The organism is Acidovorax sp. GW821-FHT10E03, from assembly GCF_059415205.1.
On record NZ_JBWKMU010000007.1, the window covers coordinates 1 to 57,671 of the forward strand.

Consider the following 57,671-nt stretch of genomic DNA (forward strand, 5'->3'; position numbering starts at 1 on the left):
GAGATACTTCACCGGTAGAGTTCGAAAGACGCCATTTCCAACGGCTCAAAAGTGTCTAGGGAATCCGGGGCGATTCAGTTAGTGCCCTCAGGCCGACTCACTGCGGCCTCCATCGTGCCTCGCCCGGCGTCACACCGTAGTGCTGCTTGAACGCCCGGCCCAGAGCCGACGCCTCTGAAAACCCACAGGCACATGCAACGACCTCGATGCTCATTCCCGCGTTACGTGGCTCCTTCAGCATGGCATGGGCAGCTTGGAGGCGGGTGTGGCGCAGGGTTTCTTCGTAGCTGGTACCTGCCGATGCCAGCACGCGCTGCAACTGACGTGCCGATATGCCCTGGCGTGCAGCGAGCGATTGCAGACTCAGGCGGCTGGTGGCCAGGTGAGCGGCCATGTCGGCACGTACAGCCCGCAGCCTCACCGCAGCCAGACTATTCTCCTCAGCCCAGGCAGCATAGTCGGGCGACTGGCCCATGGCCACGGCCAGCATGTCCTGCAGCTGGCGCACTACCAACTGCTGGCTGCCGGCCCCTTCCAGGGGCTCTGATTCGATCAGTTTACCGTAGCGCTGCAGCAGGCCCAGCATGGGCGTGGGGCGCAGAGCCAGCATGGGGGCTTCACCTAGGCGCGGCAACATGCGCTCCATCTCGGAATGCGGCACGCGCAGGGCCCACGATGCACCTGCCTGCTCCATCACGATCTGCATAGGCCTCGCCTGCGATAGCAGGGCCGCCTCGCCCGGCCGCACGCGCAGTGCATCACGGCCTGGCTGACCGATGGTCATGCCCACTGAGGGCATCACCAGCATCAAATCGTCCTGCCCGTCCTTGCAAAAGGCCGCCGTGCGCGTGCTGCTTACGGCGCTGGCCTGTGAACTGCCCCAACTGGCACCCGGCAAGGTGCGCAGCCCAGCCTCGTAATGCAGCGGCTGGTTCTGGTGGACGGGGGCAACATCCACCCGCATCAAGCCGGCCAGGTAGTCGCGCATGGCCTTCAAATTCCGGTCGCCGGGCATGCCGGACAGGCGCAGCGTCGCCGTAGGGGCCGCCGCTTCTGCGGTCTGGGGTGAGTCTACAGAGGGGCTCATGCGCCGCTCCTTTCCTGTTGTGTTTCCGGTTCGGATACCTGCACAAATTGTCGCAAATAGGGCGTGTCGTGTGGCGTCATTTCCTTGGCGTTTGCCGTCATTGCCGCAGCCCTGGGGGCACTGAAAAATCTGTGGATTGAGCCCTGTCACATATCAACGGCTATCAAGATAGTTAGCTTGATGCGCATGAATGGCGGGCGCTAGAGCAAGAAAAAAGTACACCTTATGACATGCCGCCCCCTGTCCTCGACGCTGCTGCTCGCCAGCCTGTTCTGCGCCTCTGCGGGGGCCGCCACGGTCATCGTCACCAATGTGGGCGACGCACCGCTGGGCGGCGCGGTGAATTGCAATCCCGGCAGCGCCACTTGTACGCTACGCGCGGCCATCGAGCAGGCGAACGCCAACATCGACGCGGACACCATCGCCTTCAACTTTGGCGGAACGCCCACCACCATCAGTCCCGCCACGCCGCTGCCCGCTATCGCCTCCCAAGTCACCATCGACGGCTACACCAACGGCGGCACCCCCAACAGCGCCGCCACGGGAACGAACGCGGTCATCACCGTGCGCATCGATGGCGCGAATGCCGGCGCCGACACATTCGGCATTCATCTGCGGCCCGGCGCATCCGACTCGGTGGTGCGCGGCCTGGCCATCACACGCTTCGGCCATGCGGGCATGCTGGTCACTTCCAACCAGACCTACGACGTGTACCGGGTGCAGGTTCTTGGCAACTTCATCGGCACCGACGGCAGCGGGTCGCCGGACGACGCGGCCGGCCTGCTCGCCAACCGGCACGGAATCTACGTAGCCAACTACGCCCAGAGCACCTCGGTCGGCGATGGCTCCCCCGCCGGGCGCAACCTGGTCGTGGCCCGCACCGATGGCATAGGCATCGCCGCCTCCGACAGGGTGCTGGGCACCCGTATCCACGACAACCTCATCGGCACCGGGCGCAGCGGCAACCAATTGCGTGGCGACGCGGCCACCGGCGTCCAAGTCTATGGTAGCAACAGCGTCACCATCCGCACCAACGTGATCGGCGCGCGCCAGACGGGCATCGACATCGTCAACGAGAGCGACAGCAACGACATCCAGGCCAACCGCATCGGCGTGGGCGCCGACGGCGCCTCGCCCATCGGCGGCAGCGGCCACGGCGTGTTCATCCGCAATCAGCAAAACATCAACCAATCCTTCCCCTGGCACAACCGCGTGGGTGGCGCGGGCGCGAGCGAGGGCAACACGATCGCCCACTGGGGCGGCAGCGGCATCCGCGTGGAGCACAACCTCTTGCAGGTGAAAAACCCTCAGGGCAATAATTGGCGCGGCAACAGCATCTACAGCAACGGCGCCTTGGGCATCGAGCTGATCGACCCTGCCAACCCAGCCGCCGTGGGCTCCGACCCCGCGCAGCCCCAGCCCATCTGGGCGGTGCGCCAACCCATGATCGCCAGCACCACCGGCAGCGCCGCCGGCACGCAAATCTACGCCACGCTGATGGACAGCCAATCGCCCAGCGCCGTCTACCGCGTGGAGGCCTTCGCCAACACCGCCTGCGATGCCAGCGGCTATGGCGAGGGCCAAGTCTTCCTGGGCGCGGCCGACGTGCAGACCCACCCCAGCGGCGGCTGGGCCGGGACGCTGGCCTTTGCCGCCCTGCCCGCCGGCCACACCCATGTGGCGCTGACGGCCACCCTCATCGGCAAGAACGGCTACGCGGAGAGCTCCGAGTTCTCGCGGTGCGTGGCCGTGCAGGTGCAAGGCGGCGCGGGCGGCGGCGCCACGCCGCCCGCAGTGACGCCGGGCAGCGCCAGTGTGCCGGTGAACCAACCCTTCAGCCACACCCTGGCGCAGTACGTGACGGCCACCGACGGCGACGCTCTCCAGCCCTACGCGCTGCTCGGCACGCTACCGCCGGGCGCGGCCTTCAATGCCGCCACAGGCCAGCTCACCGGCACGCCCACCGCGCCTGGCACCTACCCGCTGATGTTGTCCGCCACCGACAAGGACGGCACCGCCAGCGCGGTGTTCACGCTGACAGTGACGGGCACTGGCAATCCAGGCGGGCCGGGTGGGCCAGGCAACCCAGGTGGCGCCGTGGCCGTGCCCACGCTGGGCCACGCCGCCTTGGCGCTGCTCTCTGGCCTGCTGGGCGCTCTGGGCCTGTGCCACCGATTCACTATCAAAAAGAGAGCTATTCGCGTCTGATGGACAAGCGCTAGTACCCAAAAACACTCAAAAAAGGCCTACTGAGGAGGAACCATCCATGCAAACCATCCGCACCCTGTCCGCCGCGCTGCTGCTCGCGTACCTGTTCTGCCCCCCTGCGGGGGCGGCTACCTTCGTTGTCAACGAAGAAGGTGACGGCATCGACACTAGTCTGGGCGACGGCCTGTGCACCACCACGGTCGGCCACTGCTCGCTGCGCGCGGCCCTGCTGGAATCCTCCATGCACGCAGGCCCCCACCGCATCGAATTCAACGTCCCCACCGCGCCCAACACGCCCGCCGTCATTGCGCCCAACTCGCCCCTGCCCGTCATTGCCAGGCTCATCGTGATCGATGGCACCACGCAGCCTGGCTCCAGCGCCAACACGCTGGCGGTGGGCAACAACGCCGTCGTCAACGTGCGGCTGCACGGGGCCAACGCGGGCGCGGCAAACGGCCTGCGGTTCGACGCGGGCGCGTCCAACTCGGTGGTGCGCGGCCTGGCGATCACGGGTTTTCAGAACAACGGCATCGTTCTGAACGGGCTGAACGTGCCGGGCGGCCTGAGCGGGGTGACCATTGCGGGCAACTTCATCGGCACCGACGGCTCGGGCTCCATCGCCGATGCCACGGGCACGCTGGCCAACACGCGGGGCATCTTCATCTACGACGGCGCTGCCAACACCATGGTGGGCGGCAGCGCCCCCGCTGACCGCAACCTGATCGTGAGCGGTTCCCTCAGCTTCGGCATTTCGGTGAGCTCCACCTCCACCGGCACCCAGGTGCGGGGCAACTACATCGGCACCAACCGCGCGGGCCTGCTGCGCGTCGGCACCTATGTGGGGGTGGCCGTTGACGCATCGGGCGGCAGCGGCCTCTATGGCAACGTGATCGGCGCCATCGACACGGGGGTGCTCCTGTATGGCGGCGTCAGTGGCGTTTCCTTGCAGGGCAACGCCATCGGCGTGGGGGCGGACGGCGCGGCCAACATCGCGGGCTCCGGCAGCGGCGTGTACATCACCAACGGCGGAACGGCCTGGAGCCCATCGCTCATCCGCGTGGGCGGCGCCGACCCCGGCGAGGGCAACACCATTGCCCACTGGGGCGGCAACGGCGTGCGCGTGGAGCGCAACGATGCGGGCGCGCCCGACCTGCATTACCACAGCATCCGGGGCAACAGCATCCACAGCAACGCGCTGGCGGGCATCGAGCTGATCGACACCGCTGGCGGCAGCGTCACGGTGAACAGCGGCCAGCCCGCCCCCGCCATCACCAGCACAACGGGCAATGCGCAGGGCACAGTGGTGAACTTCAGCCTTGCCAACGCGGCTGCCAATGCCACACATATCTACGAGGTATTCAGCAACGCCACTTGCACGCCCCAGGGGCGTACCTACCTGGGCGGGCTGCAAGCGGGTACCGACGGCAGCGGCACCTACACCGGCAGCATCAACCTGCCGGCCGTGCCAGCAGGGAGTTTCCTGACCATGACGGCCACGCACAACTTCGGCGGCAACAACCAGTTGGAGACTTCCGAGTTCTCGGGCTGCGTGCAGGTGCAGGCCGGCCCGGGCGGCCCCGGCGGCAATCCGGGCGGTCCCGGTGGCCCCGCCGCCATCCCCACACTGGGCCATGCGGGGCTGGCGCTGCTGTCTGGCCTGCTGGCAGGCGCGGGCGCGCTGCAGCGGCGCAAACGAGGTTGTGAATAGAAAGTGGTTGAAGCGCCTCCTCAGCGGGCGCCAAAAGCTATCAGATCGGTACCTGACCGATCATGTGGGCGGCTCGAAATCTCTGGCGGCCCCAAGCCCCAGCGCGGGCATCCGCAAAAGCATCTGCGTGCCCCTCCGCGACACCGTCGATTCGGTGCAGCATATGGACGCCACGGGCAGACGCGCGCCGGCGCCCGGCCCCGTCAACCCCTGGGGCTTCTTCGGCGCCATCATCTGCTACGTGCCCATCAGCAGCACGTCCACCGGCTTCGACACGTTCACCTACACCGCCATCGATGTCGATGACAACGAGAGCGCGCCCGTCTCGGTGACGATCGAAGTTTTCGAGGTCAAGGTACCACCGATATGAAGTATCCAACCGCCGCCGCCCCGGCCCTGCTGGCCTGCACTGCCCAGGCCGCCCCGCTGCAATGGGACGCCTGCCCCTGGGGCCAGACCTCATCGGGCAGCGCCTGCACCGGCACGCCCGCGCTGCTCACTTGGCAGCAGGCAGCAGGCCAACGCCGCGCTCCACCAAGGCCAAACCGACTGGCGAGTGTCCAACCGCACCGAGCTGGAATCCACCGTGGACTCGGCCGCGCCGGGCGCAGGCACCTTCTGGTCGTCCACCAACTCCCACCCCGCGCCCGCCCAAGCGTGGGGCGTGGATTGTTGCGACAGCGCCTCGCACCCCGCCGCCAAGACCGCCGCCCTGGCCTTGCGCCTTGTTCGCGACGGCACGGCCGCGCAAGCCTTCCAGTCGCCCGGCCCCGCCACCACGCCCGCGCTGCCCCTGCCCAGCCAGCCGGGCCAGACGGCGCAGGCCGTGGTGACGGGTGGCGGGGCGGGCTGCGGCTTTACCCACGCGCAGTTCGTGGCCGCGTCCACCGCGGCCCCGCCCCCTGCCAGCGTGAAGTTGGCGGCTGACCTGTTCGATCTCATCCTCGAAGGCTGCACGCCCAGCCGCACGGTGCAGATCACCATCACCTCCCCGCATGCAATGGCCGCCAACCAGTTCTGGAAGCACGGCCCCACGCCCGGCCAGGGCGCGCACTGGTACGCCTCCCCGCGAGCCACGATCAGCGGCTCTGCGGTGGTGCTGACCCTGACCGACGGCGCGCTGGGCGACGGCGACCTGGACGCGACCAATGGCCGTATCGTGGATGCAAGTGCGCCTGCGATGCCGGTCGCCCCGGCGACCATCCCCACGCTGTCGCTGTGGGGCCTGCTGCTCCTATCGACGCTGTTGGGGCTGGTAACGTGGCGATGGCGACGCGCGTAGATCGCTATATTGTTGATCTCCACGCAAGCCGAACCCAGCGGCGATGCGGAAAAAAAACATGAACTACTAGGAGGTAGTTCACATATTCGTACAGAGACAGAATTCGCGCCAGATAAGCCATACGTCAAATGTTACAACCTTGTCAGGCCAGACCGCCGTCGGCAGGGCTACCCAGAAGGAGGCGGCTGTTGACCACTATCTTTCTTACAATCTCTGCATTGTTGCCACCGTAAGGGCGCAGGGCTACACTGGTCGTAGGATGTTGACTGCATGTAGTTGCGAGACGCTTCCTGAAAGCAGGAAGACCGTGTTGACCGGTAAAGATTCTCTGAGACATAGGGACGCATCGGTACGCGGAGCGCGTCAATATGATGCTCGATGCTTTCATCGAAAAGATGGCAGGCGGCAACAGCCGGCCGTGGTGCTCACTATCGCTGGCAGGCTGGCTATCGCGGATCGCAGATGTGAAGCTCATTTGCTCGATGTCACGCAAGGGGTGCTCGCCGGACACGCAGCCTGCGGAGGCCTCTTCTTGCTGACCTCGTGCAGCCTGACGGATTCGTGGACGTTGAGGAACTCACCATGCAGCCTGCCATTGAGTTTCGGTTTTCTCGGTAACCGATCCATTCGGGCTGCTCCCAAGCGAGTCAATGCGCTATAGGCCTCATCTAGGTTCACGATGCTACGCTCCGATTCGTGCTGGCCGGGATCAATCCGTCGCTCTTTCGATATTCTCCAGGCGTTACGCCCCAATGCTTTTTAAACCCACGCTGAAGCGTGTCTACCGAATCCAGTCCACACCGATGGGCAATTTGATCAATGCTCCAATCCGTCTCGCGCAGTAGCAATGCGGCATGGCTCAAGCGGGTTGTCAGCACGTACTTCGACGGACTACTCCCGGTAGCCCGCTGAAACAACCGCGTGAGATGCCGCGGACTGAGGGATATATGCTCTGCCATGGTCTCCACGCTCAGGTCGTTGGCCAGGTTCTGGTAAATCCAGGCCAGCAAATCCCTCATTGCGTCACTGGCTTGCGCCTGGGTATTCAGGAGCGGACTCATCTGCGGAGACTGGCCAGGGCGCATTCCTGACAGCACCAAGAGACGCGCAATTTGTGATGCGCAGTCCCTACCCAGGTCCTCTTCAACCAACGCAAGCGAAAGATCAATCCCCGTCAGGATTCCGGCGGAGGTCCAGACGTTTCCATCACGCACAAATATCTGGTCGCTGACCACTGTCGTGCCAGGGCACAGACGTTGAAGCAGTCCACAGGCACTCCAATGGGTCGTGCAGCGTCGTTCTTGTAGTACGTTGGAATGCGCAAGCGCAAACGCTCCAGTACACACACTCGTCACTCGGCGAGCACTGGATGCAACTGCCTTTATCCATTCACAGAGATCACTACGTTGCAGTTCATGGAGCACCACATCCTCATGCCCTCCGGCAATGATGAGCGTATCGATCGATCGAGGATCAATCGCAGCCCAAGGTGCGTCGGGCAGGATCGCAAGTCCAGCATTGGAGTTGACGGCCTTGTCATGCGCCGCGAGCACGCGCAGCGCGTAGCTTCCCGGAAGCCAGACGTTCGCCTTGCTAAAGACGCTCAGGGGACCTGCAATGTCAAGCAATTCCACCCCGTCAAAAACCACCACGGCCACCTGTCTTGCCGACCCAACATTGGCTGATTTTGCGGCAATTTTGTCATTGATATTTCTCATGGCCGACTCTACAAACAAGCTGTTGCTGATGGATTTCTTTGCATAGGACTAGTGCGCATTTCAACACCAAATCGCGTCCTGCCGGTCCAAATCTGATAGATATGAATACGCGTTTTCTGAACGCATTTCCTCCAAGGGAAAAGCAGTGCAAGCGCGATGAGGGTGGTTCAAAATTGGCAGTGCAAACAACGGTTGCACTGCTGTTTCGGAATTCCAAGATATCTACGACAACAGGAAATCCGATGGAAAAACACAGATGTGGGCACGCTGCTGCAAAGGACGGATCGTGCGATGTAGGCAGCCGCCACGGGCAAGAGGCGCGTTGGCACAGCAACTCAATGCCGGACCAAAAAAAGCCAGGCCACTCGTACACACATCCATGCCGCTGGAAGTGCTGCTCCCCGGCGGTTGCACGTTGGGCACGTATTGGATCGCGCCCGCTCGGCCCGCTACAAGGTGCTGGAAGAAACCTAAGCGCAGATCATCATTTGACACAGAAAAGTCGGTCCGAGGCGCCACCAAAGGCCCTCCCCATCATGCAGTTCAAAGGCAACGGCATGCGAACCAGTGAATCTCCTGCCAGCTTAAGGAGATCGAAGTGCTGGTGAACAGGAACGAGAGTGGACAGGTCAAGGGTGTTCCACCACAGGAACGAATGGCAGCCAAATCCAATAAACAACAATGGAGGGAAGAATGAATCGTCTGAATATTTCCACTCGGCTTGTGGCAGCTTTCTCAGCCATGGTGCTTCTGCTTATTATTCTGGGGGGCGTTGCATTAGCACGATCAGCAAGCCAGCACACAGAGCTCAATGACATCGTCACCAGGCGGATTCCCATTACCAAATCCATGGGCGCGCTGGCGGATGGAGTAAACGTTCAAGCCATCCAGTTTCGGAATCTTGCGCTGTCGACATCCGACACCGTCGTCAAGCCATCTCTGGAACGAGTGGCGGGTGCGCGGGCATCGATTGCAAAGGAACTTCCTACACTCACCGACTTGATCCGATCTGAGAAAGGGAAAGAGATCCTGGCTCGCATGCAGCAGCACCGAACGGGCTTCCTGGGGTTGGGCGACGAGTACATCAGCTTGATTCAGAAGGGAGAGAGGGACGAGGCGTTGAAGTTGCTTCAAGATCGACTCCGGCCTGTGCAACTGGAGTACCAGAAGACGATCCAGGAACAGGTCGACTACCAAGCCCAGGTCACTGCGGCCGCTGGCGAGCGGGCGGAGGCTGCGGCCAGATCCTTGGAACGCGATGTATGGATCACCGGTGCGATAGCAGTTGGATTGGCGATCTTCTTGGCGATCACCATCATCCGCTCCATCATCCGCCCGCTGGCACAGGCAGTGGAAGCGGCGGACCGTGTCGCGAATGGTGACCTCAGCGGCCATATCAGCGTGAAGACAACGGACGAGACGGGTCAATTGTTGAGCGCGCTACATCGCATGCAGCAGAGTCTGGTGAATACCGTCAGCGCAGTACGGCAAAACGCTGAAGGCGTGGCATCAGCCAGTTCGCAAATAGCCTCGGGCAACAACGATCTTTCAGCCCGGACAGAACAGCAGGCCAGCGCATTGGAAGAAACCGCCGCATCCATGGAAGAACTGGGTTCCACCGTGCGCCAAAACGCGGACAACGCCCGCGAGGCCAACCAGTTGGCAGTGAATGCATCCACCGTGGCGGTGCAGGGTGGCGACGTAGTGGCTGAAGTAGTCGAAACCATGAAGGGCATCAACGACAGCAGCAAACAGATTGCAGACATCATCAGTGTGATTGACGGCATCGCTTTTCAGACGAACATCCTGGCCTTGAACGCTGCGGTGGAAGCAGCCCGGGCGGGCGAACAAGGCCGTGGCTTTGCCGTGGTGGCCGGTGAAGTCCGCAGCTTGGCTGGCCGCAGCGCCGACGCCGCCAAAGAAATAAAAAGCCTTATCACCGCCAGCGTGGAACGGGTCGAGCAAGGCACCCTTCTGGTAGACAAGGCAGGGACAACGATGACCGAAGTGGTCACATCCATCAGGCGGGTCACAGACATCATGGGTGAGATCAGTGCGGCCAGCAGTGAACAAAGCGCAGGCGTCGGCCAGGTGGGAGAAGCCGTCACGCAGATGGACCAGGTAACTCAGCAAAACGCGGCGCTGGTGGAGGAGATGGCCGCAGCAGCCAGCGCACTGAACGCCCAGGCGGGGGAACTGGTCCGTGCTGTAGCGGTGTTTAAGCTGCCAAACAACGGTAGAAGTGACAGTTCCATCAGTTCCCCAACATCCCCTCAACAGAACAAACCTCCAGCGATGCCGCTGCCAGCCCTGCGTGCGGTACCAACCGCTCCTGTGACTAGTCGCGTGGCCGTGCTAAAAACAGGGCAGCGTGCCTCCGCCATTCCACAGGACCAAGCCGTGAAACATCCTTCAGGCAGAAATGAGGAATGGGAGAATTTTTAGAAGGAGACGGATGATGTCGGCAGAGATTTTCTCCGCGTTGCCTCTCACGCCACTCTTCATCGCATCCTGCTTGCGCCGGATTTTCACTTCCTCCCAGAAGACCGTGCGAAAGCATGCAGAGTTCATCGAAACCAGGGGCGTATCGGAAGCGCTGCCTAGACTCAGGAGAGTGAAAACTCCAGGGACGTCGTGCGCCATGCCGGCATGAAGTTGTACAAGGACAAGAAACGACGCAAGGCCCGGGTCTTCAAAAAAATGTCCCGACAAGCCCGATCAAGTCAAGATGATTTCTGCGGCATCGGGCTTCTCGGGCAACTGCTCACCAAGCATCTCACGAAGAGATTCCTCGATCATGCTGGACATTGCATCCAGAGCAAGGTCGTTCGGAGCCATCCCAAATGGCTCCTCGATCTCCGCCGCCACAGCCTCCAAAGCAAAGAAAGTGTATGCAATGAATCCCGCGACAACGGGAGTCATGGCCCCAATGGAGTCAACCAGACCAAAGGGTAGAAGCAGGCAATAGGTAAAGACTGTTCTATGAATCAGTACGGAATATGTGAACGGAATCGGTGTGTTGGCAATCCTTTCACAGCCGCCGAGTGCATCGCAGAGGTGGGTCATAGAGGATTCCATGACCGGGACGAGCACCGGCGACAGTACACCTTCCTGGCGTTTTTCACGAACCCAATGGCTTGCGTGAAGCAGCAGTGCAGCCGGTTTGTAGCGCAAATTCTGCAAGCGGACACAAGCACTGTCCGAGAGCAGGCGCCGAAGATCAGGGGAAGGGTCACTGCCGCGCAACTGATGTCTCAGAGCATGGACAAAGGCAATCAGATACATCGCGAAGTCGCGCGTATGTGATGGATCATCGATGTGTGTAAGGGCTTGCCGAACCAACGAGCGTGTGTCATTCAACAGCACCCCCCACAACATGCGTGCCTCCCAGTAGCGCGCATAGCTTGTACTGTTGCGAAACCCCAAGAATATTGCCAGAGTCAGGCCGATCAGCGAAAACGGCACGAAGGTCAGCTGGATTTTCCACTGAAGAAGTTGCCCGTGGCACATCGTCACGAGCACCGCGAATCCCGTCGCTGCAACCAGTTGAGGGGCGATGTCAGGCAGGACCGACCCTCGTAGCACAAACAGCATACGCAGCCAGTGAGGACGTGGACGGACGATCACGATGAGTAGAAAAATAGAACCTGTGAAGCCACCAGAAGCCTAGCATTCATCGCAAAAGCTTATCTCGTGTTGTGGAGAGGGCATCCCGATCAGCTAACCGGATGCCCCTTACCTCTGGCTTGAGGTTGTCAGTTTGACACTGGAGAAGCATGCTGCCCGCAGCTGATCCTGATATGGAGCACAACTGGCACTCGCATCCCAGCAACAAACGCCCGTTGTACGTCATTGCCCCTCGGATGGTTCGCAGGACGAGAAGGGGCGATTTCGTATCCAGCGATACTCATGCAAGCAAACAATTGAACCACCGACGACCTCAACCATTGCCTCACCCATGCCCAATTTTCCCGAAGATATTTACACGGAACCCTCCAATCTGGATGGAGATACCCTCGCCAACCTCGGACCGTTGCGCAGAATGGCGGGCGTTTGGCGTGGCGAGAAAGGCATTGATGTCAAACCCAAGGCACAAGGGCCAAAGACACAGGTCTACGTCGAGCACTATGAGTTGCAACCGATAGACCCTCAAACCAATGGCCCACAGGTCCTGTATGGCCTGAGATACCACACCTACATTCACAAGCCAGGCCTGAAGAAGATGTATCACGACCAAGTGGGCTACTGGTTGTGGGAGCCCGCCACCCAAACTGTCATACATACCCTGGCAATCCCACGGGGCCAAATCGCCATGGCAAGCGGCCAAACGAGCGCAGAGTCAGATAGCTTCGAACTCTCAGCCACGCACGGAAGTCTGGTGAACGGGATCGTGTCCAACCCATTCATTGAGCATGCATTCACTACCATGGAGTGGCGTATCAAGGTCATGTTCAACGCTGATGGGACTTGGTCCTACGATCAAGACACGGTAATGCAAATCAGGGGCTTGGTCGAACCTTTTCACCACACCGATCGCAACACCCTCACGAAAATCGCCGAGGCGACACCGAATCCATTGGCCGTCGGGAACTGATCGGCAGACCTCGGTCTTGAACCAACCCGCAAACTTCGGCGCGATTCGGTCGCCTCAGCAGCAAATGCTCATGAATGGGGTTACGAGACAGCGCTGTGCGATGGATTGCCTCGTGGAGGAACAGGTGCCGACGCTGTACGCCCCCTCCCCTTCTCACACACCAATGGCGTGGCAGTTCTGCTGCTGACATCTCAAAGGGATTGCAGTGGGCGAGGCCAATTGACTGCGCACGCGCGCAAAACCGAATCCGCCCTCTACAAGGACGGACCTGGCGCGATGAAGGGCACGCTGGAGCCCACAGCTACTAGATTCTCAATGGGAGAGTTGCTTCAGATGGCGGTGGGCTCTTTCCGGTTAGGAGCAGCCCCAGGGGCGCGGCCAATGTGTGGTCTTGGTGCGCAACCTACTGGGCACACTGCGCAATCGCGAATTAGCGCAGTCCACCAGGGACATTGCCTCCGAAACTGACTTGGAGTGCCCCCTAGCCGACGGCCAGCGTACAGCTGGCATCTACCGCTGCAGCGTGATGCTCTCCAGTGCCGCTATGCGATGCTCGATGACGGTAAGGCGTTCAGCTTGGTACCCTGGAGGCCCGTGATCGAGCAACGACTGGGCGGGTAATTTGCCGCAACGATGCAAGGCGGCGGAGTCGTATATGGAAAACTGGACACTATGGGGTCCGCGGGATGGTCTGCTCGGAGCCGGCTCGCTGGCCGTGCATCCGCGGGCGCTGCGGGTGGTCCTGTTGCACGCGGTAGTGCAGGATGACGTCGAACTGCTGGAGGCCAAAATGCTTCAAACCCGCTGGCGCCGCAGCGCCACGAAGCCGAGCGTGGCGGCGGCCAGCGACAGCAGCGCCAGCGCCCACTCGCCCAGCGTGGGGACGGGGGTGATGCCCAGGCCGGGCGGCGGCGGGGTGCAGGCGGCGTGCCAGGGCGTCTCGCCCGTGGCCACGTTCCAGTCGTTGCTGACGGAGGGCGTGAGGTGGTTGGGGCAGAGCTGCGAATCGTTGGTGAGCAGCGAATTGGGCGCTGCGGGCACGGGACCGGTGAGCAGGTTGTCGTTCACATACAGGCGCTGCAAACCCGGGGGCAGCGTGGGAATGCTGCCCGTGAGCTGGTTGTAGCCCAGGCCCAGTTGCTCCAGCGCGGGCGCGCCGGCCAGCGAGGGGATGGCCCCCGTGAACTGGTTTTGGCGCAGCCCCACCACCCGCAGCGCCGGCAGGTTGTCGAATGGCGGGAGGCTGCCGCTGAACTGGTTGTTGAGGGCGTAGTACCACTGCAAGTGCTGCAGCCCAGCGGGCGCGGGCAACGCACCTGTGAACTGGTTGTTGCCGATACTAAAGAACTCCAATTGCGCCAGGCCCGCGATGGCCGGCACGGGGCCAGCCAGTTGGTTGTTGTACAGCTCGATGGCCTGCAGGTCCGGCAGAGCCGACCAGTCGGGCAGCGGCGTGTTCGCGGGACTGACCAGGTGGTTGGACGAGAACTCCAGCCTCGTGACGGTGTCGCCCGTGCAGACCACGCCGTACCAGGTGCACTCGGTGCCGACGGCGCCGCCCCAGTTGTCCTGCTGTGTCCAGTCCACGCCGCCGGTGGCGGCGTAAAAGTCCAACAGGTATTGCCGCTGCGATGCGGGAATGTCGGCCTGGGCACTGCCTGCGGCCAGCAGGGCAATGAGGGCAAGAAAACGGCGGAGTAAAGAGGCTGTCATGGTGATGGTTCTTCTATGAAATAGATAGCTGCTTGTGCTTTGTGGGGGGGCGCTGGAGCCCAATAAGGCTTCAGACCCTACGCCGCTGCAGCGCGCCCAGGCCCAGCGCGGCGGCGGTGAACGCGAGAAGAGCCAGTGCCCATTCGCCCAGCGTGGGGACGGCCGTGGTGCCGCCCAGCCCCGGCGGCGGGGCGGTGCAGTTGTCGTACCAAGGTGTTTCGGCTGTGGCCGCATCCCACGCCGGGCTGTTCGAGGGCGTGAGGTAGTTGGGGCAGAGGTGCGAGTCGCCGGCGTCCAGCGCGTTGGGGGCAGCGGGTACGGGGCCGGTGAGTTGGTTGTTGCTCACGTTCAGCCGAAGCAGCCCCGGCGGCAGGACGGGGACGCCGCCCGTTAGCTGGTTGTTCTGCAGGGCCAAGATTTCCAGGGTGGACACGCCGGTGAGCGGTGGAATGGGACCGGTCAGCTGGTTGTCGCGCGCCGTGAATCGGGTGAGCGCCGGGAGGTCGGAAAGCGCCGGAATGCTGCCGCTGAACTGGTTCGCGTTGACGTTGTAGGCATCCAGGTGCTGCAGTCCGGCAGGGGTGGGCAGTGCACCGGTGAACTGGTTGACGGCGAGGTTGAAGTCCTGCAACTGCGCAAGGCCCGCAATGGCGGGCGCGGGGCCCGTCAGTTGGTTGTTGCCCAGGGCGATTCTTTGCAGGTCAGGCAGCGCCGCCCAGCCGGGCACGGGCACGCCCACGGAATTGACCAAGTGGTTGCTGCTCAAATGCAGTTCAGTGACGGTGGTGGCACCCCCATCGCACGTCACGCCGTGCCAATTGCACTCGGTGCCTGCGCCGCCGCCCCAGCCGGTGTTGTCGATCCAGGTGGGGCCACCGGTGGCAGCATACAAATCCAGCAGGTACTGCCGCTGCGATGCAGGGATGGCGGCCTGTACGCTGCCTGCGGCCAGCAGGGCGAGGATGATGGAAAGGCCGCTGAAACGGCGCAAAGGACGAAAAGGGCGAAGAAATGTGCTTGTCATGGCACAGCCTATTCTGGGAAAACGGCTGTGCGGTGTCGTTGTCGGCAACGACAAATGACTGGTTCAAAACGACATAAAGAGCAAAGGCTCCGGGCGTCGCGTGCGCAACGCGCAATACTCAACCTGCGTTGCGCACCTCGGTCGGCGTCATGCCGAAGCGCCGCTTGAAGGCCCTGCTGAAGGCGGAGAAGTCGTCGAAGCCGTTGTCTTGCACGATCTGCAGCACCAGGCGGTGGCGCTGGCGGGGATCGGCCAGCGCGGCGCGCACGCGGTCGAGCCGTGCGTCGCGCACGAAGTCGGAAAAGCAGGTGCCCTCGCGCGCGAACAGGCGCTGCACCTGGCGCGGAGTGAGGTGGTGCCGGCGCGCGATCTGCGCCAGGCTCAGTTCATGCTGGTCAACGCGCGCGAGGATGTCGCGCCGAATCAGTGCCAGGCGCGGTACGTGCAGTGCATCGCTCTCGGGCGGCTGCTCGCTTCGCGCGACAGGCGCGAGCATACGGGCCATCAGCTCCAGCAGGTGCGACTGGGCCGATTGCAGCAGCGGTAAGGACAAGGCGGGGTCACCGGGCATGCTGGCAAGCAGTTGTGCATAGCCCATGGCGAGAGCGGGTTCGGGCATGTCTGGGGGCAGTAAGCGCAGAGGGGCTTCTTCCAGCCCCGGCACCTGCTGCGCCAGAGCGGAATGAGGCACCAGAATGGCAGCGCTGCAACCGCCGTGGGGCGTGATGTATTCGTGCACGCGCGCTTTGGAGATGATGCCGAATCTGCCGTTCGAAAGGTCAATGCTTTCACGCGGCGTGTGGACGGTGCTGCGGCTCCAGCTCACCCCCAGGTACACGTCGTCAGCACCATCGCGCAGCATCTCGGGCGAGCGCCAGATGTGCATGGGCGTGTGCTCGGTGCGCACGTACACGCAGTCGTCGCCCAGAGGCATGACGGTAGCTGACAGATCCAGCGGAACCGCGCCCTCGCAAGGCCACAGATCCACGCGCATGACCTCGCGGCCCAGCAGTTCGCGCACTGCATCGGCTTTGTCGCGCCCGGCGTAGTCGCACGAGGACAGGCGCATTCTCTGAGGAACGGCGAGCGTTTCAGGCATGGTGGCTCCAGGGAATGATCACCGCAGTGTAGATGCCCGCTGGTAGTGGTCGGCCGGATGGGGTTGTGCGGCAAGTGCTCCGGGCGTCTGCTTTAACAATCAGACTGCTGGCAACTATCCGGTAATAGTACGCATTCGTAAAGACTGAGCAAGTGCCCGCAACCAGCCTTGAGCAGGCCTGCTTGACCGCCAGCCATCAAGGTATCGCAGCGCGTACTTTGAATAGCTGACCATCCCCAGCAAATAGTGGAAATTGCGGCCCCATTGACGCCAACACGCGATAAGTACGTCTCCGCCTCAAAAGTACTGCGCGAACCATCCGCGCCGAGAGCGGTCTGTACTACCCATGAACGATCTTATGCCGGATCGCATACATCACGAGTTCGGCGTTGCTCTCAACCCCCAGCTTGCGAAGAATGCGCGTTCGGCTGGAACTCACCGTCTTCACGCTGATGAACATCTTTTTGCCGATTTCAGTCAAGGAAATGCCTTGAGCAATCATGAGCATGATCTGGTGCTCGCGGGCGGACAGCTTGTGGTGCGGCGGCTGGTCGTCGTCTGCACTGGCCGTCTGCAGCAGTAGCCGCTGAGCCGCGATGCTGCTGAGGTAACGCCTGCCAGCGGCCACCTCGCGGATGGCGTGGATCAGTTCCTCGGCCTCGGCATCCTTGGTGAGATATCCACTGGCGCCCGCGCGCAGCGCCACCACGGCGTACTGCTCGGCCGGGTACATCGATAGCAGCAGCACCGGCATCTTCGGAAACTCGGCGCGAAGCGACGGCATGGCCTCCAATCCGCTGCGCCCTGCCATGCTCACATCCAGCAACACGACTTCAAAAGGGGCGCCCCGCAGCTTGGCCAACATTTCACCCACATCGCGCGCTTCATCCTCCACGCGCATGTCCGCTTCGTCCGAAAGCAGCTTGCGCAGCCCCGATCGGAAGATGGTGTGGTCATCAACAACGAGGACTCTGATCATGGTGTCACGGGTATTGAAAGGTGAAGGCTAGTGCCCGCCCCAGGCGCGCACTGCAGATCCAGGGTGCCGCCCAACTCACGTGCCCGCTCTTTCATGCCAAGCAGGCCTCGAGCATCACTGCGGTGGGGGCCTGCGGCGAGGCCCACACCATCATCGCGGATCTCCAGCGACAGCCGATTGGGCGCCTCCTGCCGCAAGGACACCCAAACCTTCCCGGCATGAGCGTGTTTGGCAATGTTGATCAGTGCCTCCTGGAAGATGCGGAACACACTGGTCGCACGGTCGATCTCCAGCCCCTCCAGCGTGTCCGAGGTTTCCCACTGGCATTGCAGCGCATGCCGCGCCGCAAACTGGCGCAGCTCGCGCTGCATGGCCGAGGCCAGCCCCAAGTGGTCGAGCCCGCTGGGCCGCAACTCCTCGGACATCTCCCGCACCGACTGGATGGCCTGGCGCGTGATGTGCATGAGGTCCGCCGCGATCTCCTGGAGCGCAGGATCGTTGACCCGACGCTGCACGCGCTGAGCGTTCATCTTGATGGAGGCCAGCAGCCCGCCCAGCACATCGTGCAGCTCACGCGCGAACAGGGTCCGCTGGCGCTCGCGCTCCTGGTTGATGTGCGCAGCCAGTTGCTGCAGATCGTTGCGCGCCTGGCGCAGCTCTTCTTCGCGCAGGGTCTGCTCGGTTACATCAATGCCCACCCCCATCACCGCAGGTCGGCCCCGGTAGGCCATGCGCGAACCATGCACCTCAAGCAGCACGATACGCCCCTGTTTGTGAATGGCAGGGGTGATGTAGCGCACGCTGTCGATCTCACCTGCGATCCGCTGGTGGTACATCTTCAGCGTGTAGTCGATGGACGATGGAGGGACGAGGTCGCGCAGCGACATGCCGACGATCTCGGAACGGCTGCGCCCGAAGAACTGGGCCCAGGTCTCGTTCGAGTACACGAAGATTTCATCCTGTATGACATAGATGCCCGTGATCGACTGCTCGACGATCGCTTTGAATGACAGGTCCAGATAGTCATCTGCGGTCGAAGGTGGAAGCTGGAGCTGCATGGGTCGGTCGTGGCGGGATCAATACAGGACAACGGTAGGGGGCGGGCGCTCTCGCGTCAAGCGGTGATCGTGGGGGTGACATAAGATCCGCAGGTCACCACCAGGTCACCATGGCGTTCGAAGTAAGCGGACTTGGTCATCGCCTCCTGCGTGAGCGGGTGCAGCCAACGATAGCTCACATGGCCACTACCCTGGCGCCGCGCGCTGGCGACGATCTCGGCCACGAAATGCTTGCCATCCAGATCCTTGAAGTTGCGGCCATCTACACCGACCAATCGGGTGTTAGTGCCATGGGCAACACAGTGAACGTCAGTCGAGTACAACACTAGGTAAAGGTCCCGGTCGATGAGTTCGACGTTCTGAGGGGTGTTGACCTGTTCAATCAGTGCGGCGCCGCCACGGCTCCGTAGTATCCCTACGGCCCGCTGCACGAGAGCCTTTGCATCATCTGCGCTGGCATGGGCTTGGGTTCCCAGGTCGAAAGACGCCACCGATTGCACCAGTTGCAGTGCCTGCTGGTGCAGCGCTGCGACCGGTTCGGCAGCATTGCGACTGAGCGATGCGTTCTGACGCGTCAGCACATCCAGATCCGCGATAGACGCACCAATTGCATGCATGCCTGCCGTTTGCTGCCGGACCGCCGTAGCCATGGCCTCGATGATGCTCGCCACCTGCTGTACGCCGTCCAGCAGTCCCGCCATGGTCCGGCCTGTCTGTCCGGCCATCTCGGCACCGGCATCAACACTGCGGGCCGACCCTTCGATGAGGGTGCGCACCTCGCGAGAGGCTGCGGCGGAGCGCGTTGCGAGGTTGCGCACCTCGTTGGCCACTACGGCAAACCCTCGCCCCGCGTCCCCCGCCCGTGCAGCCTCTACCGCAGCGTTGAGTGCAAGGATGTTGGTCTGAAACGCGATGTTGTCGATCAGGCTGATGATCTCGCCAATCTTGCGCGAGCTGCCTGTGATGCTGCCCATGGTTTCCACCAGCCGTTGGATCACCTGTGCGCCTTGCTTCGCTTGCTCCAGCACGCCGTTGGCTATGTGGTGCCCCCGTTGGGCATCATCGGCATTGGCCTGCAGGGCTGGTGCCAACTGCTCCATAGAGCCGTTGACATCGTCTATCGACGACGCCAACGTGCTCATCATGGCGGCAAAGCGCGTGTGGTCGCTGCCCACATGGCCCGAAGATGTCGCGATGGCCAATGTGCCTGCATGCACATCGCGCACCACGGCAGCCATGCGCTGCTGAAGCGCGGCCAGATCCTGAAGCAGCGGTTCCGCCGGGTCTGCACCGCGCGGATCTTGCGGCGGTGCCTCCAGCGCGCCCGCCACCAACTGCTGCACCTGCCTACGTGCCTGTGCCAGACGACCGGCGTTCCGGGCCGATCGAATGGCCAGCCCAGCATAGCAACAGCCGGCAAGCACAAGGCAAGCCATGACCCCCAGCTGCATCTGGCTTGGCGGTGCCATCGCCAATGCGGCAACTCCCCCCACCACGGAGAAAGCCGCAAGCGCATGCGCCGCCACACCAGCACGATCATTCCAAACTGTGAGCAACCCCATGGAATGTTCCGATCCTTTTCCGGGAACCATGTCTTGGAAGCGGTCTGACACTCAGAACACGTGCTGCAAGCCTACCTCGTAGCCGCTCTTGCGCGCGGGTGCCTTGCTGTCATGCGCGAAAGTTGTGTATACGCTGGTGCGCTTGGACAGGAAGTGGTGATAACCCAGCGCCAACTTCTGCGAGGCAACCACATCGGCGCGCTTGTAGTGCCCGAAGCTGGCCCGGAACTGGCCCGTGCCCACAGGGACCACCGACGACAGGGCCCATGTGCGCACGCTGGCATCGGTGTGGTCCGTACCACCAGCGACCATGGCGTTAAGCGTGAACGCGGCAAAGTCATAGCCACCGAACAGCGTGGCGAGCTTGGAACGCCCGTCGGCGGGCTTCTCGTAGCCGAAGCGCAGTTGCCAGGGGCCCGGCGCAAAAGCCAGTGCATACGAGTACGGCGTCTTGTGCGGAGTGCCCGACCAGCCAGGATTGGCGTCCTTGGCCGCCACCTGCGCCGTGAACGAGAAGGCACCCGCGTCGTAAGCATAGGTGGCAGCATCGTTGTACCAAAGGTTGCCGATATAACCCGTACCTGCTGCAAAGCCGTTTGTGGTGTTGTCCCAGAACCAGGGGTCCACCAGGAGCTGCGGCAGCAGCGCCGCCGTCATCTGCCGCCCCAGCGTGAGTGAACCCCAGCCTCCGCGCAGGGCCACAGACGACTCCTGCGTCCAGTAGGTGCCTGCAGGAGAGTTGAGCACCGCGCCAGGCGCGTTGGTCGTACCACTGTCGGCGTTGATCCGGGTCGCCAGCTTGAAGCTGGCCAGCATGCCGCCACCCAGGTCTTCAGTGCCAGCAAACGTGAGGTGGCTCATGGAGCCCGTCCCCATGCGCGTCTGTCCGGCCCCAATGTCTTTTCCCACGTTCAGGTCGATGCGCCCCGACAGTGTGATGCTGGACTGCGCGAAGGCCGACGTGCTGGCAAGCAATAGGGCCGCGGCGGGCAGTGTGATGCGGGCAATCATGGCGTGTGGTCTCCTTCCCTTCGAGGGATCTGTTGTGGTTAAGTAAAAATGAGGGGACAGCCTGCTGCGCCCCACGGGTCGTGGGGCCTGCGGGACCGTTGGCGCAAGAACTCCAGCGCGGGGGTACGGCCTCAGGCCAAGGCCGTCAGGGGTTCGTGCGCTGGCGCCTGTGCAAATTTCTGGCGCAGGACTTTCTTGTCGAACTTGCCCACACTGGTCTTGTCGATGGCTTCGACAAAATGGATGCGGTCGGGTACGGCATAGCGGGGGATCAGGCCTTGCTCGACATGCTCCAGCACCAAGGTGCGCAGGGCCTGCTCGGTGGCAGACCCATTGCCAGGGCGTTGCACCACCACGGCGATGGGCCGCTCACCCCAGCGTTCGCAAGGAGCGGCCACCACGGCGGCCTCGGCAACACCCGGGTGGGAGGCCAAGAGCTGCTCCAGGTCGAGCGAAGACACCCACTCGCCCCCGGTCTTGATCACGTCCTTGATGCGGTCTACTAACCGCAGACAGCCGCTGGCATCGATGCGGCCCATGTCTTGGGTGTGCAGGTAGCCACCTTGCCAAAGGGCTTCCGACGCCTCGGCATTGCCCCGATAGCCCTGCGTGAGCCAGGGCGCACGCACCACCACCTCCCCCACGGCTTTGCCGTCGCGGGGTAGCGCGTGCAGGGATTCATCCACTACCCGTATGTCCACCAGCGGCACACTCCAGCCTGCAGTCAGGCGGAAGTCATCGGGCACATCCAGGCCCGGCTGCGCGGGATGCTGCGCCAGCGTGAGGAGCGGACAGGTTTCCGACATGCCATAGCCCGTGAAGATGTCGATACCCTGTGCCAGCGCCTCCTTGCACAGGTGGGGCGGCATCACCGAACCGCCCGAGACGATCTTCCAGCCTTCAAACCGGCGCCCTTGGGCAGCAGCCAGCACCATCTGCAGCACAGTGGGCACGCCGTGCGAAAACGTCACGCCTTCGCGCGCCACCAGGTCCACGATGTGCTCAGCCCGGAAGCGGCCCGGATACACCTGCTTGACCCCCATCAGCGTGGCCACGAACGGCAGACCCCAGGCGTGCACATGGAACATCGGCGTGAGCGGCAGATACACGTCGCCGCGGTGAAAACGCTGGTGCTGCGGGCTGGATGCCAGGCCTGACGCCGCCGCCAGCGTGTGGAGCACGATCTGGCGGTGGCTGAAATACACCGCCTTGGGAAGACCCGTGGTACCGGTGGTGTAGAACGTGGTGGCTAGCGTGTTTTCGTCAAAGTCGCGGAACTCAAAGGCCGTAGGCTGCACGGCCATCAGCGACTCGTACTCACCCACCGTCGGCAGCGGCGTTTGTGCGGGTTGCGCATCCTGTAGCAGCACGATGCGCCGGAGTTGCGGCAGGCGTGGGTGGATGACTTCAAGCACCGGCAGGAAGTCGGCATGCACCAGCAGCGTGGTAGTACCACTGTGGTCCAGCGCATAGGCGATCTGCTCGTTCGACAGCCGGATGTTCACCATCATCAGCGCGGCGCCCATCATGGGCACGGCAAAGTAGCTCTCCAGGTAGCGGTGGCTGTCCCAGTCCATCACCGCCACCACATCACCCGCCCCCACACCCAGCGACTGCAGCATATGGGCCTGCTGCGCAATGCGGCCCGCAAAACCCCGGTAGGTGGTTCGAAACAGATCGCGGTACACGATCTCCTGATCCGGCGCGTTGGCCAGCGGGGTGTGCAGCAGCTGCTTGATGAGCAATGGGTAGCTGTAAGCGGACGGGGTGCGCTCGATCACGCGGTCTTGGGGTGTCTGCACGCTGGTCTCCTGGCGTTCTTTTGTAAGAGTGCGCCGAGCGTAGGCAAAGGGCTGCGATCTGGATGCCAGAAATTTCTGTACGACAGAGCAGATAAGTCCATACCGCAGAGCGGGTCCATGGCAGAAAACCCTGGCGTGCCGGACGGAAAAATCCCGCAGACGCCCGCCGCCTACGCACCCAGCATCGCGCACCACAACACAAGGAGACATAGGTGGAGCAAATTTTCTGGCGCAGGCTGGTTGTTATCGGGGGGCTGTGCGGGGCCCTGTCAGTGGGCGCGGCACCCGTGGCGGAGCTGGTGGTGGGGCAGTCGCTGCCACTATCGGGCGAGCAAGCTGCGCTGGGGCGGCAGTTGAGGCTGGGCGCCGATCTATGGTTCGCCCATGTCAACGCCACCGGCGGTATCCAGGGCACACCAATCCGCCATGTGGTGCTGGATGACGCCTTCGATCCACCCAGCGTGGTGCGCAACACGCGCCAGCTGGTGCAGCAGGAGCAGGCGTCCCTGCTGATGGGCTACCCACTCGCGCAGGGCGTGCGCGCCCTGCTGGCGCAGAAGCTCCTAGTGGCGTCGGGCGTGCCACTGCTCGCACCCGCCACTGGGGCGGAGTGGCTGCGCGAGCCAGTGCATCCCCAGGTATTCCACGTGCGCACCGGCCACGCAGGCGAGGCCGAGCACCTGGCCGGACACCTGGCCACGCTGGGGGCACGCCGCATCACCATGGTGCACGCGGCCGACGAGGACGGCCTCGGTGCCCTCGAAGCCTTGCGCACAGCACTTACCCGCAAGGGACTCACCCTGGCAGGAGCCGCCACCCTCGGCCCGGAAGGATTCGACGCCGCTGTGACGGCCCTGCGGGCGTTGCGGCCCGAGGCCATTGTGCTCATGGCGTCCACACGCCAGGTCGCCGCATTCGCCAAAGCGTACCGAGGCACGGGCGGAACGGCACAACTGCTGAGCTTTGCGCGGGCCGACCACCAGGAAGTGCTGGCCCAGGTCGGCTCCACTGTGGCACGGGGGATGGGCTTCACGCAGGTTGTGCCTTATCCCTACGGAGGTGCCCGGCCGCTGGTGCGCGAATACCGGGCTCTGCTGGCCACCTACGGGCCCATGGACGCCGCTCCCAGCTACGCGGGCTTCGAGGCGTTCATTGCCGCCAAGGTGCTGGTGGAGGCCCTGCGGCGCGCAGGGGGCACGGCCTGGACGCCAGGCCGCGTGGCTACCGCACTGGAACAACTGGGCACGCTTGACCTGGGCGGTTTTGTGGTGCGCTATGGCCGGGACGAGCGCCAGGGCGGGCGCTATGTGGATTTCACCGTGCTGGGCAGCGAAGGGCAGCTGCTGCGCTGACACCGATGGGTGCATCGGATGCCCTGCAGCAAAAAAAACAATAGCAATAAATCGAATGCAGACGATCACAGAAGCCGTTTTCTCTCGCACTCCACATACCAGAGCAGCCATTGCGCGAAAAACAGCAGGCAGAAAATTCCCTCAACGCCCGGGGAATTTTCTGGCTGACGGTGCGCAATGGCGCGATCTACGATGCGCCGGCCAGACAACGAAAAAAATCGAAGGAGACATATGAGCACAACGAACACCAACGAAACGCGCTTCAGCGTGGCAGCAGCCGATGGCCATGCCATTGAAGCGTATGCCTGGGCCACGCCAGCCGCTTTCGCCGCACCCCGCGCCGTGGTGCAACTGGTGCACGGCATGTCCGAGCATATTCGCCGCTACCGCCATGTGGCCCAGGCGCTGGCGGCACAAGGCTACGTGGTGTACGGCAGCGAGCACCGGGGGCATGGCCAGTCGGCTTTTGATGCAGGCACGGCCGGCGATTTTGGCCCGCGCGGTTTTGCGGCCTTGGTGGACGACATGGCTGCAGTGACCCGTGCGCTTCGAGAGCGCCATCCCGGCCTGCCTGTCATCATGGTGGCGCACAGCATGGGTTCGATGGCGGCACAGGTCTATCTGATCGAGCACTCTGCGCTGGTCGATGCGGTCGCGCTATCGGGTACCGTCGCGCTGGAAATGCTGGATGTGCGCACCTCGGGTTGGACGCCCGAGACGGCCAACGCCAGCGTGGGCACACCGATCACGCCCGCCGACTGGCTCAGCCGCGATCCCAGCGTGCCAGCGGCTTTCATTGCCGACCCGCTGTGTGGCACGCGATTGACCCTGGAGTCGCTATTCTCTATCTTCGACGTGGGCAACCGCACGGCGGACACGGCGCTGTATGCAGCCGTGCGCAAGGACTTGCCGCTGTACCTTTTCACCGGCGACCGCGATCCGGTGAACGCCTGCTTGGCCTGGTTCGATCCGCTGGTGAACCGTCTGCGCTGCGCGGGCTTTCGCGATGTGTCCACCCACGTGTACGGCGGCGCGCGCCACGAAGTACTCAACGAGACCAACCGCGAAGAGGTGATTGCCAACCTCATCGCTTGGATACGACGCGCAGCGGGCTAAGGCCGCGCCAATGCATGCGCCTTGACCAGGCGCCTGCTCCCTCATTTTGATCTCTACCTGACGAGGGGCCCCGGGGGCCGCACGCGGGCCCCTGCACGCCTTTTTTTCCGCCGTTCTTTCATACCCACAACAGGAGACACACCATGCTTGCATCCACAAAATTCCGCTGGAAGAAAACCCTGGCAGCCCTGGCACTGGCCGGCCTGGCCGCCGCACAGGCCGCGCATGCGGCCGAGGTCGAACTGCTGCCGCCCGGTCTGCTCACGGCCACGACGGCCGAGCAGACCAAGCCCGGCCAGTACAAGAAGGCCGGGCCCTGGCGCATTGGTGTCTCATGGGCCGGCATGGGCAACAGCTGGATCGTGCAGCTCATCGCCGAGATGCGCCACGCCGCTGCACAGGACAAGAACATTGGTGAGTTCATCTTCACTGAGGCCAATTGGCAGCCCGCCAAGCAGGTGGCTGACGTGGAAGATCTGATGACCAAGAAGGTGGACCTGCTCATCATCGGCCCGATCTCGCAGGCCATCGGAGCGCCACTGATCGAGAAGGCCGCCAAGGCAGGTATCCCAGTGGTCACGCTGGGCTCATATGGCCGCGCCGTGCCTTCCACCACCGAGATATGGGCGGGCGGCCGCATTTTTGGTCAGCAGGGCGGCGAGTTTTTGCGCAAGGAGTTGGGCGGCAAGGGCAATCTCTGGGTGTTCCGAGGCATTGCGGGCGTGGATGAAGAGCAGCAGCGCTACGACGGACTGAAGAAAGCCATTGAAGGCAGCAACCTCAAGATCACCAACGAAGTTTTTGGCGACTGGAACTACGCCAAGGCCAAGCAGATCTGCGAGAACCTGGTGCTCTCGGGCCAGCCGGTGGATGGCATCTGGTTCTCGGGCGCCGAGATGACTCGCGCGTGCATCGACGTGTTCAAGGAGGCAGGCAAGCCGCTGGTGCCCATGACGGGCGAGGCCAACAACGGCTTTCTGCGAGTGTGGAAGCAAGCGGGTGTGAAGACCGTGGCACCTATCGTGACGCCGGGCCTGGGCACTGCCGTGGTGCGCGCATCGAGCGCGCTGCTAGAGGGCAAACCACTGTACCGCTCGTACTTCTCGATGCCGACACCGATTGCGCGGGACCAGCTCGACAAATTCTTCCGCCCTGAGCTGAACGACTCCTACTGGATGCCCACGGTGCTGCCCGAAGCCAAGATCGTGGAAACCTACCGCAGCAAGTAACAGGAAGCGCGCACCATGACGATCAAGGAGCGCCAGCCCCTGGTGGAGCTGCGCGGCGTGAGCAAGTCGTTCGGCCAGAACGCTGCGCTCAAGTCGGTCAGCCTGATGGGCTGGCCTGGCTCAATCCATGCCGTGACCGGCGAGAACGGCGCGGGAAAGTCCACGCTGATGAAACTGCTGGCCGGGGTGCACCAGCCCGACAGCGGCGAGATCCTGCTCCAGGGTCGCCGCGCGGCGCTGGGAACGCCCGCCAAGGCGCGCCGCGCGGGTGTGTCCACCGTGTTCCAGGAGCTGACCATCCTGCCCAACCTCACAGTGACCGAAAACCTGTGCCTGGGGCGCGAGCTGACGCGCGGTGGCTTGCTGAACCTGCGCGCGCTGCGGCATGAGGCCATGCTGGTGCTCCAACGCACCGGCATCGGGCTCGGCCCCGACCGGCTGTGCGGCACCCTCAGCGTGGGTGAACAACAGTTGCTGGAGATTGCCAAGGGCCTGCATTCCGAGGCTGATATCTTCATCTTCGACGAACCCACTGCACCGCTGAACCGCGCAGAGGTGGACCAACTCGAATCACTGCTGCGCGCGCTAAAAGAACAGGGCAAGCTGATCTTCTACATCAGCCACCGGCTTGAAGAAATCTTCCGCTTCTGCGACACCGTGACGGTGCTCAAGGACGGCGCGCATGTGGCCACACAGCCCATCGGAAGCCTCACTCCCGATGCCTTGGTGGCTCTGATGGTGGGGCGCGAGCTGGAAGCACTGTTCCCCGAACGCCCGGCACACATACCCGGGAAGCCTGCACTGCAAGTGGAACAGCTCACCGCCACACCCCACAGTCCGGCCGTTTCGTTCACGCTGCACAGGGGTGAGATCGTGGGCATTGCCGGGCTCGAAGGTCAGGGCCAGTGCGAGATCATCCGCTGCCTGGCAGGGGCGCAGGAGCCCAACGGCGGCAGCGTGCGTGTGTCGGCAGACGATGGCCGGATCGCCACTGTTGCGCCAGGAAGCGTGGCCGCCGCCGTACGGAGCGGTGTGGCCCTTCTGCCCGAAGACCGCAAGGGCGAAGGGCTGTACCTCGACCTTTCCATCGAAGACAACATCTGGCTCGGCCCCTTGCGCCAGACCCCGCTGTGGCGCCGGGCGCCTCGCGACTCGGACCTGGTGCGCCGGTTGGCCGAGCGCATGGGACTGCGCACGCCCCCAGCGCAGCCTGTGGGCTCCCTTTCCGGCGGCAACCAGCAGAAGGCCATGCTAGGCCGATGGCTGGCGGCCAACGTGCAGATTCTGCTGGTCGAGCAGCCCACGCGCGGCGTCGATGTGGGCGCCAAGGCTGAAATCTATGAGCTGCTCCGCCGCTTCACGGCCGAGGGAGGTGCCATCCTGGCCGTCTCTGGCGACCTACCCGAGCTGATCGGCCTGTGCGACCGCATCCTGGTCGTGCGTGGTGGCGCCATTGTGGCCGACGTGCCCGGACACAGCGCCACCGAAGAACTGCTGCTGGGCCACGCGCTGCGCAGCGAATCCCCCTACAAGGCCACAGCATGACCACTCTGAATCCGGCCCGTACGGGCCTGACGCGCTACACCCTTGGCCTACCCGTCGTACTGGTGTTGCTGCTTGCCGCCACTCAGGCAGACTTCCGCTCCACCCAAAACCTTCTGAACTTCAGTGGCCAGATCGGCGCGCTGCTCATCGTGGCGGTGGGGCAGCTATTTGTCACGCTGGTGGCGGGCATCGACCTGTCGGTGGGTTCGGTGATGAGCTTGGCATCCGCCTTCGCCGCCACCCAGAACGATCCACTGGCCGCCGTCGCCATGGCGACCGCCCTGGGGGTTGCAGTGGGAACGGTCAACGGCATGGGCGTGGCCATGGCGGGCGTGCACCCGCTGGTGATGACACTGAGCACCGCAACTTTTCTGCAAGGCCTGGCTTACGTGGTGCTGCCGATTCCTGGCGGCACCATCGCGCCCGCCATGACAGCGGCTGCGACGGGCGAGGCGGCAGGCATCCCGGCACCACTGTTGTGGTGTGCGACTGCAGCGCTGGCAGCCAGCATCGTGCTGCGCCGGACCCGTTTTGGCGCGCACCTGTTCGCAGTGGGTGGCCACCCGCGCAGCGCCTACCTCAATGGCGTGCGCGTGAAATCCGTGGTGGTGGGAGCTTATATGTGGTGCTCGGTTGCGGCAGCGTGGGCGGGACTGTTCCTGGCCGCGCGCGTGGCGGCCGGAGACCCGGCGCTGGGGGCGTCTTATGCGCTGGAATCCGTAGCGGCCGTAGCCCTAGGGGGCGTGCAACTGACAGGCGGCATCGGCAGCGTGGCTGGCGTGGTGGCCGGGGTGCTGAGTCTGGGACTGATGACCAATGGTCTCAACCTATTTGGTGTGTCGCCCTTCATGCGCGGGGTGTTGACCGGTGTCTTGTTGCTTGCGGCCGTGAGCCTGCAGCGCCGGCGCATCGTAGGAATGTGAGTTCGCCCATGTCTTCATCCATGTCCCTATCCTCCTCCCCCGGGCTGGCGTGCCGCCTGCAACAGGCGATGACATTCATCCTGGCGCTGCCACCCGCTTATCTGGGCACCGTGGTGCTTCTGGTCAGCGCAGCGGCCTTGAGACCCAACCTGCTTTCTCCGTTCTTACTGCTGCTCATCTTGCGCCAAGCGGCGCCGCTGGGCTTTGCCGCCATCGGGCAGTCTCTGGTGATGCGCTGCCGCTCGCTCGACCTGTCCTCAGGTGGTGTGATTGCGGTGGTGTCTTACCTGTTGACCAGCGGAGTGATGCCCTTGCCCTGGCCCACCGCATTGCCGCTGTGCATTCTGTTTGGTGCGCTGGTCGGGGCGTTCAACGGTTTGTTGATCGTGCGGCTGCGCGCTTCCGCGGTCATCGTCACGCTGGCCGTGTCGATGATTCTGTCGGGCACCGTGATTGCGCTGAGCCAGTTCCATGCCGTGGGCGATGCGCCCGACATCCTGCGTTCCATGGGCCGCGCGCGTGTGGCCGGGGTGCCGCTGGTGCCCTTGCTCTGGATTGCAACCCTGGTGCCGCTGGCACTGTGGCTACGCCACAGTGCTTTTGGTCGCGTGCTTGATGCCGTGGGCGCCAACCCGCGTGCTGCGGGCCTGTCGGGACTGCCGCACCTGCGAGTGGTGTTTGTGGCGCATGTCACCTCGGGCGCCATGTCGGCCCTCAGCGGTGTGATGCTCCTGGGCTTTGTGGGCGTGGGCAACGTCAAGCTGGGGGCGGATCTGGCCCTCAACGCGCTGGCGGCGTCCATCCTGGGCGGAATCAACTTCGGTAGCGGGCGCGGCGGCATGCTGGGCCCGGCGGTTGCGGCGTTCATGCTGGTTTTTCTCTTCAACTTCCTCACCAGCCTGGGCCTAGGCGAGCCCGGCAAGCTGATGCTGCAGGGCACCCTGATCGGGGCGGCGGCACTGGCCTATTGCTTGCGCCACAAAGACTCGGCGCACTGATTTCACATAACCCAAAGAAGCTCAATATGGCAGATGTTTTCAAAGATGGCTTGCTGCGCGGGCAGCACGCACTGATCACGGGTGGCGGTAGCGGAATCAACCGACGTATCGCCGAACGTTTTGCGGCCCAAGGGGCAGCGGTGTCCATCGTGGGGCGCAGCCTGGAGCGAGCCGAAGGCGCTGCCGCCGCCATCCGCACAGTGGGCGGGCAAGCGCAGGGTATGTCGGCGGACGTGCGCGATTTCGACGCTCTAGCCGGCTCCTTCAGCCAGGCACACGCAGCTTTTGGCCCGGTGGACATTTGCATTGCAGGCGCAGCGGGTAACTTCGTTGCCGAGGCCGCCAATATGTCATCCAATGGCTTCCGGACAGTAGTGGACATCGACCTTGTCGGCACCTGGAACACCTTCCGCGCCGTGCTGGCGTTGCTGCGCGAAGGACGATCCAATCTGCTGGCCGTCTCCGCAGTCCAATCGGTGATGCCCATGGCCACACAAGCGCATGTGTGCGCGGCCAAGGCAGGCATCGACATGCTGGTGCGCACGCTGTCCATCGAATGGGCGCAGCGTGGTGTGCGCTGTAACGCCATCGCACCCGGCCCGGTGGCGGATACCGAAGGCATGAGGCGCCTTGCGCCTGAGGGTGACGCGAGCTGGGCGCGCGTGCTGGCGGGCATTCCCATGGCGCGAGCCGCAGACGCGAATGAAATTGCAGACTTGGCACTGTTCCTGTGCAGCGGCGCTGCCCGCTACATCCACGGCACCGTGATCACCATCGACGGTGGGCAGACCAACCTGGGCTCACTGCCGTTTGGCAATGCGCTGCTTGAGTCGTTGAAGCCGTCTCCCTCCTGAATATAGGCGTCAGTATGGTTCTCGTACTCTACTCATAGTCCCTAGCTTGAGCCAAATCCGCTTCGCCCATGTTCGCTATGCAGCGTCTCCAGCCCTTCGCTCACAACAGCCGAATTCACGCTGCCGGCCAGTTTCAGGCCACTGAGGAATGCAGTCAGCTAGTTCGCTGCTCCCTAACGCAACTAGCCGAGTTGGAAGGCTTCCCCAAGACTCTCTGGTCGATCCCAAATACTTTCAATCACATATCACCATTGCGAGTTGAACCTCAGTTTCACCATCGATTCAAGTAGCCCCCTCCCCACCCGGCACGCCCCAGCAGCGCTGCCGGGCGCTATGCCGTCGCGGTAGCGCCAGAACTATCCGCAGTCCCTCCCCCAAGCTCCGCGTGCCCAGCACCCGGGGCTTTTTCTTTGTCCGTCCGTTCCGTCGTTCTTCCGTCCTTCACATCACACAACCCAAGGAGATTCCCCGTGCCCAGTTGCCCCCAATGCCAATCCCCTCGCATCGAAACCCTCGACCGCGGCCGCACCACAGGCGCCGCCATCGGTGCTGTTGCCGGTGCAGCCAGCGGCGCCGCAGCCGCCCTGCGCACCGCCCCACTCGGCGCCACCTATGGTTCGCTCGTCGGCCCCGCAGGAACCGTCCTCGGTGCCGTCGCCGGGGCCGCCATGGGCGGCCTGAGCGGCGGCGCCGTCGGCTGCGAGATCGGCAGTCAGATCGGCAAGGCCGTCGACCAGAACTGTCTCAAGAACCACCAATGCCTGGAGTGCGGGTACCGCTTCCGGGATCCGTACGCCTGAGCGTTCGCCTTTTTGCCCTTATCGCGCTCTTCAGGCTTGTCACTTTTCTCACTTCCCTCCCCTCGTTCTCTTTTCATTCATTTTTTAAGGAGCATTCCAATGGCACACCTCGTTCAAACCATGGCCTATGTCGGCGAGACCCCCTGGCACAACTTGGGCCAGCAACTGCCCGCCAAACAACCCATCGATGTCTGGGCCCGAGAAGCGGGCATGGACTGGACCATCCGTGAGGCCCCCGTGCGCTACATGGCGACAGAGCCTGGCACGGGCAGTAGCGCCGCCTCTTCCGTCTCCGCGCTGTATGCCGAGCCCATGGAGTTTCCCGACCAGAAGGTGCTGTACCGCAGCGATACCAAGGCACCTTTGTCGGTGGTCAGTGCCCGCTATCAGGTGGTTCAGCCCCAGCAGGTGCTGGAGTTCTATCGGGATCTGACGGAAGTTTCAGGGTATGAACTGGAGACGGCCGGGGTTCTCAAGGCTGGGCGCAAGTTCTGGGCCCTGGCCCGTACCGGCAAGTCCTCGGCGCTCAAGGGCAATGATGTGGTCAACGGCTATCTGCTGCTGGCCACTTCCTGCGACGGGACCTTGGCGACCACGGCCACACCGACGACGGTGCGCGTGGTCTGCAACAACACCTTGTCAATTGCCCTGTCGGGAACGTCGAGTGCGATCAAGGTGCCGCACAGCACCAGCTTTGATGCGCAGGCGGTCAAGAAGCAGTTGGGCATTGCCGTCTCGCAATGGGACGGTTTTATGTACCGCATGAAGACCCTGTCCGAGCGCAAGGTCAAGAGCCATGAGTCCATGAACTATTTCCTCAAGGTCCTGTGCCAGACGGATGGGCATGCAGATGCGTCTGCAGGTCTCACCAATGAGCGTGCCCTCAAGAAGGTGCAGGCCATGTACGAGGGCCAGGGCCGGGGCGCAGAGCTGGCCGCAGCCAAGGGCACGGCCTGGGGACTGCTGTGCGCCGTCACCGAGTTCGTGGATCACGAGCGCCGGGCGCGCAGCCAGGAGTACCGGCTGGACAGTGCCTGGTTTGGCCAGGGGGCCACCCTCAAGCAGCGGGCGCTGGAGCAGGCGTTGCAGTTGGCGTCATGACAGTGTCTGCCGTTCTTTGCGGTTCATCCATTCGCCCTCACCGCCCTTCACGGCATAGACCCCGGCTCCTTCAGTGGACCGGGGTCTTTTGTTTTGGGGGTGGTGCTGGTGTTCGTTCTCGGTACTGCTTTTGTTGTTTTCACTTCAAGGAGTCAGCATGGTTCGTCCTGTTGTTTCACCAGGGTCTGAGGCGTCATCGCGTCCCCGCCCTGCCCTTCGGCTGGTCAAGACCCAGGACCTGGATCGCGGTCAGTGGTTGCAGGTGCGCAAGGGCGGCATTGGCAGTTCCGATGCGGCTGCGGCGGTCGGGCTCAATCCCTACCAGTCGCAGCTGGAGCTATGGATGGAGAAGACCGGACGTGCCCCTGTCGCCCCGCCGGGTGACGGGGGTGCGGACGATCTGAGTCCGATGTACTGGGGTTCGCTGCTGGAGCCCATCGTTGCAGCCCACTACACCCGCCGTACCGGCAACCGGGTGCGGCGTATCAATGCGGTGCTGCAGCATCCCGAGCACCCATGGATGCTGGCCAATATCGACCGGGAGGTCCTAGGGACGCCAGATGTCCAGTTGCTGGAGTGCAAGACCGCTGGGATTCAGGGGGCCTGGCTCTGGCGCGATGGGGTGCCGGAGTATGTGCAGTTGCAGGTCCAGCACCAGTTGGCCGTCACGGGCAAACAGGCTGCGGATGTGGCCTTGCTGCTGGGAGGCCAGGAGTTGCAGATTTTTAGGATCGAGCGGGATGAGGAGCTGATCGCCCAGCTCATCACCTTGGAGCGGGAGTTCCGGGGCTATGTGGAGCGGGACCAGCAGCCTCCGGCCGACGGGTCGGTGTCGGCAGACCGGGCCTTGCGGGCGCTCTATCCCCGGGACACCGGGTTCACCCTCAACCTCCAAAACGACCTGGTGATGGGGGCGGTGTTCTCGGACCTGCTGGCGGTGCGGGAGGTGCTGGCAACCAACATCGCCCTGGAAGCCCAGCTCAAGCAAGCCATTCAGCAGCGCATGGGGGATGCCTCCCGAGCGGTGTTCGATGGTGGGGAGGTGAGTTTCAAGCGCAGCCGGGATGGGACGCAGCTCAATACAGCGCGGCTGGCCAAGGAGCAGCCGGAGATCGTCAAGGCCTACACGGTGCCCAAACCTGGGAGTCGGAGGTTTCTGGTGCAGACCTGAGGTGGGTGGTCAGAGCCACAGGTCATTCATTTCATACACGCATTCCCCAGACGGGCTTCATCGGTGACGGTGAGGCCCGTTGTGCTTTGGGGGGTGTTTTTACATTCAACAAGGAGATTCACATGCTCAAAGGTTTGGCTTTGACACCGCCCGTGATCGGGCGCATTGCGATTGGGCGGGTGGTGGAGAAGGCAGGACGCCGTCTTCCTGAGAAGGACGATGAGTTCACCTTGACCAGCCAGGTACAGAACAAGGAGGGGTGGGTGCCCCATCCGGTGGATGCTCAACTCCGCAAGGAGCCAGGGGCCAAGCTGCGCAGCATTCCGGTGCGGTTGCTGTTTGACGATCCGGATCTGAGCCTCAGGGCGAACTACACGATGTTTGACCGGGCGACGGGAAGGCCTCTGTGTGTGGGAGATGGGGAGAACTGCAAGCGGGTGACCCTGTCGGGGATGCAGTCCCTGCCCTGCCCTTCGCCTGCGGTGTGTCCGCTCGCGCAGGATGGGAACTGCAAGCCATATGGGCGGCTGCATGTGCGGGTGGAGGCAGAGGGGAATACCGAAGCGGGCTCGGCTGGTGATGAGTTGGGCAGCTTTGTGTTCCGGACGACGGGGTTCAACAGCATCCGGACGCTATCAGCTCGGCTGCGGTATCTGTTTGCGGTATCCGGGGGGTTGCTGGCGGGACTGCCTTTGGAGCTCCGGTTGCGGGGCAAGTCCACGACGCTGTCGCACCGCACGCCGATCTACTACGTGGATCTGACGCTGAGAGCTGGAAGCAGCTTGGCCCAGGTCGTCGCTTTGGCACGGCAGGAGCGGGAGCAGCAGGCGGCGTTGGGGCTGGATCAGGCGGCGCTGGATGAAGCGGCGCGGCAGGGTTTGGCTCTGGGGGAGTTCGAGGAGTCGGAAGAGGAAGGGTTGGGCGTCTTGGAGGAGTTCTATCCAGAATCCGATACAGATGGCGATGGCGCGGGAGCGTCACCGCAGCGAGCCAAAGACACCTCAGGCCCCATCTCCCTGCGCAGCAAGCTGAACCGGCGGCAGGAAGCCATGGCGGCGCCTGTTCCTGCAACCGGTGATCCTGGGACTGTCCATGCCGCCGCATGAGGGCGTGGTTCGTCGGTATGCCTTGGGGCTGGTGATGGAGACAGCACCCAGCTATCGGCGCAGCACGGGTCTGGACGCGGGCCCCGTGGCACTGCCTGGAACCCTGGTTCGGGCGCCAGTTCGGCCCCACCGTACCGGGGCATCGGCACTGCAGCAAGCTGTGGTCTTGCTCACCGGGAAGCGCGTTGAGGTTCCTTCGGTGGTCACGGCAGCGGCGATGTGGCGCCATGCCCGCAGGCACCTGGCAGGGGTTCGTGTGGAGCTGGCCTGGGAGCAGGAAGCCTCAGCCTTGCTGGCGCAGTGCCTGGGTGCTGTGACGGCCGGTGGCCTCGTGTTGCTGCAGTGGCAGTCTTTGCCCCGGTGCAAGCACGACGCACTCCGCATGCCTGCCCCGCCTTCACGCTGGATGCTTGTGGTCGGGGCGGAGGAGTCTTGGCATCTGCAAGGCTTTCCTGCGCCAACCGAAGCCTCGGCCTTGCTGGTGCTGGATGCCACGCTGCCGCCGGTCTGGGGGTGTGGACACAACCAGCATCTCAAGCCCGGGGCCCATCCGGACCATGCGCAGGCGCGCCGGGCTGGGCTGTTTCGACCGGTGTGGACGGCCCGCACTTTGGACGGCGGGCTGGACTGTGGGTTGGTGATTGCAGCTGTGATCCTTCAGCCACCTGCGTCTTTGTGACAGCCGCCCAGCTCTTTGCTCAACCTGGCTGTGTGGCCGGATCCGTTGGGGGTGTTACCGCGCCACGCCCGGGGCGCTTGCGTTCCTTGGTCCCACTGCGTGGAGGGCTCAGGGGGCGCAGGCGCACCCAGGCTGTTTTGGGCCCTGTGTCGGAATCGCGGCGGTACGTGAGATCGAACTCGCAGGATTCGGTGAGTACCTGCTGCCAGCTGCTGCAGCGGTACTTTTGTGGGGTCTGATCAGAATGCCGCTCCAGCATCCGCGCCTTGACGATATCGAAAGCAACCCAGTCTTCCCCCGCGAGGGCTCGCACCTCTTCGCGCAGCGCCCGCACGATGCCGGCATCTCGCCACTCAAAGCTGCCATCGGGGTTGATGCCATTGATCAGCAAGTCTTGGAAGACCTCGGACTGCATAAAGGAAGCCGCGGCTTGGCGCGCGTTTTCCATACCAACCATCCACGCTCTCAACGCTTGATAGTGGGCATCAATGCGCGTGTAGAGCTTCTGCAGATGGGTCATGGCATCCACGCACCCTTGCTCCTCCCACAGGTTGAACCGCGACAGGAAGTGATGCACGAGTTCGTTGCGTGCGGACACAAGGTCCTTCACGGCAGCCTTGGTCTGCGCCCAGTGTTCAGGAGGCATCGCCATCCGGAAGCTGTGCGCGAAGGAGATCCGGTCGGTGGGCGTCTTGTCGTCGGGCAGCGGATCGCGCTCGAAGCCCTCAGGGACCACGAATGACTCAAACATCTGATTGACCAGGTTTCCGAGGGTCTGACCCGACAGTTTCTCTGCGCGGAGCGCGGGCTGGGCTTGCAGGGTCTCCGCGGTCCCAGCGAACTCGTGGTGCGCCAACATCGCCTTCAGCGCCATTTCGTACTGCTGGATGCGTATCAGGCAACGTCCCATCAGGCGCTGGACATCGCGCTGAATGTCGGGGCCCGTCTTTTCTGGGGGCGATGGGTCGGGGGTCATGTTCGTGTTGACATCAGAACAGTGGGCTCCGCCTTGCTCAGGCCACCGCCCTTGAACAGGCAATCAGATCACGAAGTTGTCGCGGTCCTTGCCTGCAATCCACTGGGGCGGCTTGCCCCGGCCGGACCAGGTCGCGCCGGTGCCGGGATCCCTGTATTTGGCCGCCACCTTCTTGGGGACAGGCTTCCAGGGGAACACCTGCTGGGCGGTGAAGCCGAACTCCGCGATCAATTCATGGACGGTGGCCAGCGCCTGCACGGATTCTTCCTTCTGCGCCTGGGCGATTTGCGCGTCGAGGGATTTTTTCTGGGCAAGGAGTTCGGAGTAGCTGGGCATGGAATAGCAGGGGAACGAAGAAGAAGAATGCGACGATGGCAACGAGTCAGAGGGGTGTGGCGGTCGGCCTCAACGCTCCGGCTCAGGCACAGCTATTGGGCCGCAGCAGTGGATTGTGCCGCCTGCCCGCCCGACGCCAGTCCTGCAGATCGGTGAATTCACGGCCGCATCCAGTGCATTGAAGGGTCTCGGTGTAGCGCATGGCACCCGTCTCGTCGCGCGCAACCACCCGGTGGTAGCTGCTGGCGCCGCAGTAGCCGCAGCGGTTGACAGTGGCAGGTGGATTCGGGGGCATGTCTCGGAAAGGGCTTGCAGCGGAGTGTTGTCGGTGGGTAGCACAATGGTAGCAACCTGATAGGGCCCCGGTTCCCCGAAGGGCATCACTGCGCCGGCACCGCACTCCTGCCAACTTTGCCACGGTGGCGTCAACCGCTGCCCTGTGGCTGCGTTGATTTGATGAGTTTGCATCACATAATGTCACAAACCCAAGAGGAGGATGGATGGCGGTTTGAGCCGAAAGATTGGTTGGACAGTGAGGCGCTGCTGGCTCCGGCCTTTTACTGGGCCTGTGCCTGGCTCGCCCGGCGCTTGACGGGCACTGGCACCTCGGGCGGCTTGAGCAAAGCCCACGGTGCGACACCCAGAACATGGGCCAGGCGCTCGATGTTGGACAGCGAGACGTTCCACTTGCAGCGCTCGATGGCCGACACATAGGTGCGGTCGAGGTCGCACTCGTGGGCCAGGCGCTCCTGAGACCATTCTTTCTGCACACGCAACAGCCGCACCCAGTACGCGAGGACTTCGCGCAGGTTGGTCGGATCGGGCAGCCGTGTGGGTGGAGTGGGTTTGGCAGGCACCGCGCAAGGATGCGGTTCTGCTTTATTTGTATCTACGGAGTTTGCATCTCAATTGCAAGCTGATCCGTAAGTGTTTTTGTTTTTAACCACGGAACACGGGGCGTTCCATTTTGAGGGAGTTGTTGCAATGAAGCTCGGTCGCATCTTGATCGCGGGGTATTTCTTGGTCGGACTGCTGTACGCGGTCTATGCGCATTTCTGGGGTCCGGAGCCGTTTCGCAGCTTTGCGTTCCATCTGGGGCAAGGCGTGTTGTGGCCGGTTGCCTTGTTTCCGAGTCTGGGCCCTGTGATCGCGGGGATTGTGGTTTTGGTCTTTGTGGCGGTGCTGATGAGCTCGTAGTGCCTGGAGTACTTGCCAGCCTACCGAGGACCGCCAATGGCTTTCATCGCCCGCGTGATCCTGACGCTGTTCGGGATCTATCTGTTTTTCTTGATCTTCAGCTCCTGGGAAATGGTCGGTTTCCTGGTGCTGTGGATTCTGGTGCGCCTGGCCAGCGGCAAGGGGTAGACCACACCGTAGGTGCAGGGGAAGGACGGAGTGGCCCTGCAGGCCGTCCCCTCCCCTGCCCGCTCTTAAAGAAAGTGTCTTATGAGATTTGAAGCAATAGTCAGGACCGCTGCCGTGGCAGTCCTGCTCGCGGCATCGCTGTCGGCCTGCAGTTCCAAGAACGAGCGGGCGTTTGTGGGGAGTTGCGTGAGCATGGGCGCCAGCCGCGAGAACTGCTCTTGTGCCTACAAAAAGGTGAACGCGCCCCACAAGATCGACGGGATCGATTTTGGGGAAATCCTGGGTACAGAGCAGCACCGAAAGATCCAGGTGGCGTTCGCAGCCGCTGTGGTTCAGTGCATCCGGGAGAACGGGCTTTGATGCCTGTCCCCGGCCTGTCCCTGCCTCTCCCCTGCCTTTCCTAAAGCTATCCACATCATTTTTTACCCCCTCCAATCACCATGAAAACAAAACTGTCTCTCTGCGGCGTGGCCTGCTTGCTGGCGGCATGTTCCAACAGCCCGTCGGGGTCTGAGCTTGCAAGCTCGATGACCAGTGAGCTGCAAAAGGCCTGCGAATATGCAAGCGTCGACAACGCGCAGATCACGAACACGTTTTTTCCGAACTCGGACAACAAGAACATTGCCAACGTGAAATTCACCGCCACCGTCAAGGTGAAGATCGAGGGCAAATTGGCTCAGGATTTGCAGAAGTTCCGCATTGCTTCGGCACTGTTTTCTGAATATGAGAAGGAAATGGTGGAGCTCGATCGCAGCTACAAAGAGCAGATAGACGCCGTCGATGCGGTGCGCAAAGCTGCACAGGACAAGTACTTGGCTCAGGAGGATGAGCGGGGCTACCTCATTGGCGACAGGCAAAAGCACAGTGCGGAAATGCACGAGTTGTACAGCCAGAAAGAGGCTCTCGGCAAGGAGTGGCTTTCAGCATCCAACGGAGTCTTTGACAAGTACACAGACCGGGCCGCGAACCTGCTGTACGCGACCAGCTCGGGCAAGGTCCGGACGTATGCCCAGCCCTCCAAGCCGGAGATCCCGCTGGCATGTTTTGGCTATCGGGACCCTCGAAAGCCATTGGGGATCCTGTACCGGGCGATGATGGATGGCAAAGGTTCGTCTGACGACTACTACACCGGGGTGGAGACTTCCATCGAGGGGGAGCGACAGATGATCAAGACGGACAACGGATGGATGGTGGCTGGGAATCTGTAGGGTCCGTCTTGCGGCTGAAATTTGAAGTCAGCGTACCTCACCGAGGTGCCCAGGCACGGTGAATTCAATCTGCACACCTTAGGGTGTGCGGATCGGTTATCTGGGGCTTCTTTTTTTGCGCCTTTTGGTGGACCATACCCTTTGCCCAAGGAGATTGACTTCCGCTTTGCAGCGATTGCAGACCTTCAGGCCATGCTTGTGGGAGGCCGCTGCCGCCAGAAGCAGACATTCGCCATTCGCTCGCCCTGCCATGGACTATGGTCCCTCTTCACTGTCGCCACAGACGCGGATCTATGCAGGTCCGCCCCAGACCGAGCGGGCCTGGACTCTCCACCGAGAGCTGGGCAGGTCACTACGCCCTGCTCCAACCCGCACAAAGGGCTCAATGGTGATCCAGCGTGCGCGACTCCTTCGGCAAAGCATTGCGATGCCGCGCACAAGCTGGGGAGCGGAGAGCAAGCTCGAACACTTTTCCCAGCATTCAGCTCAGCGCGGCAAAGCGTCTGCCTCACTTCCTGCTGGCTCCATAGCCATGGTGACCATGGCCGTACTGCTTGGTTTGGACTTTGCACAGGTAACTTGCTCTGTAGAAGAACTCGGAGACCGACTCCGGGTCGCTGCGCCGGAGACAGTACGCCGGGCTGTTCGGGAAATGCACCAGTGGCTTGGCTCGCTCCACAGCCTCACCCAACGCGCTTGCCCAAGCCTCACAGATTCGGCTGGAGATATTGCCTTCGGTAGCCTGGTAACGGCCAAGACAATTGAAGGCATGCCCATTCAACAGAACCACGAAGTGGTAATGGACTCGGGCGCAGTCACCTACCTCCCTCACCCATAAAAACCGAACCTTTGTGTCATGGTAGAGCATGCCATTCTTGGCGAGGCTCTGCCGGTTATGCCGGATCTTGGCCTTGAAAGATTCAACGAACCTGGATGCCACAGAGTTGCAAGACTCCACAGAGTCAGCCTTCGTATGATCAGGGAAGCGAAGATCAAACCTGAAGGCAAATACCCTAGAGTAATCCGTCATGGATTTACTGACCACGTCGTGTAGTGCCTCTAAACACTCACTGATCATGGGGTACACATTCCCCATGATACGTAGTCCATTGTATTGATCACCACGGTACTCATGGTGGTTCTTACTTAAATCGTTGTTCATACCATCAATCGCTATTGACCTTGCTGACTCATCAATGGATGAGCAATAGGAGACTATCTGTCTACTTAACCTAATCATCCGTCACTCATGCACTACACAGTCAACATCTAGCCTACAGGTATTTAATACCAATACCTAAATGAAATTGCTACACAAGAACTGCCTATTCACAACGCGATCCCAATGGAGACGAGCATGAATAGGCATTAAGAACTGGATGATTTCACTCTGGAAATATGGGTGGACTAGATAGCGTCACGGAGTTCCATGCGCTGACGCAGCCACTGCTCGACCTCTTCCTGAATCCAGCCAACGGATTGGATTCCCAGCTTGATTGGTTTCGGGAATTGATTGTTCTTGATATACAGGTAGAGCGTAGACCGTGGAACACCAGTGAGTTCACACACGCTAGGGAGTCTCAGTACTTTCATGCTTTGCACCTTGAGGGGGTTTCGTACAGAGCATTGCGGTACGACATCTTTTTTGTCGCCGCCGGGCAGCTTTACCCTATCGACCAATCAACCTCGGTCTGCAGCTGATCTACACAACAAAGCTTGTTCTATACATAGGAAACAAGGAGATGTACCATCCCCTAGTAGAGCAATTGCACTTACCATGCTCCTGTCCTACCTCTAGCAGCAATCTAGAGCACCTCTGGATCCAATCTAGAATACCTCTAGAAGCCTTCTAGGCAGCATCACAATTTCACATGAGAATGCCTCAAGATATGAACAACAATGAAAGAATTTACCGCCAGCTCGGAATAGAGAAAGTCACCTCAAGGATCATTAACTATATTTGGTTGTTAGCTTGCGCCGGACATAAAGAATATCTAGAAGTTGACTTTCAAAATCGCCACATTCAATATATTTGTGACATCCTAGATCGGCATGCGGACGTTAGAACTCAAGCTCACGCAAATCTCATTACCGGCCTTATTCCAGAGCGCGAACTACGCTGGATTAAAGAAAGCAGAGCACAATGCAACTGGATTAAAGCAAACATATCAACAATATGTTCAAAAACAAATTTTCACCCCCTAAACACCCCAGAACACCTTAGCGAGAGAGCATTGAGTATTGCAATATTCGATTTTAGATCCACAAATCCTGGTTTCGATTACTACACAAAGACGGCCGCCTCAAAACACCTAAGAGAAAAGTGGGAAGAACAGAAAAAAACGGATATTCGCTATGATTGGATGAAAGAAGATTCCGGAAAAATTCAGAGACTATTATTCTGGAAAACCCTAAAAAACAAACACCCCCACAGCCTCTCCAGAGCTTATTCCTTTGCAAATCATGATGAATTATTGGATTTCATCTACCATTCCCATCTGACTACCGACGAACTGGGATTGATAAACAATCAAGCGAGGAAATTATGGAACCAAAATAAACGACGAGAGAGAATAAAGGACAAGAAGCAATGCAATTTAATGCTATTAACTAGCACCATAAATAAGCTAGACAGTCTTGCAAAAATACACTCCCTCAGTCGCGCTCAAATAGTTGATATCCTGATCGCTGCCGAAGCGAGAGACGAATATCATATTATCAATGTGCTAAACAAGAAGCATCTCCTACTTGACAGCACAGATTACTAATCTTCTATTCTCAAATAGTTAAACAGACATTGTCAAATTATTCTCGCTACCGCGAATATGTCAGAATAACTAAGCTATTTGGACCGGCTAAGGAAGGTCTGCGTAAATCGCGCCGCGATGTGCGGATCGATGCGGGAGCGCACGGACAATCGGCGCCATGAAGCAAGCGGACCTGGGCCTGACGACCAAGCGCACGCGCAAGCGCGAGTTCCTGGCAGAGATGGAACGCGTGGTGCCGTGGGCAGCCTTGGTGGGCCTGATCGCACCGTACGCGCCCGAAGGTAAACGCGGTCGCCCGCCGTTTACCGTGGAGACGATGCTGCGCATCCATTTCATGCAACAGTGGTTCAAGCCTAGCGACCCGGCCATGGAAGAAGCCCGGCATGATGTCCCAGCCTTCCGTGACTTCGCGGGCCTGTCCCACTGGGACGGACTCATCCCCAGCGAATCGAGCATCCTGCGCTTCAGGCACCTGCTGGAGCGCCACAAGCTGGCCGAGCAAATCCTGGCCACGGTCAACGCGCTGCTGCAAGCCAAGGGATTGCAGTTGAAGGCGGGCACCGTGGTGGACGCCACGCTGATTGCCGCGCCCAGCTCGACCAAGAACGAATACAAGGCGCGAGACCCCGAGATGCACCAGAGCAAGAAGGGCAACCAGTGGTACTTCGGGATGAAGGCCCACATCGCAGTGGATGCGGACTCGGGCCTGGTACATACGGTGCGAGGCACCAGCGGCAACGTGAACGACGTTGTCGAAGCCAATAGCCTGCTGCATGGGCAGGAGACAGATGCCTTTGGCGATGCGGGCTATCAAGGAGTGGACTAGCGGCCTGACGCCAGACCTGGCGTACGCTGGCATGTCGCCATGCGCCCTGGATTGCGCCGGGCGTTGGACAAGGACAAGCCTGTGGATGGGCTGATTGACCAATTCGAGCGCACCAAGGCGCGCATCCGAGCCAAAGTGGAACACCCGTTCCGAGTGCTCAAGCAGCAGTTTGGTTATGTGAAGGTGCGCTACCGTGGTTTGAAGAAAAACACGGCGCAGATCGTGACGCTGTTTGCGCCGTCCAACCTGTGGATTGTCAGGTACAAATTGCTGGCCCTGGGGCAGGTGCGTGCGCGAGGGGCGTAATGCCAACGAAATCGGGGAATTGCTTCCCCCAGGAGGCGCTTGGACAGTGTTTGGGCGCCTCCTGGGGCAGGCTTTATCTCACGGACGGGCGTAGCTCACTTCCAAGTGATTCGTGCAGACCTTCCCTAGCTCAACATCTATCTCGGCTTAGTCCGAGCTTTCGATTTCGGAGCGTGGCGCAGGCGATCGAGATAGTCTGCCCATGACTGCATCATCTTTGTCCGCTGAGCAAGGTACTGAGTCCGGTTGTAGGCTCGCCCGTTCGCGTCTTTCACAGCATGGGCAAGCTGGGCTTCAATCACCAGAGGATCGAACTCCAGTTGCTCAGCGAGCATAGTTCTAGCAGTTGCCCGAAAACCGTGCCAAGTGTGGATGTCAGGCGTGTAGCCCATGGATATCAGCGCCGTGCGCACTGAGTTTTCTGAGATAGGCCGATCATGATTTCTTTCACCAGGAAACACCAGCTTGTTCCCTCCGGTCAACTTGTGGAGTTCACGAAAGATTTCGAGGGCTTGCTTCGACAACGGCACCACATGGGGCGGACCGTACTCCTTACCCTCCACGCCCCGCTTCATACGCGCTGCCGGAATCGTCCATAAAGCCACATCCATGTCCACTTCCGACCACGCAGCCGCCCTCAACTCTCCTGGCCGTTGAAATAGCAATGGAGCAAGTCGAAGAGCAGCCTTGACAATCGGTCCACCACGATAGTGGTCGATCGAGAGCAATAACTCTCCCAACTCTGCAGGCTCCGTAATTGCGGCGAAGTGCTTGCCTCGATAGGGCGTCAGCGCATCCTTCAAGTCACCGGTGATGTCCCGGTCAACTTTACCGGTAGCAACGCCATAGCACCAAACCTGACGCGCAAGCATGAGCGCACGATCTGCTGTTTCAAGTGCGCCTCGGCTTTCAATTTTTCGCAATACGGAAAGAAGTTCAACAGGCTTGATCTCTGAGAGATTGCGCCCACCAATCCACGGAAACAGGTCGCGCTCAAACTGCCTTTCCATGCGCTGAAAATGACCGGGACTCCAGACGGATTTTTGGCGAGACAGCCAGTCGTGCGCGATCTCCTTGAATGTCTCGCCGAGGGTCGTCTCCTTCACCAATTTGGTGACTCGCCGAGCTTCAATAGGGTTGACACCGTCCGCCTTCTGCAGCTTGACTCGATCTCTGGCCTTACGGGCCTCCGTGAGGCTGACGCTGGGATAGCTTCCCAACGCTATCCGGCTTTCTTTGCCATCAAAGTAGGTCTTCCAAAACCATCGCTTGGAGCCTGTAGGACTCACCTCCAAGTAGAGACCATTTGAATCGGTAAAACGCGCCCTTTTCTTGTCAGATGGGCAGGCGGCATTCTTGCATTCTTTGTCAGTGAGCATGGGGACCTTCTAGGCAGCAACCGGGGAACAATCCTCGTTCCCCGCAACATATCCTACCTTGTTCCCCGATTTGTTCCCCGATCCACATCTAGCTGCAGTTAGACGCCCTTGGACCCATTCAGACGCTAAGTTATTGAAAACACAAAGAAAAAAGGCATCCAATGGGTTGCATTGGATGCCTTTAGACGGGTTACTGGTGGAGCTGGCGGGAATTGAACCCGCGTCCGCAAGCCTTCATCGGGCAGATCTACATGTTTAGCGGTCTGATTTGAATCTCGCTGCCTGTGCCGCGCAGTCGCACGCTACACAGGCCGCCAGCACCCTATTTTCTCGCCCCAATCCAAGGTACCCGGATCAGGACCAGCCCATGTAATTATCCTTGCAGCCGGGAGGCACTGATTGCTCAGAACCCCCTTGCCCAGCCCATCGGCCAACTGTTGCAAGGCTCACTGGCAATTAAGCAGCGAGTGCGAAACGTTCGTCGTTTGCAGTTAGTTTTTTAAATCGAGATTTACGAGCGTGACTCAAGCTCGACATGCACCACACCGATTCCGAACCCACGTCGAAACCAGGACAGCCCCAGAGCCTCTATTTTAGGCGCTCCCCAGCAATTGCAAGAGCTCGAAGGGAGATTTAATTGCGGCATGGGCGCCCCACTCCATCGGATTGGTTTTTGCACCCAGGTAGCCATAGGTTGCGGCCACGGTCCCCATTCCTGCGGCCAAGCCTGCCACGATGTCGCGCTCGTCATCGCCAACATAGATGCACTGCCCGGGCTCCACTTTCAGGCGCGCTGCCGCCTCAAGCAAAGGAGCAGGATGCGGCTTCGCATGGGGAGTGGTGTCCCCGCTGACGACCGCCCGCGCAGTGACGAACAGGGGAATGGAGCAGGTCAGCGGGTCCGTGAAGCGGGCTGCCTTGTTGGTAACCACGCCCCATGCCATGTTGCGTTGCAGTATCTGGGATACGAGTTCTGGAACGCCGTCAAAGATGCTGGTGCGCTCCGTCATGCGCGACTCATAGTTCACAAAGAACTCCTCGCGCATGGTCATGAAATCAGGATGGTCGGGGGCCATACCGAAGGCTTCGCCCAGCATGCCGCGCGCGCCGGCACCCGCCATGGGGCGGTAGCGCTCCAGCGGCAGCGACGGCAATCCGCGGTCCGTGCGCATCTTGTCGGCAGCGGCGCCCAAGTCCGGGGCACTGTCGATCAGCGTTCCGTCCAAATCAAACAACACCGCACGAATATTGTGAAACATGGGTGTGCCCTCAGGCGGTGCGCCGCGTGGCCACAAGATAGTTCACGCTGGTGTCCGCACTCAGCCAATAGCGCCGCGTGAGGGGGTTGTATTCCAGGCCCCGGGTATTTTGTACATGCAGGCCCGCGCTTCGGCAACTTGCGGCCAGTTCGCTGGGTCGAATCATCTTGGCGTACTCATGCGTTCCCCGTGGCAGCATGTTCAGCACATATTCAGCCCCTACGATGGCCAGCATGAAAGCCTTGGCATTGCGGTGGATGGTGGAGAAAAACACCCAGCCTCCCGGTTTCACGAGCTCTGAGCATGCCCTCACCACCGATCCTGGATCAGGTACGTGCTCGAGCATTTCCATGCATGTGACGACATCGAAGCTGGCAGGTTGCTCCTTGGCCAAGGCTTCCACGCTGATTTCCCGGTACTGGATATTGGTGGTCTGAGCTTCCAGCGCATGCAATTGCGCCACGCGCAGGGCCTTGGAGGCCAGATCGATGCCCGTCACCTCCGCGCCCTTGCGGGCCATGGAATCGGCCAGGATGCCGCCGCCACAGCCGACATCCAGAACGCGCTTGCCCGACAGGTCGCACTGCCCCTGGATCCAGTCAAGCCGCAAAGGATTGATCTGGTGCAAGGGACGGAATTCACTTTCAGGGTCCCACCAGCGATGGGCCAATTCGGAAAACTTGGCCAGTTCGGCCGGATCTGCATTGACGGTTTCACTCATGCCAGAGATTGTCCATGAAGGAAGGGAAATGGAGGATAAAACCCCCAGACGCAAAAAAGCCCCGTTGCCGGGGCTTTTTTGTGAAGCAATCCGAAGATTACTTGGAAGCGCGGGTACCGACCACTTCGATTTCCACGCGACGGTTCTTCGCACGGCCTTCGGCGGTCTTGTTGTCGGCGACGGGTTGCTTTTCGCCCTTGCCTTCGGTGTAGACGCGGTTCTTTTCGATGCCCTTGGACACCAGATAAGCCTTCACGGCTTCGGAACGGCGAACCGACAGCTTCTGGTTGTATGCATCAGAGCCCACGGAGTCGGTGTGACCCACGGCAATGATCACTTCCAGGTTGATGTCCTTGACCTTGGAAACCAGATCATCCAGCTTGGCCTTGCCTTCTGGCTTCAGCACCGACTTGTCGAAGTCGAAGAATGCGTCAGCGGCATAGGTCACCTTGGTAGCGACAGCAGGTGCTGGAGCTGGTGCGGGTGCTGGAGCGGCAGCGGGTGCTGGGGCGGCGGCTGGAGCAGCAGCGGCAGCTGGAGCGGGGGCGACGATCGCGCCATCGCAGCCAGGAGCAGCAGTGGCAGGCGTCCAGTTGGCATTGCGCCAGCAGTATTCGTTGGTGCCGTTCTTCCAGACCAGTTGGCCAGAAGCATCTCTCCAGTTGTCAACGGTTTGTGCGCCAGCGGCGGTTGCGAGCGCTGCAGAGGCAAACAACATCGCCACTTTGTTCAGTTTCTTCATGGTTCTCCTCTTGGGGAAAAAGCCGCAGCCGCGCTGCGAATCAGGACGCTTGGGGTGACCACCACCCGAAGCGTTCAAACGATTGTGCCATACGTAACAGGGCAAAAGCGGTGGAGGCTACCCAGGGCCCGTAGGACAAAACCGGAATTGCTTCGATATGTTGCGTGGTCGCTACACGGTCTTACCTCTAAAATGGTTCTCCTTCGCCGCCACCGCCGTCCCCAATGACCCAGTTTGCCAAAGAAACCCTGCCGATCAGCCTCGAAGAAGAGATGCGGCGCAGTTACCTCGATTACGCGATGAGCGTGATCGTGGGCCGGGCCCTGCCCGATGCGCGCGATGGGCTGAAGCCTGTACACCGCCGCGTACTTTTTGCGATGCACGAGCTCAACAACGACTGGAACCGACCTTATAAAAAGTCGGCCCGTATCGTGGGAGACGTGATCGGCAAATACCACCCGCATGGTGACTCCGCCGTTTACGACACCATCGTGCGGATGGCGCAGGATTTTTCGCTGCGCCACATGCTGGTGGATGGCCAGGGCAATTTCGGGTCCGTGGACGGCGATAACGCTGCGGCAATGCGGTATACCGAAATCCGGCTGGCCAAGATCGCCCACGAAATGCTGGGCGACATCGACAAGGAAACCGTCGATTTCGGGCCCAATTACGACGGCAGCGAGAAGGAGCCGCTGGTATTGCCCAGCAAACTCCCCAACCTGCTGGTCAATGGCTCGGCCGGTATTGCCGTGGGCATGGCCACGAATATTCCGCCCCACAACCTCAACGAGGTGGTGGATGCCTGCCTGCACATGCTGCGCAATCCGGACGTGTCCATCGACGAGTTGATGGAGATCATTCCGGCGCCCGACTTCCCCACCGCCGGCATCATCTACGGCATCAATGGCGTGAAGGACGGCTACCGCACAGGGCGCGGGCGCGTGATCATGCGCGCCAAATGCCACTTCGAGGACATCGATCGCGGGCAGCGCCAGGCGATCATCGTGGACGAGCTGCCCTACCAGGTCAACAAGAAGACGCTGCAGGAGCGCATGGCCGAGCTGGTGCACGAGAAGAAGATCGAGGGCATCAGCCACATCCAGGACGAATCCGACAAGTCGGGCATGCGCCTGGTGATCGAGCTCAAGCGCGGCGAAGTGCCCGAGGTGGTGCTCAACAACCTGTACAAGCAGACGCAGCTGCAGGACACCTTCGGCATGAACATGGTGGCGCTGATCGACGGCCAGCCCCGCCTGTGCAACCTGCGCGACCTGATCAGCGTCTTCCTGCAACACCGCCGCGAGGTGGTCACCCGCCGCACGGTGTTCGAGCTGCGCAAGGCGCGCGACCGCGGTCACGTGCTCGAAGGCCTGGCCGTGGCCCTGGCCAACATCGACGACTTCATCGCCATCATCCGCAACGCGCCCACGCCGCCCGTGGCCAAGGCCGAGCTGATGGCCCGCCCCTGGGACAGCAAGCTGGTGCGCGAGATGCTCACCCGCACGCGTGCCGATGGCGGCGTGATCAACGCCGACGACTACCGCCCGGACGGCCTGGAGAAGGAATTCGGCATGGGCCAGGACGGCCTGTACCGCCTGTCGGAAACGCAGGCCCAGGAAATCCTGCAGATGCGCCTGCAGCGCCTCACGGGCCTGGAGCAGGACAAGATCGTGGCCGAGTACAAGGAAGTCATGGCGGTCATCGAAGACCTGCTGGACATCCTGGCCAAGCCCGAGCGCGTATCGGTCATCATCGGCGACGAACTCACTTCCATCAAGCAGGAATTCGGCCAGCACAAGCTGGGCGCACGCCGCAGCATCGTCGAATACAGCGCGCAGGACCTCTCCACCGAGGACCTGATCACCCCCACCGACATGGTGGTCACGCTCAGCCACACCGGCTATATCAAGAGCCAGCCCCTGTCCGAATACCGCGCCCAGAAGCGTGGCGGGCGCGGCAAGCAGGCCACGGCGACCAAGGAAGACGACTGGATCGACCAGCTCTTCATCGCCAACACGCACGACTACATCCTGTGCTTCTCCAACCGCGGCCGCCTGTACTGGCTCAAGGTCTGGGAAGTGCCGGCAGGCTCGCGCGGCTCGCGCGGCCGCCCCATCGTCAACATGTTCCCCCTGCAGGACGGAGAGAAGATCAACGTCGTGCTGCCGCTCACGGGCGACATGCGCACCTTCCCGGCGGACCGCTATGTCTTCATGGGCACCAGCATGGGCACCGTCAAGAAAACGGCGCTGGATGAATTCAGCAACCCGCGCAAGGGCGGCATCATCGCCGTGAACCTGGACGACGGCGACTATCTGATCGGCGCCGCCCTTACCGACGGCCAGCACGACGTGATGCTGTTCAGCGACGGCGGCAAGGCCGTGCGCTTCGACGAGAACGACGTGCGCCCGCTGGGCCGCCAGGCCCGCGGCGTGCGCGGCATGATGCTGGAAGACGGCCAGAGCGTGATCGCCATGCTGGTGGCCGAAGACGAAACGCAAAGCGTGCTCACCGCCACCGAAAACGGCTACGGCAAGCGCACCAGCATCACCGAATACACGCGCCACGGCCGGGGCACCAAGGGGATGATCGCCATCCAGCAGAGCGAGCGCAACGGCAAGGTCGTGGCCGCCACGCTGGTGCATGCCGACGACGAGATCATGCTGATCACCGACAAGGGCGTTCTGGTGCGCACTCGCGTCTCCGAGATCCGGGAACTGGGCCGCGCCACGCAGGGCGTGACGCTGATCGCTCTGGACGAAGGGTCCAAGCTCAGCGGCCTGCAGCGCATTGTCGAAAACGATGCCAACGTCGCAGATGCCGAGGCCGACGGCGAAGGCCATCCGGACAGCGCAGCCCCCACGGCCCCCGACACCCCGGAAACACCCGACGCCTGACCTCCCGGTGGATGCGGAGCCTGCGGGCCCCCTCCAGGAATGCTATTGAAAGTGAAGCTGCCAGCGCTTACGCCATAAGCGCCAGCAGCCTTTTTGACCAAGAAACATGATGCGCCCCTACAACTTCTCGGCCGGCCCGGCCGCCATACCCACCGAAGTCCTGGAGCAGGCCGCCGCCGAAATGCTGGACTGGCACGGCAGCGGCATGGGCGTGATGGAGATGAGCCATCGCGGCAAGGAGTTCCTGTCCATTTACGAACAGGCGGAAGCCGACCTGCGCGGGCTGCTGGCCGTGCCGGCGAACTTCAAGATCCTGTTCATGCAGGGCGGCGGCCTCGCCGAGAACGCCATCGTCCCGCTCAATCTCTCGCGCGCTGGCGTGGTCGATTTCGTGGTGACTGGCAGCTGGAGCCAGAAGTCGCAAAAGGAGGCGCGCAAGTACGCCAGTGAAGTCAACCTCGTCGCCAATGCCGAAGACACCGGGTTCACCACCCTGCCTGACCCTTCGACCTGGACGGTCAGCCGGGGGGCCAGCTACCTGCACCTCTGCAGCAACGAAACCATCAATGGCATCGAATTCCACCAGTTGCCCGACCTCAAGGCACTGGGCAGCGATGCCCCGCTGGTCATCGATTTCTCGTCGCACGTTGCCTCGCGCCCGGTGGACTGGTCGCGCGTCGGCCTGGCATTCGGCGGCGCGCAGAAGAACCTGGGGCCCGCCGGCCTCACGCTGGTCGTGGTGCGCGAAGACCTGCTCGGCCACGCCCTGCCCGCCTGCCCGAGCGCCTTCGACTACAAGACCGTGGCCGACAACCAGTCGATGTACAACACGCCACCGACCTGGGGCATCTACATCGCAGGCCTGACCTTCCAGTGGCTCAAGCGCCAGACCGAAGGCAGCCTGACCGGCGTGGCCGCCATGGAGCAGCGCAACATCGCCAAGGCCGACCTCCTCTACAGCGCCATCGACAGCTCGCAGTTGTATGTGAACAAGGTCGCCGCCAACTGCCGCTCGCGCATGAACATCCCGTTCTTCCTGCGCGACGAAAGCCGCAACGACGCCTTCCTGGCCGGGGCCAAGGAACGCGGCCTGCTGCAACTCAAGGGCCACAAGTCCGTGGGCGGCATGCGCGCCAGCGTCTACAACGCCATGCCATTGGCCGGCGTGCAGGCGCTGGTGGACTACATGCGAGAATTTGAACAAAAACACGCCTGAGAAGGCGCAAAACGAACCCGGCATGCCCGTACGCCCCACGAAAGCGCCCTCGGACACACCGGATTCCTTTGCACCTTCTGAACGCCGGTGGCACACCGGTTGACGAGCAGCCCCGCACAGACATCCCCATTCATGAACACTCCGCAAGCCTCACCCGACCTCGCCAGCCTGCGCGTGCAGATCGACTCCATCGACCAGCAACTGCTCACGCTGCTGAACCAGCGGGCGCTGGTGGCCGAGCAGGTGGGGGAAGTCAAGAAGCGCGAAGGCACGCCCTTCTTCCGCCCCGACCGCGTGGCGCAGGTCATCGAGAAGATCCAGACCGCCAACCCCGGCCCGCTCAAGGGCCCGCACGTGGCCGCCATCTGGCGCGAGATCATGTCGGCCTGCCTGGCGCTCGAATCGCCCCAGCGCGTGGCCGTGCTGGGCCCCGAAGGCACGTTCTGCGAGCAGGCGGCCATTGAATTCTTCGGCGGCGCGGCCGACCTGATGTACTGCGCCAACTTCGACGAGGTGTTCCACGCCACCGCGGCTGGCAGCGCCCAGTACGGCGTGGTGGGCGTGGAGAACTCCACCGAGGGCGTGGTGACCCGCTCGCTCGACCTGTTCCTGCACACCCCCACCCATGTGGTGGGCGAAGTGAGCCTGCTGGTGCGCCACAACCTGCTGCGCACCACGAACTCGCTCGATGGCATCGAGGTGGTGCTGGCGCATCCGCAGGCGCTGGCCCAATGCCAGGCCTGGCTGACCAAGCACCTGCCCCATGCCGAGCGCCGCCCCGTGTCGAGCAATGCCGAGGGCGCCCGGCTGGCCACCACCAACCCGGCCTGGGCCGGCCTGTCGAGCGAACGCGCGGCCCAGCAGTTCGGGCTGCACATCGTGGCCCACGCCATCCAGGACGACGCCTACAACCGCACGCGCTTTGCCATCATCTGCCTGCCGCACACCCTGCAGACGCCACCGCCCTCGGGCAAGGACTGCACCAGCCTGGTGGTCTCGGTGCCCAACCAGCCCGGCGCGGTGCACGACCTGCTGGTGCCGCTCAAGACCCATGGCGTGTCCATGACGCGCTTCGAGTCCCGCCCTGCCCGCACCGGCCAGTGGGAGTACTACTTCTACATCGACCTCGACGGCCATCCCGCCCAGCCCCATGTGGCACGGGCCCTGGAAGAACTGCGCAGCCTGTGCGCGTTCTACAAGGTCCTGGGCACTTACCCCGTGTCGTCCTGAGGAGCCACCGCCATGTTCGAACAATTGGGACTGATCGGCTGCGGACTCATGGGCGGCTCATTCGCCCTGGCCATGAAGAAGGCCGGCCTCGTCAAGCGCGTGGTGGGCTACAGCAAGTCGCCCTCCACCACCGACCGCGCACGCCAGCTGGGCGTGATCGATGTGGAGGCGCCCTCGGCCCTGCTCGCGGTGGCCGGCGCCGACATCGTGCTGCTGGCCGTGCCCGTGGCCGCCACCGAGGCCACGCTCAAGGCCATCAAACACCTCGTCACGCCCCAGATGCTGATCATGGACGTGGGCTCGACCAAGGCCGATGTGGTCCAGGCCGCACGCCGCGCCCTGCGCGACCAGGTGGGATCGTTCGTGCCGGCGCACCCGATCACGGGGCGCGAAGTGTCGGGCGTGGAACACGCCGAGGCCGACCTCTACAGTGGCCGCCAGGTCATCCTCACGCCCATCGAGCGCACGCTCACCGTACAGCTGCAAAGGGCCGACGACATCTGGACCGCGCTGGGTTGCCGCGTGACCAGCATGTCGCCCGAGTCGCATGACGCGGCCTTTGCCGCGGTCAGCCACCTGCCCCACGTGCTGGCCTTTGCGATGATGAACAGCATCACGGGCCAGTCGACCGGCGACGAATTCCTGTCGCTGGCGGGCCCGGGGTTCCGGGACTTCACCCGCATAGCGGCCAGCGATCCGAAGGTCTGGCGCGACATCCTGCTGTCCAACCGGGAAGAGCTGATCGCCCAGTCCAAGCTCTTCCAGCAGGCGCTGCACACCATCGAGCAGGCCATGGAAAAAGGTGACGCCCAGGCGCTGGAAGACATGCTGACGCTGGCCAGCGAGACCCGCGCGCACTGGCGCATGGGCGCGAAGAGAAAATAACCCCCCTGAGTCGCCTGCGGCGCCTTCCCCCAAGGGGGACGCCACCCGTGGCCTGGCAACGCCAGTTCCACGGTGGCACTGGCCTAGGACACGCCGGTGCACAGGCCATTGGCCTAACCGACAAAACACACCGATGTACAGCACCGCATTCCTCGACCTGCCTCCCCTGCAAACCGCGGCGGGCGAAGTCCACCTGCCCGGTTCCAAGAGCATCTCCAACCGGGTGCTGCTGCTGGCGGCTCTCAGCAACGGCACCACCACCGTGCACGACCTGCTGGCATCCGACGACACCCGCGTGATGCTCGACGCGCTGCGCCAGATCGGCTGCACCGTCGACGAGAACGGCAGCACCGTGCACATCACAGGCCTGGGCGGGCGGGCGCCCCAATCGCCCGCCAAGCTCTTCATGGGCAATGCCGGCACCGCCATGCGGCCCCTGACGGCTGCGCTGGCACTGCTGGGTGGCGAATTCGAGCTGTCCGGCGTCCCGCGCATGCACGAACGCCCCATCGGCGACCTGGTGGACGCGCTGCGCCAACTGGGCTGCCAGATCGACTACCTGGGCAATGACGGCTACCCGCCGCTGCGCATCGCCCATGCGAACGGCGTGCCTGCCCTGGCGCTGGCGGCGTCCATCCGCGTGCGCGGCGATGTGTCGAGCCAGTTCCTCACCGCCCTGCTCATGGCGCTGCCGCTGGCCGCCGGCGCGCAGGCCATCGTGATCGAGGTCGTGGGCGAACTGATCTCCAGGCCCTACATTGCCATCACGCTGCAGCTGCTGGCGCGGTTCGGCATCGTGGTCGAACACCAGGACTGGCAGCGTTTCACCATCCCCGCCGGCAGCCGCTACCAGTCGCCGGGCAGCATCCACGTAGAGGCCGACGCCTCTTCCGCTAGCTATTTCATAGCACTTGGCGCAATCGCAGAAAGCGCCAATGGCCTAAAAGGCATCAAGATCCAGGGCGTGGGGCTGGATTCCATCCAGGGTGACATCCGCTTCGTGGAAGCCGCGCGCGCCATGGGCGCGGTGGTCACGGGCGGCCCCAACTGGCTGGAGATCCAGCGCGGCGCGTGGCCGCTCACGGCCATCGACCTGGACTGCAACCACATCCCCGACGCCGCCATGACGCTGGCCGTGATGGCGCTGTATGCCGAAGGCACCACCACCCTGCGCAACATCGCCAGCTGGCGCGTGAAGGAAACCGACCGCATCGCGGCGATGGCCACCGAGCTGCGCAAGCTCGGCGCCACAGTGGAAGAAGGTGCGGACTTCATCCGCGTCACGCCGCCGGCGCAGGTGCAGGCGTGGAAGGCCGCCAGCATCCACACCTATGACGATCACCGCGTGGCCATGTGCTTTTCACTGGCCGCCTTCAACCCGGCAAGCCTGCCCGTGCGCATCGAAGACCCCAAGTGCGTGGCCAAGACCTTCCCGGACTATTTCGAAGCCCTGTTCTCGGTCACGCAGGCAGCCACGGACCACATCCCGGTGATCTGCATCGACGGTCCCACCGCCTCGGGCAAGGGCACGGTGGCCGCTGCCGTCGCGCAGCGCCTGGGCTACCGCTTCCTGGACTCGGGGGCGATGTACCGCATCACGGCCCTGGCCGCCCTGCGTGCCGGCCTGGCTATCCAGCCGGAGGACGAGCCCCGCATTGCCGCCATGGCCCAGACGCTGCCCGTGCGCTTCGAGGGCGGCCGGGTGTGGCTGGGCAGCGACGACGTGACTGAAGCCATCCGCACCGAAGAGGCCGGCATGAACGCCTCCCGCGTCTCCGCCCTGCCCGCCGTGCGCGCGGCCCTGGTGGACCTGCAGCACAGCTTCCGGCGCCTGCCGGGCCTGGTGGCGGACGGCCGCGACATGGGCACGGTGATCTTCCCGGACGCCCCGCTCAAGGTGTATCTGACGGCCAGCGCCGCCTGCCGCGCCGAGCGCCGTTATAAACAGTTGATTTCAAAGGGTTTTTCAGCTAAGATCGAAGACCTTCGCGCGGATCTGGAGGCACGCGACGCCCGGGACAGTTCCCGCAGCATCGCACCCCTCAAGCCCGCGCAGGACGCTCTGGTCCTGGACAACTCCAACTTGACGATTGATGAAGCCGTCGAGCAGGTGTTGGCCTGGTGGCAGGAGCGTCAGCCCTTCGCAGCTTCTGCGCAGGGCTGACGGCGCGGGGCCCTGGCTAAAATCCGGGTCCCTCAGGCAAAGCCGAAAGGCCTTGCAACAGGCCCACGCAGCCCCTCTCGCGCGCCAGCGCACAGGCTGTATGGATCGTTAACCTAACCCGCGGTTCTACCGCAAAAAACCACCGCAAGCAGCTATAAAAACAGTAGCAATGGTGCTACTGGAATCCTGTTTGTGGCAAGGAAACACATGTCCGAATCTTTTGCCGCCCTTTTTGAAGAATCCCTGCAGCGTACGGAAATGCGCCCAGGCGAAGTGATCACCGCTGAAGTCGTGCGCGTCGAGCACAACTTCGTCGTGGTCAACGCCGGCCTCAAGTCCGAAGCCTACGTGCCGCTGGAAGAGTTCAAGAACGACAAGGGCGAAGTCGAAGTCCAAGTGGGTGACTTCGTGTCGGTGGCCATTGGGTCCATCGAAAACGGCTACGGCGACACCATCCTGTCGCGCGACACCGCCAAGCGTCTGGCTTCCTGGATGAGCCTGGAAAAGGCCCTGGAATCCGGCGAATTCGTCACCGGCACCACGTCCGGCAAGGTCAAGGGCGGCCTGACTGTCCTGGTCAACGGCATCCGCGCGTTCCTGCCCGGTTCGCTGATCGATACGCGTCCGATCAAGGATCTGACGCCGTACGAAAACAAGACCATGGAATTCAAGGTCATCAAGCTCGACCGCAAGCGCAACAACGTGGTGCTGAGCCGCCGCGCCGTGGTGGAAGCTTCCATGGGCGAAGAGCGCGCCAAGCTGATGGAAACCCTGAAGGAAGGCTCCATCGTTCAAGGCGTGGTCAAGAACATCACCGAATACGGTGCGTTCGTGGACCTGGGCGGCATCGACGGCCTGCTGCACATCACCGACATGGCATGGCGCCGCGTGCGTCACCCATCGGAAGTGGTGACGGCTGGCCAGGAAATCACCGCCAAGATCCTGAAGTTCGACACCGAGAAGAACCGTGTCTCGCTGGGCCTGAAGCAAATGGGCGACGACCCATGGATGGGCGTGAACCGCCGCTACCCACAAGGCACGCGCCTGTTCGGCAAGATCACGAACATCGCCGACTACGGCGCATTCGTGGAACTCGAACCCGGCATCGAAGGCCTGGTGCACGTCTCCGAAATGGACTGGACCAACAAGAACATCGCTCCCGCCAAGCTGGTTTCGCTGGGCGACGAAGTCGAAGTCATGGTCCTGGAAATCGACGAAGACAAGCGCCGCATCAGCCTGGGCATGAAGCAGTGCAAGGCCAACCCATGGCAGGAATTCGCACAGGACACGAAGCGCGGCGACCGCGTCAAGGGTCCGATCAAGTCGATCACCGACTTCGGCGTGTTCGTGGGCCTGGCTGCCGGCATCGACGGCCTGGTGCACCTGTCCGACCTCTCGTGGAACGAACCCGGCGAAGCCGCTGTTCGCAACTACAAGAAGGGCCAGGAAGTGGAAGCCATCGTGCTGGCCGTGGACGTGGACCGCGAGCGCATCTCGCTGGGCATCAAGCAGCTCGACGGCGACCCATTCACGACCTTCGTGACCGTGAACGACAAGGGCCAGACGGTGACCGGCAAGGTCAAGACCGTGGACGCCCGTGGCGCTGAAATCGACCTCGGCGAAGACATCGTGGGCTACCTGCGCGCTTCGGAAATCTCCCGCGACCGCGTGGAA

48 protein-coding genes, 1 other RNA gene and 3 pseudogenes (1 of these 52 running past the window's edge) are annotated in these 57,671 nt (G+C 62.2%); 31 read left to right on the forward strand and 21 right to left on the reverse strand.

The window, feature by feature from the left end:
- Window positions 1–97: 97 nt before the first annotated feature.
- Window positions 98–1,087 carry a helix-turn-helix domain-containing protein gene (locus AC07OD_RS13330; RefSeq protein ID WP_494597050.1) on the reverse strand — a complete coding sequence of 330 codons (990 nt, stop codon included), beginning with the start codon at window positions 1,085–1,087 and terminating at the stop codon, window positions 98–100.
- A 225-nt stretch (window positions 1,088–1,312) separates the two neighbouring features.
- On the opposite strand from AC07OD_RS13330, the gene AC07OD_RS13335 reads away from it, so the two are divergent.
- From AC07OD_RS13335 to AC07OD_RS13355, 5 genes and pseudogenes are all read left to right on the forward strand, one after another.
- Window positions 1,313–3,295, forward strand: coding sequence for an IPTL-CTERM sorting domain-containing protein (locus AC07OD_RS13335; protein ID WP_494597052.1), 1,983 nt, complete (start codon window positions 1,313–1,315; stop codon window positions 3,293–3,295).
- Window positions 3,296–3,353: 58 nt separating this feature from the next.
- Window positions 3,354–5,003: an IPTL-CTERM sorting domain-containing protein gene (locus AC07OD_RS13340; RefSeq protein ID WP_494597054.1), complete on the forward strand. Its 1,650-nt coding sequence runs from the start codon at window positions 3,354–3,356 to the stop codon at window positions 5,001–5,003.
- A gap of 127 nt (window positions 5,004–5,130) precedes the next feature.
- Window positions 5,131–5,373, forward strand: a complete 243-nt coding sequence (locus AC07OD_RS13345; protein WP_369643951.1) for a hypothetical protein — start codon at window positions 5,131–5,133, stop codon at window positions 5,371–5,373.
- Between the two features lie 39 nt (window positions 5,374–5,412).
- Window positions 5,413–6,285, forward strand: coding sequence for an Lcl C-terminal domain-containing protein (locus AC07OD_RS13350; protein WP_494597369.1), 873 nt, complete (start codon window positions 5,413–5,415; stop codon window positions 6,283–6,285).
- A 335-nt stretch (window positions 6,286–6,620) separates the two neighbouring features.
- Window positions 6,621–6,817, forward strand: a pseudogene (locus tag AC07OD_RS13355) (IS3 family transposase); the annotation flags it as partial.
- A 142-nt stretch (window positions 6,818–6,959) separates the two neighbouring features.
- On the opposite strand, the gene AC07OD_RS13360 reads toward AC07OD_RS13355, so the two are convergent.
- Window positions 6,960–8,003, reverse strand: coding sequence for a GlxA family transcriptional regulator (locus tag AC07OD_RS13360; protein WP_494597056.1), 1,044 nt, complete (start codon window positions 8,001–8,003; stop codon window positions 6,960–6,962).
- A gap of 693 nt (window positions 8,004–8,696) precedes the next feature.
- On the opposite strand from AC07OD_RS13360, the gene AC07OD_RS13365 reads away from it, so the two are divergent.
- Window positions 8,697–10,448, forward strand: a complete 1,752-nt coding sequence (locus AC07OD_RS13365) for a methyl-accepting chemotaxis protein (RefSeq protein WP_494597058.1) — start codon at window positions 8,697–8,699, stop codon at window positions 10,446–10,448.
- Window positions 10,449–10,721: 273 nt separating this feature from the next.
- On the opposite strand, the gene AC07OD_RS13370 is transcribed toward AC07OD_RS13365, so the two are convergent.
- Window positions 10,722–11,630: a bestrophin family protein gene (locus AC07OD_RS13370; RefSeq protein ID WP_494597059.1), complete on the reverse strand. Its 909-nt coding sequence runs from the start codon at window positions 11,628–11,630 to the stop codon at window positions 10,722–10,724.
- 331 nt (window positions 11,631–11,961) lie between these two features.
- Between AC07OD_RS13370 and AC07OD_RS13375 the strand changes: the two genes are divergently transcribed.
- Entirely contained in the window at window positions 11,962–12,597 is a 636-nt protein-coding gene (locus tag AC07OD_RS13375; RefSeq protein ID WP_494597061.1) for an FABP family protein, read from the forward strand.
- A 373-nt stretch (window positions 12,598–12,970) separates the two neighbouring features.
- Window positions 12,971–13,215: pseudogene (locus AC07OD_RS13380) on the forward strand (DUF3363 domain-containing protein); the annotation flags it as partial.
- 177 nt (window positions 13,216–13,392) lie between these two features.
- Here AC07OD_RS13380 and AC07OD_RS13385 read toward each other — a convergent pair.
- The 8 genes from AC07OD_RS13385 to AC07OD_RS13420 all read right to left on the reverse strand — a co-directional run bounded on the left by AC07OD_RS13385 (window position 13,393) and on the right by AC07OD_RS13420 (window position 22,845).
- Entirely contained in the window at window positions 13,393–14,310 is a 918-nt protein-coding gene (locus tag AC07OD_RS13385; protein WP_494597063.1) for a leucine-rich repeat domain-containing protein, read from the reverse strand.
- Window positions 14,311–14,380: 70 nt separating this feature from the next.
- Window positions 14,381–15,334, reverse strand: a complete 954-nt coding sequence (locus AC07OD_RS13390; protein ID WP_494597065.1) for an IPTL-CTERM sorting domain-containing protein — start codon at window positions 15,332–15,334, stop codon at window positions 14,381–14,383.
- 118 nt (window positions 15,335–15,452) lie between these two features.
- Window positions 15,453–16,433: a helix-turn-helix transcriptional regulator gene (locus AC07OD_RS13395; protein WP_494597067.1), complete on the reverse strand. Its 981-nt coding sequence runs from the start codon at window positions 16,431–16,433 to the stop codon at window positions 15,453–15,455.
- 340 nt (window positions 16,434–16,773) lie between these two features.
- Window positions 16,774–17,412, reverse strand: a complete 639-nt coding sequence (locus AC07OD_RS13400; protein WP_369643960.1) for a response regulator — start codon at window positions 17,410–17,412, stop codon at window positions 16,774–16,776.
- The gene (locus tag AC07OD_RS13405) at window positions 17,409–18,470 is read right to left on the reverse strand and encodes a PAS domain-containing sensor histidine kinase (RefSeq protein ID WP_369643961.1); all 1,062 of its coding nucleotides are present in this window, start codon (window positions 18,468–18,470) and stop codon (window positions 17,409–17,411) included. The genes AC07OD_RS13400 and AC07OD_RS13405 overlap by 4 nt, the downstream gene beginning before the upstream one ends.
- Window positions 18,471–18,526: 56 nt before the next feature.
- Window positions 18,527–20,032: a methyl-accepting chemotaxis protein gene (locus tag AC07OD_RS13410; RefSeq protein WP_494597070.1), complete on the reverse strand. Its 1,506-nt coding sequence runs from the start codon at window positions 20,030–20,032 to the stop codon at window positions 18,527–18,529.
- Between the two features lie 51 nt (window positions 20,033–20,083).
- Window positions 20,084–21,043 (reverse strand): porin, encoded by a 960-nt coding sequence (locus tag AC07OD_RS13415; RefSeq protein ID WP_494597072.1) that lies wholly within the window; start codon window positions 21,041–21,043, stop codon window positions 20,084–20,086.
- 131 nt (window positions 21,044–21,174) lie between these two features.
- Window positions 21,175–22,845 (reverse strand): long-chain-fatty-acid--CoA ligase, encoded by a 1,671-nt coding sequence (locus tag AC07OD_RS13420; RefSeq protein ID WP_494597074.1) that lies wholly within the window; start codon window positions 22,843–22,845, stop codon window positions 21,175–21,177.
- Between the two features lie 212 nt (window positions 22,846–23,057).
- On the opposite strand from AC07OD_RS13420, the gene AC07OD_RS13425 reads away from it, so the two are divergent.
- From AC07OD_RS13425 to AC07OD_RS13475, 11 genes are all read left to right on the forward strand, one after another.
- Complete coding sequence (locus AC07OD_RS13425) at window positions 23,058–24,197, forward strand: ABC transporter substrate-binding protein (protein ID WP_494597075.1); 1,140 nt, start codon at window positions 23,058–23,060, stop codon at window positions 24,195–24,197.
- Between the two features lie 231 nt (window positions 24,198–24,428).
- A complete protein-coding gene (locus AC07OD_RS13430; RefSeq protein WP_494597077.1) occupies window positions 24,429–25,313 on the forward strand; it encodes an alpha/beta fold hydrolase in 885 nt (294 codons plus the stop codon).
- Window positions 25,314–25,456: 143 nt separating this feature from the next.
- On the forward strand, window positions 25,457–26,542 hold the full coding sequence (locus AC07OD_RS13435) for an ABC transporter substrate-binding protein (protein WP_494597079.1): 1,086 nt from the start codon (window positions 25,457–25,459) through the stop codon (window positions 26,540–26,542).
- 15 nt (window positions 26,543–26,557) lie between these two features.
- Window positions 26,558–28,087, forward strand: coding sequence for a sugar ABC transporter ATP-binding protein (locus tag AC07OD_RS13440; RefSeq protein ID WP_494597081.1), 1,530 nt, complete (start codon window positions 26,558–26,560; stop codon window positions 28,085–28,087).
- On the forward strand, window positions 28,084–29,010 hold the full coding sequence (locus AC07OD_RS13445; protein ID WP_494597083.1) for an ABC transporter permease: 927 nt from the start codon (window positions 28,084–28,086) through the stop codon (window positions 29,008–29,010). The genes AC07OD_RS13440 and AC07OD_RS13445 overlap by 4 nt, the downstream gene beginning before the upstream one ends.
- Before the next feature lie 20 nt (window positions 29,011–29,030).
- The gene (locus AC07OD_RS13450) at window positions 29,031–30,008 is read left to right on the forward strand and encodes an ABC transporter permease (RefSeq protein ID WP_494597084.1); all 978 of its coding nucleotides are present in this window, start codon (window positions 29,031–29,033) and stop codon (window positions 30,006–30,008) included.
- Window positions 30,009–30,034: 26 nt separating this feature from the next.
- Window positions 30,035–30,862, forward strand: a complete 828-nt coding sequence (locus tag AC07OD_RS13455) for an SDR family oxidoreductase (RefSeq protein WP_494597086.1) — start codon at window positions 30,035–30,037, stop codon at window positions 30,860–30,862.
- A 470-nt stretch (window positions 30,863–31,332) separates the two neighbouring features.
- Window positions 31,333–31,662, forward strand: a complete 330-nt coding sequence (locus AC07OD_RS13460) for a hypothetical protein (RefSeq protein ID WP_494597088.1) — start codon at window positions 31,333–31,335, stop codon at window positions 31,660–31,662.
- Window positions 31,663–31,761: 99 nt separating this feature from the next.
- Window positions 31,762–32,763, forward strand: coding sequence for a DUF932 domain-containing protein (locus AC07OD_RS13465; protein WP_494597090.1), 1,002 nt, complete (start codon window positions 31,762–31,764; stop codon window positions 32,761–32,763).
- 157 nt (window positions 32,764–32,920) lie between these two features.
- On the forward strand, window positions 32,921–33,934 hold the full coding sequence (locus tag AC07OD_RS13470; RefSeq protein ID WP_494597092.1) for a YqaJ viral recombinase family nuclease: 1,014 nt from the start codon (window positions 32,921–32,923) through the stop codon (window positions 33,932–33,934).
- A 122-nt stretch (window positions 33,935–34,056) separates the two neighbouring features.
- Window positions 34,057–35,040 (forward strand): recombination directionality factor, encoded by a 984-nt coding sequence (locus tag AC07OD_RS13475; RefSeq protein ID WP_494597094.1) that lies wholly within the window; start codon window positions 34,057–34,059, stop codon window positions 35,038–35,040.
- Window positions 35,041–35,738: 698 nt separating this feature from the next.
- Here AC07OD_RS13475 and AC07OD_RS13480 read toward each other — a convergent pair.
- The 3 genes from AC07OD_RS13480 to AC07OD_RS13490 form a co-directional block, all read right to left on the reverse strand.
- A complete protein-coding gene (locus tag AC07OD_RS13480) occupies window positions 35,739–36,695 on the reverse strand; it encodes an OST-HTH/LOTUS domain-containing protein (RefSeq protein WP_494597095.1) in 957 nt (318 codons plus the stop codon).
- Between the two features lie 63 nt (window positions 36,696–36,758).
- Window positions 36,759–37,031 (reverse strand): H-NS histone family protein, encoded by a 273-nt coding sequence (locus tag AC07OD_RS13485; protein WP_494597097.1) that lies wholly within the window; start codon window positions 37,029–37,031, stop codon window positions 36,759–36,761.
- Between the two features lie 557 nt (window positions 37,032–37,588).
- On the reverse strand, window positions 37,589–37,888 hold the full coding sequence (locus AC07OD_RS13490; RefSeq protein ID WP_369642084.1) for a helix-turn-helix domain-containing protein: 300 nt from the start codon (window positions 37,886–37,888) through the stop codon (window positions 37,589–37,591).
- Window positions 37,889–38,015: 127 nt separating this feature from the next.
- Here AC07OD_RS13490 and AC07OD_RS13495 point away from each other — a divergent pair, with 127 nt between their 5' ends.
- The 4 genes from AC07OD_RS13495 to AC07OD_RS13510 all read left to right on the forward strand — a co-directional run bounded on the left by AC07OD_RS13495 (window position 38,016) and on the right by AC07OD_RS13510 (window position 39,604).
- Window positions 38,016–38,228, forward strand: a complete 213-nt coding sequence (locus AC07OD_RS13495; protein ID WP_369642083.1) for a hypothetical protein — start codon at window positions 38,016–38,018, stop codon at window positions 38,226–38,228.
- A 36-nt stretch (window positions 38,229–38,264) separates the two neighbouring features.
- A complete protein-coding gene (locus tag AC07OD_RS13500; RefSeq protein ID WP_494597099.1) occupies window positions 38,265–38,396 on the forward strand; it encodes a hypothetical protein in 132 nt (43 codons plus the stop codon).
- A gap of 114 nt (window positions 38,397–38,510) precedes the next feature.
- Window positions 38,511–38,756 carry a hypothetical protein gene (locus AC07OD_RS13505; protein ID WP_494597101.1) on the forward strand — a complete coding sequence of 82 codons (246 nt, stop codon included), beginning with the start codon at window positions 38,511–38,513 and terminating at the stop codon, window positions 38,754–38,756.
- An 80-nt stretch (window positions 38,757–38,836) separates the two neighbouring features.
- Window positions 38,837–39,604 (forward strand): hypothetical protein, encoded by a 768-nt coding sequence (locus AC07OD_RS13510; protein ID WP_494597102.1) that lies wholly within the window; start codon window positions 38,837–38,839, stop codon window positions 39,602–39,604.
- Between the two features lie 508 nt (window positions 39,605–40,112).
- Here AC07OD_RS13510 and AC07OD_RS13515 read toward each other — a convergent pair.
- Both AC07OD_RS13515 and AC07OD_RS13520 read right to left on the reverse strand, forming a co-directional pair.
- Window positions 40,113–40,844: an inovirus Gp2 family protein gene (locus tag AC07OD_RS13515; RefSeq protein ID WP_494597104.1), complete on the reverse strand. Its 732-nt coding sequence runs from the start codon at window positions 40,842–40,844 to the stop codon at window positions 40,113–40,115.
- Between the two features lie 167 nt (window positions 40,845–41,011).
- Entirely contained in the window at window positions 41,012–41,197 is a 186-nt protein-coding gene (locus AC07OD_RS13520; protein ID WP_192428442.1) for a helix-turn-helix transcriptional regulator, read from the reverse strand.
- Between the two features lie 296 nt (window positions 41,198–41,493).
- Here AC07OD_RS13520 and AC07OD_RS13525 point away from each other — a divergent pair, with 296 nt between their 5' ends.
- Window positions 41,494–42,372, forward strand: coding sequence for a hypothetical protein (locus tag AC07OD_RS13525; protein ID WP_494597106.1), 879 nt, complete (start codon window positions 41,494–41,496; stop codon window positions 42,370–42,372).
- A 157-nt stretch (window positions 42,373–42,529) separates the two neighbouring features.
- A pseudogene (locus AC07OD_RS13530) lies at window positions 42,530–43,504 on the forward strand (IS5 family transposase).
- A gap of 137 nt (window positions 43,505–43,641) precedes the next feature.
- On the opposite strand, the gene AC07OD_RS13535 reads toward AC07OD_RS13530, so the two are convergent.
- The 5 genes from AC07OD_RS13535 to ompA all read right to left on the reverse strand — a co-directional run bounded on the left by AC07OD_RS13535 (window position 43,642) and on the right by ompA (window position 47,605).
- The gene (locus AC07OD_RS13535) at window positions 43,642–44,883 is read right to left on the reverse strand and encodes a tyrosine-type recombinase/integrase (protein WP_494597108.1); all 1,242 of its coding nucleotides are present in this window, start codon (window positions 44,881–44,883) and stop codon (window positions 43,642–43,644) included.
- A 194-nt stretch (window positions 44,884–45,077) separates the two neighbouring features.
- Window positions 45,078–45,464, reverse strand: a transfer-messenger RNA (tmRNA) gene (gene ssrA / locus AC07OD_RS13540).
- Between the two features lie 12 nt (window positions 45,465–45,476).
- Window positions 45,477–46,142: an HAD family hydrolase gene (locus AC07OD_RS13545; protein WP_494597109.1), complete on the reverse strand. Its 666-nt coding sequence runs from the start codon at window positions 46,140–46,142 to the stop codon at window positions 45,477–45,479.
- 10 nt (window positions 46,143–46,152) lie between these two features.
- On the reverse strand, window positions 46,153–46,863 hold the full coding sequence (gene ubiG, locus AC07OD_RS13550) for a bifunctional 2-polyprenyl-6-hydroxyphenol methylase/3-demethylubiquinol 3-O-methyltransferase UbiG (protein WP_218297477.1): 711 nt from the start codon (window positions 46,861–46,863) through the stop codon (window positions 46,153–46,155).
- Window positions 46,864–46,960: 97 nt separating this feature from the next.
- Window positions 46,961–47,605, reverse strand: coding sequence for an outer membrane protein OmpA (gene ompA, locus AC07OD_RS13555; RefSeq protein ID WP_218297478.1), 645 nt, complete (start codon window positions 47,603–47,605; stop codon window positions 46,961–46,963).
- Between the two features lie 224 nt (window positions 47,606–47,829).
- Between ompA and gyrA the strand changes: the two genes are divergently transcribed.
- The 6 genes from gyrA to rpsA all read left to right on the forward strand — a co-directional run.
- Window positions 47,830–50,502 (forward strand): DNA gyrase subunit A, encoded by a 2,673-nt coding sequence (gene gyrA, locus AC07OD_RS13560; RefSeq protein WP_218338747.1) that lies wholly within the window; start codon window positions 47,830–47,832, stop codon window positions 50,500–50,502.
- A gap of 106 nt (window positions 50,503–50,608) precedes the next feature.
- Window positions 50,609–51,718, forward strand: coding sequence for a 3-phosphoserine/phosphohydroxythreonine transaminase (gene serC / locus AC07OD_RS13565; RefSeq protein WP_218338748.1), 1,110 nt, complete (start codon window positions 50,609–50,611; stop codon window positions 51,716–51,718).
- 132 nt (window positions 51,719–51,850) lie between these two features.
- Window positions 51,851–52,948, forward strand: a complete 1,098-nt coding sequence (gene pheA, locus AC07OD_RS13570; RefSeq protein WP_218297481.1) for a prephenate dehydratase — start codon at window positions 51,851–51,853, stop codon at window positions 52,946–52,948.
- A gap of 12 nt (window positions 52,949–52,960) precedes the next feature.
- Window positions 52,961–53,833 carry a prephenate dehydrogenase gene (locus AC07OD_RS13575; protein ID WP_218297482.1) on the forward strand — a complete coding sequence of 291 codons (873 nt, stop codon included), beginning with the start codon at window positions 52,961–52,963 and terminating at the stop codon, window positions 53,831–53,833.
- A gap of 133 nt (window positions 53,834–53,966) precedes the next feature.
- A complete protein-coding gene (locus AC07OD_RS13580) occupies window positions 53,967–55,997 on the forward strand; it encodes a bifunctional 3-phosphoshikimate 1-carboxyvinyltransferase/cytidylate kinase (protein WP_494597113.1) in 2,031 nt (676 codons plus the stop codon).
- 192 nt (window positions 55,998–56,189) lie between these two features.
- Window positions 56,190–57,671 carry the 5' portion of a 30S ribosomal protein S1 gene (gene rpsA / locus AC07OD_RS13585; protein ID WP_370627717.1) on the forward strand. Its footprint extends 219 nt past the window's final position, so the window shows 1,482 of its 1,701 coding nt (coding positions 1–1,482); its start codon is at window positions 56,190–56,192; its stop codon lies beyond the right edge, outside the window.

Coding starts and splice junctions, on each gene's coding strand:
- AC07OD_RS13330 (WP_494597050.1), bottom strand. CDS start 1,087: ATGAGCCCCTCTGTAGACTCACCCCAGACCGCAGAAGCGGCGGCCCCT.
- AC07OD_RS13335 (WP_494597052.1), top strand. CDS start 1,313: ATGACATGCCGCCCCCTGTCCTCGACGCTGCTGCTCGCCAGCCTGTTC.
- AC07OD_RS13340 (WP_494597054.1), top strand. CDS start 3,354: ATGCAAACCATCCGCACCCTGTCCGCCGCGCTGCTGCTCGCGTACCTG.
- AC07OD_RS13360 (WP_494597056.1), bottom strand. CDS start 8,003: ATGAGAAATATCAATGACAAAATTGCCGCAAAATCAGCCAATGTTGGG.
- AC07OD_RS13365 (WP_494597058.1), top strand. CDS start 8,697: ATGAATCGTCTGAATATTTCCACTCGGCTTGTGGCAGCTTTCTCAGCC.
- AC07OD_RS13375 (WP_494597061.1), top strand. CDS start 11,962: ATGCCCAATTTTCCCGAAGATATTTACACGGAACCCTCCAATCTGGAT.
- AC07OD_RS13385 (WP_494597063.1), bottom strand. CDS start 14,310: ATGACAGCCTCTTTACTCCGCCGTTTTCTTGCCCTCATTGCCCTGCTG.
- AC07OD_RS13390 (WP_494597065.1), bottom strand. CDS start 15,334: ATGACAAGCACATTTCTTCGCCCTTTTCGTCCTTTGCGCCGTTTCAGC.
- AC07OD_RS13395 (WP_494597067.1), bottom strand. CDS start 16,433: ATGCCTGAAACGCTCGCCGTTCCTCAGAGAATGCGCCTGTCCTCGTGC.
- AC07OD_RS13400 (WP_369643960.1), bottom strand. CDS start 17,412: ATGATCAGAGTCCTCGTTGTTGATGACCACACCATCTTCCGATCGGGG.
- AC07OD_RS13405 (WP_369643961.1), bottom strand. CDS start 18,470: ATGCAGCTCCAGCTTCCACCTTCGACCGCAGATGACTATCTGGACCTG.
- AC07OD_RS13410 (WP_494597070.1), bottom strand. CDS start 20,032: ATGGGGTTGCTCACAGTTTGGAATGATCGTGCTGGTGTGGCGGCGCAT.
- AC07OD_RS13415 (WP_494597072.1), bottom strand. CDS start 21,043: ATGATTGCCCGCATCACACTGCCCGCCGCGGCCCTATTGCTTGCCAGC.
- AC07OD_RS13430 (WP_494597077.1), top strand. CDS start 24,429: ATGAGCACAACGAACACCAACGAAACGCGCTTCAGCGTGGCAGCAGCC.
- AC07OD_RS13435 (WP_494597079.1), top strand. CDS start 25,457: ATGCTTGCATCCACAAAATTCCGCTGGAAGAAAACCCTGGCAGCCCTG.
- AC07OD_RS13440 (WP_494597081.1), top strand. CDS start 26,558: ATGACGATCAAGGAGCGCCAGCCCCTGGTGGAGCTGCGCGGCGTGAGC.
- AC07OD_RS13445 (WP_494597083.1), top strand. CDS start 28,084: ATGACCACTCTGAATCCGGCCCGTACGGGCCTGACGCGCTACACCCTT.
- AC07OD_RS13450 (WP_494597084.1), top strand. CDS start 29,031: ATGTCCCTATCCTCCTCCCCCGGGCTGGCGTGCCGCCTGCAACAGGCG.
- AC07OD_RS13455 (WP_494597086.1), top strand. CDS start 30,035: ATGGCAGATGTTTTCAAAGATGGCTTGCTGCGCGGGCAGCACGCACTG.
- AC07OD_RS13465 (WP_494597090.1), top strand. CDS start 31,762: ATGGCACACCTCGTTCAAACCATGGCCTATGTCGGCGAGACCCCCTGG.
- AC07OD_RS13470 (WP_494597092.1), top strand. CDS start 32,921: ATGGTTCGTCCTGTTGTTTCACCAGGGTCTGAGGCGTCATCGCGTCCC.
- AC07OD_RS13475 (WP_494597094.1), top strand. CDS start 34,057: ATGCTCAAAGGTTTGGCTTTGACACCGCCCGTGATCGGGCGCATTGCG.
- AC07OD_RS13480 (WP_494597095.1), bottom strand. CDS start 36,695: ATGACCCCCGACCCATCGCCCCCAGAAAAGACGGGCCCCGACATTCAG.
- AC07OD_RS13485 (WP_494597097.1), bottom strand. CDS start 37,031: ATGCCCAGCTACTCCGAACTCCTTGCCCAGAAAAAATCCCTCGACGCG.
- AC07OD_RS13495 (WP_369642083.1), top strand. CDS start 38,016: ATGAAGCTCGGTCGCATCTTGATCGCGGGGTATTTCTTGGTCGGACTG.
- AC07OD_RS13500 (WP_494597099.1), top strand. CDS start 38,265: ATGGCTTTCATCGCCCGCGTGATCCTGACGCTGTTCGGGATCTATCTG.
- AC07OD_RS13510 (WP_494597102.1), top strand. CDS start 38,837: ATGAAAACAAAACTGTCTCTCTGCGGCGTGGCCTGCTTGCTGGCGGCA.
- AC07OD_RS13515 (WP_494597104.1), bottom strand. CDS start 40,844: ATGATTAGGTTAAGTAGACAGATAGTCTCCTATTGCTCATCCATTGAT.
- AC07OD_RS13520 (WP_192428442.1), bottom strand. CDS start 41,197: ATGAAAGTACTGAGACTCCCTAGCGTGTGTGAACTCACTGGTGTTCCA.
- AC07OD_RS13525 (WP_494597106.1), top strand. CDS start 41,494: ATGAACAACAATGAAAGAATTTACCGCCAGCTCGGAATAGAGAAAGTC.
- AC07OD_RS13535 (WP_494597108.1), bottom strand. CDS start 44,883: ATGCTCACTGACAAAGAATGCAAGAATGCCGCCTGCCCATCTGACAAG.
- AC07OD_RS13545 (WP_494597109.1), bottom strand. CDS start 46,142: ATGTTTCACAATATTCGTGCGGTGTTGTTTGATTTGGACGGAACGCTG.
- ubiG (WP_218297477.1), bottom strand. CDS start 46,863: ATGAGTGAAACCGTCAATGCAGATCCGGCCGAACTGGCCAAGTTTTCC.
- ompA (WP_218297478.1), bottom strand. CDS start 47,605: ATGAAGAAACTGAACAAAGTGGCGATGTTGTTTGCCTCTGCAGCGCTC.
- gyrA (WP_218338747.1), top strand. CDS start 47,830: ATGACCCAGTTTGCCAAAGAAACCCTGCCGATCAGCCTCGAAGAAGAG.
- serC (WP_218338748.1), top strand. CDS start 50,609: ATGATGCGCCCCTACAACTTCTCGGCCGGCCCGGCCGCCATACCCACC.
- pheA (WP_218297481.1), top strand. CDS start 51,851: ATGAACACTCCGCAAGCCTCACCCGACCTCGCCAGCCTGCGCGTGCAG.
- AC07OD_RS13575 (WP_218297482.1), top strand. CDS start 52,961: ATGTTCGAACAATTGGGACTGATCGGCTGCGGACTCATGGGCGGCTCA.
- AC07OD_RS13580 (WP_494597113.1), top strand. CDS start 53,967: ATGTACAGCACCGCATTCCTCGACCTGCCTCCCCTGCAAACCGCGGCG.